The organism is Phenylobacterium sp., from assembly GCF_030698145.1.
Lineage (GTDB): Bacteria > Pseudomonadota > Alphaproteobacteria > Caulobacterales > Caulobacteraceae > Phenylobacterium.
This window is the reverse complement of sequence record NZ_JAUYNW010000065.1, coordinates 1-42,587: the sequence shown is the minus strand read 5'-3', so window position 1 is coordinate 42,587 and position 42,587 is coordinate 1. Positions and strand designations below refer to the sequence as shown.

General features: G+C 67.6%; 41 protein-coding genes and 1 tRNA gene. 16 read left to right on the top strand and 26 right to left on the bottom strand.

Going from position 1 to position 42,587, the window contains the following annotated elements; translation table 11 throughout:
- The coding region (locus Q8Q77_RS09765; protein ID WP_305583383.1) for an ATP-binding protein at positions 1-978 on the top strand (978 nt) is incomplete at its 5' end.
- Between the two features lie 541 nt (positions 979-1,519).
- Positions 1,520-2,137, top strand: coding sequence for a response regulator transcription factor (locus tag Q8Q77_RS09760; RefSeq protein ID WP_305583382.1), 618 nt, complete (start codon positions 1,520-1,522; stop codon positions 2,135-2,137).
- 247 nt (positions 2,138-2,384) lie between these two features.
- Here Q8Q77_RS09760 and Q8Q77_RS09755 read toward each other — a convergent pair whose 3' ends face one another.
- From Q8Q77_RS09755 to Q8Q77_RS09745, 3 genes are read right to left on the bottom strand one after another with little or no spacing between them, the layout of a single operon-like run.
- A complete protein-coding gene (locus tag Q8Q77_RS09755; protein WP_305583381.1) occupies positions 2,385-3,962 on the bottom strand; it encodes an AMP-binding protein in 1,578 nt (525 codons plus the stop codon).
- Positions 3,963-3,991: 29 nt separating this feature from the next.
- Positions 3,992-4,834: a hypothetical protein gene (locus Q8Q77_RS09750; protein WP_305583380.1), complete on the bottom strand. Its 843-nt coding sequence runs from the start codon at positions 4,832-4,834 to the stop codon at positions 3,992-3,994.
- Positions 4,835-4,860: 26 nt separating this feature from the next.
- Positions 4,861-5,967 (bottom strand): amidohydrolase family protein, encoded by a 1,107-nt coding sequence (locus Q8Q77_RS09745; protein WP_305583379.1) that lies wholly within the window; start codon positions 5,965-5,967, stop codon positions 4,861-4,863.
- 249 nt (positions 5,968-6,216) lie between these two features.
- Here Q8Q77_RS09745 and Q8Q77_RS09740 point away from each other — a divergent pair, with 249 nt between their 5' ends.
- Positions 6,217-6,801, top strand: a complete 585-nt coding sequence (locus tag Q8Q77_RS09740; RefSeq protein ID WP_305583378.1) for a TetR/AcrR family transcriptional regulator — start codon at positions 6,217-6,219, stop codon at positions 6,799-6,801.
- Here the strand turns inward: Q8Q77_RS09740 and Q8Q77_RS09735 are convergent.
- Positions 6,751-7,638: a TetR/AcrR family transcriptional regulator gene (locus tag Q8Q77_RS09735; RefSeq protein ID WP_305583377.1), complete on the bottom strand. Its 888-nt coding sequence runs from the start codon at positions 7,636-7,638 to the stop codon at positions 6,751-6,753. The genes Q8Q77_RS09740 and Q8Q77_RS09735 overlap by 51 nt on opposite strands.
- A gap of 146 nt (positions 7,639-7,784) precedes the next feature.
- Here Q8Q77_RS09735 and Q8Q77_RS09730 point away from each other — a divergent pair, with 146 nt between their 5' ends.
- Positions 7,785-8,975 (top strand): acyl-CoA dehydrogenase family protein, encoded by a 1,191-nt coding sequence (locus tag Q8Q77_RS09730; RefSeq protein WP_305583376.1) that lies wholly within the window; start codon positions 7,785-7,787, stop codon positions 8,973-8,975.
- 377 nt (positions 8,976-9,352) lie between these two features.
- On the opposite strand, the gene Q8Q77_RS09725 is transcribed toward Q8Q77_RS09730, so the two are convergent.
- Positions 9,353-9,676, bottom strand: coding sequence for a hypothetical protein (locus Q8Q77_RS09725; RefSeq protein WP_305338829.1), 324 nt, complete (start codon positions 9,674-9,676; stop codon positions 9,353-9,355).
- Between the two features lie 478 nt (positions 9,677-10,154).
- Between Q8Q77_RS09725 and Q8Q77_RS09720 the strand changes: the two genes are divergently transcribed.
- A complete protein-coding gene (locus tag Q8Q77_RS09720) occupies positions 10,155-11,195 on the top strand; it encodes a PIN domain-containing protein (protein ID WP_305583375.1) in 1,041 nt (346 codons plus the stop codon).
- A gap of 542 nt (positions 11,196-11,737) precedes the next feature.
- Here the strand turns inward: Q8Q77_RS09720 and Q8Q77_RS09715 are convergent.
- Positions 11,738-11,814, bottom strand: a tRNA-Arg gene (locus tag Q8Q77_RS09715).
- Between the two features lie 53 nt (positions 11,815-11,867).
- Here Q8Q77_RS09715 and dctA point away from each other — a divergent pair.
- A complete protein-coding gene (gene dctA / locus Q8Q77_RS09710) occupies positions 11,868-13,169 on the top strand; it encodes a C4-dicarboxylate transporter DctA (RefSeq protein ID WP_305583374.1) in 1,302 nt (433 codons plus the stop codon).
- Positions 13,170-13,188: 19 nt separating this feature from the next.
- On the opposite strand, the gene Q8Q77_RS09705 is transcribed toward dctA, so the two are convergent.
- A complete protein-coding gene (locus tag Q8Q77_RS09705) occupies positions 13,189-13,584 on the bottom strand; it encodes a PAS domain-containing protein (protein ID WP_305583373.1) in 396 nt (131 codons plus the stop codon).
- A gap of 242 nt (positions 13,585-13,826) precedes the next feature.
- Between Q8Q77_RS09705 and Q8Q77_RS09700 the strand changes: the two genes are divergently transcribed.
- Positions 13,827-15,326, top strand: coding sequence for a PAS domain-containing methyl-accepting chemotaxis protein (locus Q8Q77_RS09700; RefSeq protein ID WP_305583372.1), 1,500 nt, complete (start codon positions 13,827-13,829; stop codon positions 15,324-15,326).
- 137 nt (positions 15,327-15,463) lie between these two features.
- On the opposite strand, the gene Q8Q77_RS09695 is transcribed toward Q8Q77_RS09700, so the two are convergent.
- The 5 genes from Q8Q77_RS09695 to Q8Q77_RS09675 form a co-directional block, all read right to left on the bottom strand.
- Positions 15,464-16,078 carry a glutathione S-transferase family protein gene (locus tag Q8Q77_RS09695; protein ID WP_304776303.1) on the bottom strand — a complete coding sequence of 205 codons (615 nt, stop codon included), beginning with the start codon at positions 16,076-16,078 and terminating at the stop codon, positions 15,464-15,466.
- A 70-nt stretch (positions 16,079-16,148) separates the two neighbouring features.
- Positions 16,149-16,973 (bottom strand): alpha/beta hydrolase, encoded by an 825-nt coding sequence (locus Q8Q77_RS09690; protein ID WP_305583371.1) that lies wholly within the window; start codon positions 16,971-16,973, stop codon positions 16,149-16,151.
- A gap of 175 nt (positions 16,974-17,148) precedes the next feature.
- Positions 17,149-17,658: a CarD family transcriptional regulator gene (locus tag Q8Q77_RS09685; RefSeq protein ID WP_304776308.1), complete on the bottom strand. Its 510-nt coding sequence runs from the start codon at positions 17,656-17,658 to the stop codon at positions 17,149-17,151.
- 281 nt (positions 17,659-17,939) lie between these two features.
- Positions 17,940-18,281: a ferredoxin FdxA gene (gene fdxA, locus Q8Q77_RS09680; RefSeq protein ID WP_304776309.1), complete on the bottom strand. Its 342-nt coding sequence runs from the start codon at positions 18,279-18,281 to the stop codon at positions 17,940-17,942.
- A 96-nt stretch (positions 18,282-18,377) separates the two neighbouring features.
- Positions 18,378-20,729, bottom strand: coding sequence for a penicillin acylase family protein (locus Q8Q77_RS09675; protein WP_305583370.1), 2,352 nt, complete (start codon positions 20,727-20,729; stop codon positions 18,378-18,380).
- 117 nt (positions 20,730-20,846) lie between these two features.
- Between Q8Q77_RS09675 and Q8Q77_RS09670 the strand changes: the two genes are divergently transcribed.
- Complete coding sequence (locus Q8Q77_RS09670; RefSeq protein WP_305583369.1) at positions 20,847-21,524, top strand: hypothetical protein; 678 nt, start codon at positions 20,847-20,849, stop codon at positions 21,522-21,524.
- 132 nt (positions 21,525-21,656) lie between these two features.
- Here Q8Q77_RS09670 and Q8Q77_RS09665 read toward each other — a convergent pair whose 3' ends face one another.
- From Q8Q77_RS09665 to glmS, 4 genes are all read right to left on the bottom strand, one after another.
- Positions 21,657-22,517 carry an SDR family oxidoreductase gene (locus Q8Q77_RS09665; protein ID WP_305583368.1) on the bottom strand — a complete coding sequence of 287 codons (861 nt, stop codon included), beginning with the start codon at positions 22,515-22,517 and terminating at the stop codon, positions 21,657-21,659.
- A gap of 9 nt (positions 22,518-22,526) precedes the next feature.
- Entirely contained in the window at positions 22,527-23,396 is an 870-nt protein-coding gene (locus Q8Q77_RS09660) for a UTP--glucose-1-phosphate uridylyltransferase (RefSeq protein ID WP_305583367.1), read from the bottom strand.
- A 70-nt stretch (positions 23,397-23,466) separates the two neighbouring features.
- Complete coding sequence (locus tag Q8Q77_RS09655) at positions 23,467-23,745, bottom strand: hypothetical protein (RefSeq protein WP_305583366.1); 279 nt, start codon at positions 23,743-23,745, stop codon at positions 23,467-23,469.
- Positions 23,746-23,803: 58 nt separating this feature from the next.
- Positions 23,804-25,624 (bottom strand): glutamine--fructose-6-phosphate transaminase (isomerizing), encoded by a 1,821-nt coding sequence (gene glmS / locus Q8Q77_RS09650; protein WP_305583365.1) that lies wholly within the window; start codon positions 25,622-25,624, stop codon positions 23,804-23,806.
- A 142-nt stretch (positions 25,625-25,766) separates the two neighbouring features.
- Here glmS and glmM point away from each other — a divergent pair, with 142 nt between their 5' ends.
- The gene (gene glmM, locus Q8Q77_RS09645) at positions 25,767-27,119 is read left to right on the top strand and encodes a phosphoglucosamine mutase (RefSeq protein ID WP_305583364.1); all 1,353 of its coding nucleotides are present in this window, start codon (positions 25,767-25,769) and stop codon (positions 27,117-27,119) included.
- Positions 27,120-27,531: 412 nt separating this feature from the next.
- Complete coding sequence (locus Q8Q77_RS09640; protein WP_305583363.1) at positions 27,532-28,554, top strand: adenosine deaminase; 1,023 nt, start codon at positions 27,532-27,534, stop codon at positions 28,552-28,554.
- Positions 28,555-28,563: 9 nt separating this feature from the next.
- Here Q8Q77_RS09640 and Q8Q77_RS09635 read toward each other — a convergent pair whose 3' ends face one another.
- From Q8Q77_RS09635 to Q8Q77_RS09625, 3 genes are read right to left on the bottom strand one after another with little or no spacing between them, the layout of a single operon-like run.
- Complete coding sequence (locus Q8Q77_RS09635; RefSeq protein WP_305583362.1) at positions 28,564-29,580, bottom strand: DUF2891 domain-containing protein; 1,017 nt, start codon at positions 29,578-29,580, stop codon at positions 28,564-28,566.
- Positions 29,558-30,508, bottom strand: a complete 951-nt coding sequence (locus Q8Q77_RS09630) for a DUF979 domain-containing protein (RefSeq protein ID WP_305583361.1) — start codon at positions 30,506-30,508, stop codon at positions 29,558-29,560. The genes Q8Q77_RS09635 and Q8Q77_RS09630 overlap by 23 nt, the downstream gene beginning before the upstream one ends.
- Entirely contained in the window at positions 30,505-31,197 is a 693-nt protein-coding gene (locus tag Q8Q77_RS09625; protein ID WP_305583360.1) for a DUF969 domain-containing protein, read from the bottom strand. Before Q8Q77_RS09625 ends, Q8Q77_RS09630 begins: the two co-directional genes overlap by 4 nt.
- A 134-nt stretch (positions 31,198-31,331) precedes the next feature.
- On the opposite strand from Q8Q77_RS09625, the gene Q8Q77_RS09620 reads away from it, so the two are divergent.
- Positions 31,332-31,673: a DMT family protein gene (locus tag Q8Q77_RS09620; protein ID WP_305583359.1), complete on the top strand. Its 342-nt coding sequence runs from the start codon at positions 31,332-31,334 to the stop codon at positions 31,671-31,673.
- A gap of 291 nt (positions 31,674-31,964) precedes the next feature.
- On the opposite strand, the gene Q8Q77_RS09615 is transcribed toward Q8Q77_RS09620, so the two are convergent.
- From Q8Q77_RS09615 to Q8Q77_RS09595, 5 genes are all read right to left on the bottom strand, one after another.
- Positions 31,965-32,489 carry a DUF6886 family protein gene (locus tag Q8Q77_RS09615; RefSeq protein WP_305583358.1) on the bottom strand — a complete coding sequence of 175 codons (525 nt, stop codon included), beginning with the start codon at positions 32,487-32,489 and terminating at the stop codon, positions 31,965-31,967.
- Between the two features lie 148 nt (positions 32,490-32,637).
- The gene (locus Q8Q77_RS09610; protein ID WP_305583357.1) at positions 32,638-33,942 is read right to left on the bottom strand and encodes a UDP-glucose/GDP-mannose dehydrogenase family protein; all 1,305 of its coding nucleotides are present in this window, start codon (positions 33,940-33,942) and stop codon (positions 32,638-32,640) included.
- 131 nt (positions 33,943-34,073) lie between these two features.
- Positions 34,074-35,576 (bottom strand): phosphomannomutase/phosphoglucomutase, encoded by a 1,503-nt coding sequence (locus tag Q8Q77_RS09605; protein ID WP_305583356.1) that lies wholly within the window; start codon positions 35,574-35,576, stop codon positions 34,074-34,076.
- Between the two features lie 98 nt (positions 35,577-35,674).
- Positions 35,675-36,640 (bottom strand): SIS domain-containing protein, encoded by a 966-nt coding sequence (locus Q8Q77_RS09600; protein WP_305583355.1) that lies wholly within the window; start codon positions 36,638-36,640, stop codon positions 35,675-35,677.
- 14 nt (positions 36,641-36,654) lie between these two features.
- Positions 36,655-36,900 carry a hypothetical protein gene (locus Q8Q77_RS09595; RefSeq protein ID WP_305583354.1) on the bottom strand — a complete coding sequence of 82 codons (246 nt, stop codon included), beginning with the start codon at positions 36,898-36,900 and terminating at the stop codon, positions 36,655-36,657.
- Between the two features lie 112 nt (positions 36,901-37,012).
- On the opposite strand from Q8Q77_RS09595, the gene gpmA reads away from it, so the two are divergent.
- The 5 genes from gpmA (at position 37,013) to Q8Q77_RS09570 (ending at position 41,712) form a co-directional block, all read left to right on the top strand.
- Positions 37,013-37,726: a 2,3-diphosphoglycerate-dependent phosphoglycerate mutase gene (gene gpmA / locus Q8Q77_RS09590; RefSeq protein WP_305583353.1), complete on the top strand. Its 714-nt coding sequence runs from the start codon at positions 37,013-37,015 to the stop codon at positions 37,724-37,726.
- Entirely contained in the window at positions 37,723-38,169 is a 447-nt protein-coding gene (locus tag Q8Q77_RS09585; protein WP_305583352.1) for a bifunctional diaminohydroxyphosphoribosylaminopyrimidine deaminase/5-amino-6-(5-phosphoribosylamino)uracil reductase RibD, read from the top strand. The genes gpmA and Q8Q77_RS09585 overlap by 4 nt, the downstream gene beginning before the upstream one ends.
- 80 nt (positions 38,170-38,249) lie before the next feature.
- A complete protein-coding gene (locus Q8Q77_RS09580; protein WP_305583351.1) occupies positions 38,250-39,509 on the top strand; it encodes a pentapeptide repeat-containing protein in 1,260 nt (419 codons plus the stop codon).
- Between the two features lie 105 nt (positions 39,510-39,614).
- Positions 39,615-40,880: a pentapeptide repeat-containing protein gene (locus Q8Q77_RS09575; RefSeq protein WP_305583350.1), complete on the top strand. Its 1,266-nt coding sequence runs from the start codon at positions 39,615-39,617 to the stop codon at positions 40,878-40,880.
- A 64-nt stretch (positions 40,881-40,944) separates the two neighbouring features.
- Positions 40,945-41,712, top strand: a complete 768-nt coding sequence (locus tag Q8Q77_RS09570; protein WP_305583349.1) for a crotonase/enoyl-CoA hydratase family protein — start codon at positions 40,945-40,947, stop codon at positions 41,710-41,712.
- Between the two features lies 1 nt (position 41,713).
- On the opposite strand, the gene Q8Q77_RS09565 is transcribed toward Q8Q77_RS09570, so the two are convergent.
- Both Q8Q77_RS09565 and Q8Q77_RS09560 read right to left on the bottom strand, forming a co-directional pair.
- Complete coding sequence (locus Q8Q77_RS09565) at positions 41,714-42,085, bottom strand: GFA family protein (RefSeq protein WP_305583348.1); 372 nt, start codon at positions 42,083-42,085, stop codon at positions 41,714-41,716.
- A 186-nt stretch (positions 42,086-42,271) separates the two neighbouring features.
- Positions 42,272-42,587: Hsp20 family protein (locus tag Q8Q77_RS09560; RefSeq protein ID WP_305583347.1), on the bottom strand; the 316-nt coding region annotated here is incomplete at its 5' end.

Sequence of the window (42,587 nt, the reverse complement as noted above, 5' to 3'; positions counted from 1 at the left end):
AGCCTGCTCAACGACCTGCTGGACATCTCCAAGATCGAGGCCGGAAAACTGACCATCGAGGCGGGGGAGGTCGACCTCGCCGAGATCGCCCGCGCCGTCTTCGCCAACCTCCAGGCCATGGCCGCCGGGAAGGACGTCGCCTTAACCCTGGAGATCGCGCCGGAGGCCGAGGGGATCTTCAAGGGCGACCCGACGCGCGTCCGCCAGATCGTCAGCAACCTGGCCTCCAACGCCCTGAAGTTCACCTCCCACGGGCTGGTCGCCCTGGCGGTGTCGAACGCGGACGGCCAGTTGCGCTTCTCCGTCCGCGACACTGGGATTGGGATATCGCCAGAAAAGATCGGCGACCTGTTCCAGAAGTTCACCCAAGCTGACCCCTCGATCACCAGAAGGTTCGGCGGCACAGGCCTGGGCCTGGCGATTTCCCGCGAACTCGCCCGCTTGATGGGCGGCGACGTCACCGTCGAGAGCGAGGAAGGTGTCGGCTCCACCTTCACCGCCAGGCTGCCGTTGCCCCAGATGGAACGCCAGCGGACGACTTCACGGGAGGCCGCGGCGGCCGACGAAGCGGCATTCGACGATCCCGGCGCTCTCCGCATCCTGGTCGCCGAAGACAACCCCGTGAACAGGATTGTCATCCAGACGATCCTTCAGCAGGCGGGCCTCAACCCCGTCGTCGTCGAGAACGGGGCGGAAGCCGTGGAGGCTTGGCGGGCGGCGGACTGGGATCTGATCCTCATGGACGCCCAGATGCCGGTCATGGATGGGCTGACCGCAACCCGCATCATACGCCAGGAGGAGTCCGGAAGGGGGAGCGCACGGACGCCCATTCTCGCCCTGACGGCCAATGTGATGGCCTATCATCTGAGTTCCTACATGCAGGCCGGCATGGATGGTCTTGTCGGCAAGCCGATCGACGCGGCCAAGCTCTTGATCGCCATGGAGGCCGCATTGGATGGAGCCGCGCCAGCGATCTAGGGGTCGGCCGACCTTCAGATGGGTGCGGTATCAGCCTGCGCTCGAGGTCTGCCGGCAACCCGGGCCAGGGTGACGAGGCGACTCCCGGCAGCTCCTGCTGAGGACCGGCTTGACCCTCCGAGAAGCGATTGCGCGTCAGCATTCAGCTTCATGAGTCCAGGCGATCATCGAGCGTGTGGCGACAGACTGTTGTCTATTATTAAAATAGTGAAGTTCATAGACTGGCAGTTGCTAGATCGGAGGGTCACCTTTAGCGATCCATGACTATAACTACACCAACACTATATATTATTGCATAGATCGTACTATCTACATCTTTGGATAGATCGGTAGAATCTATTGAAATTTGACGAAAATCAAATTTCTTCGGCCTTTCCATTATACATCAAGCCGATTACCCATGCAGCGATTGTGGGTATCGCAACTCGCTCGAAACCGACTGACCTGTAATGGCAGCCAGGCGGTCGGGGCGGTGTGCGTGGTTTGGGGGATGTGCTGTTTGTCAAAAGGGTCGATCGAGTCGCCAGTTGTTCGAACGGCGATGATTCTCGAGGAAAAGCCGATGTGTCGAGGCGCGATCGCAAGCGCCGTCGCTAGCGTCAGCGGCTTCATTTTGCCGGGTTTCGCAAACTCTCTGTCCGAGGCGAGCGCGGAAATCGAACGCGAGAAGCCTGACCTTATCCTCGTGGACCTGTTTTCCATTGGATACGATTTCAAGGGCCTGGAACGGTTCATCGCGCGACACTCGCCGATCCGCCTGATCGCCATTGATGACCGGGTCAATCCGTCGTTCGCGAGGCAGGCGAAAGACGCCGGCGCGAAGGGATATGCTTGCAAGAGCTTCGAGATTGAAGCGTTTCAGGCAACGGTCGCAACGGTCGCCGCCGGCGGTGAGCAGTTTCCGGCGATGCCGCTGCTCGACGCCCGGTCAGGTGCTGCGGCGCGACTGGTTGGCAAGCTTTCCCCGAGGCAGCTGGAGGTGCTCAAATGCATCGCGATTGGGATGGGAAACCAGGAGATAGCTGACACCCTCGGCATCACCTTGGGCACAGCCAAGAGCCACACCCACACCATTCTCAAGCTCACTGGCGCCCGCAACAGAACCGAGGCGGCGCTGATCGCCGGGCGCTTCCTTGTTCCCAAGGTGGACACGGAGTGAAGCGTGCAGGCGGTTGACCCTCAACGTGCTGCTGTCATTCGCGCAGTTCGAGCGCGAGGTCACCGGCAAGCACATTCGGGGGGCGAATTAGGCCTTCGCAGACCAGGCCGGATGACGGATTGATCTCGCTGGAAGCCCGGTGGGCCGGGGCTTTGGCGACTGGGTCTCGGAGACGCGCCAAGTTGCCCTGACGGTCTGGCGGTGCGCCCAGCCGAGGTCGACCTATCTCCTAGCGTCTCCCCCGTCCTCAGATGGCTCGAGACCGGCCTTCCCAGTACGGCGCGCGGACCTTGTTGCGCTGGATTTTTCCGGCTTCGCTGCGGGGCAGGGCCTCGACGAAGTCCACGGCGCGGGGGACCTTGAACTTGGCGACCACGCGGGCGGCATAGTCCAGAATCTCCCGCTTCAGCGCCTCAGTGGGTTCGATCCCGGGCTTCAGTTGGATGACCGCCCGGACCTCCTCGCCCCTCTCGTCGTGGGGCACGCCGACGGTGCAGCTGTCCTCGACGGCAGGATGCTTGATCAGCTCGTTGTCGATCTCCTGCGGGTAGATGTTCACCCCGCCGGCGATGATGGTCTCTGCGCTGCGCCCGGTGAGGAACAGCCAGTCATCCTCGTCGAGATAGCCGACGTCGCCCATGGTGAAGTAGCCGTCCTTGCGGTTGGCCTCGGTCTTGGTGTCGTCCTTGTAGTAGCTGAACCCACCCTGGTCGGTGAGGCTCATATAGATCGCGCCGGGCACGCCTGGCGGGCACTCGTCGCCATTCTCATCGAGGATGCGGGCGGCGGCCTTGTGCGGCCGGCGGCCCACCGTGCCCGGGCGCTTCAGCCAGTCCTCGGAGCTGACGGTGAAGCCGACCCCGCCCTCTGAGCCGGCGTAGTACTCGAACAGCTTGGGGCCGATCCATTCGATCATGGCGGCCTTGACCTCGGGCGGGCAGGGGGCCGCGCCGTGGGTGATGCGCTTGAGCGAACTCAGGTCATACTTCGCCCGCACCTCCGCCGGCAAGGCCAGCATCCGCTGGAACATGATCGGCACGAAATGGCCGCGGGTGACCTTCAGCTCCTGGATGGTGCGTAGGACCTGCTCGGTGTCCCACCTGTCGATCAGCACGGTGGGCACGCCGTTGTTCAGCGCCCGGCGGATGTCTCCGGCCAGGGGCGAGGCGTGGTAGCCGGGGCCGGTGCAGATGTGCTTGTCCACGGCGCGGTCGTAGATGGCGTCATAGCCGCCCACCGCCTGGGCGTTGGGCTTGTAGACACCCTTCGGGCGACCCGTGGTGCCCGACGAATAGAGCATGGTGGAGCCGCGCACCGGATCGGTGAGGTCCTCGCCTGGGTGGTCGTCGATGGTCTCGTACGGCATGAAGCCCGGCAGGTCGCCGCCAATGGAAACCCTCAGCTTCAGCTGGGGGCACTGGCCGGCCGCCTCGGCGGCGCCGGCTACGCGGGTGTCGGCGAACAGGGCCTTGGCTTCACAGTTGTCGATGACATAGGCCATCTCTTCGGGCTTCAGGTGCCAGTTCACCGGCGTCATCCGCAAGCCGCCGCGCAGGGAGGCGAACAGCACGTCGGCGAATTCCATGCGATTGGTGCAGAGCAGGGCGATGGCGTCGCCGGCTTGCAGTCCGTGGGCCCGCATCAGCCGCACCAAACGGTTGGCGTTGGCGTTCAGCTCTCCGAAGCTGCGCGTGCGGCCGTCCAGCCCCTCATAGACCGCGACCTTGTCCGGGTGAACCTGGGCCCAGACGGCGGTGGCCATCCCCACATCGACGGCCTTGTCCACGCGAGCCTTGATGTCGTCGCCGATGAGCGTGTCGGTCATGCCAACTCTTCCTGTACTGGGGCCCGGGCTCAGCCCCAGAGGGGCGAAGAGGCCTTCATGGCGCGGATCATGAAGGTGACGCTGGCCACGTCCTTGCCGGTTTGCGGATCGGCGATGTCCACCTCGTACCAGACGTTCTCCGTGCGCGGGCTCTCGGTGATCTTGCGCATGGTGGTGCGGCCCACATAGTCACGGTCCGCCAGGACGGGGCCGGCCAACAGCCGAACCTCCAGCGCGCCGAACAGGCCGACATAGGGCTGCTTGGACTTGGCCAGGACAAAGGGTCGGCTCATGTGCGCCAGGCGGATGATGTGGGCCGGCGACAGCACCCCCTTCTCGTCATAGATCGCCAGCCGCTCGGTGATGCGGCCGAGCGAGACATCATAGCTTTCGCGGCTGACCTTCATGGGGATGTCGGCGGTGGTGTCTCCCACCTTGATGTCGGCATAGATGCGCAAGGTCGCCGGATCGGCCTCGGTCTGTTCGGCCATGCGGCGGGCGACCTCCGAGCCGGTGTCGCGGGCCTCAGCCGAGGCGGTGCCGACGCAGACCTGTTGGCCCGAACGATTGAACATCTGCAGGCGCGCCCGAGGCTCGCCGGGATGGACGATCGCCTGCACCTCTTCCTTGTCCACGGTCGCCTGGGCGAAGTGGAGGGAGAGATTGCCAGTCTCGAACCAGGCCTCGCCATAGAGTTCCAGCAGCATGGGGCCGAACTGATCCATGTGGACCGAGCCTGGAACCGTGCCCCCCTTGAAGCCGAGCTTGGAGGCCACCTCGTCATTGTGGATGGAGCCTGGAGCCGCCTGGAAGCCATTGTGCGGCGCCCGGAAGGGACCGGTGATCTGGTCATGCGTGGTCGCGTCGGTCATGGCGTGTTCCCTTGCGAAAGGCGGCGTCAGAGTCCGCCCATCATCTCTTCGAAATTGGCGCGGTAGAAGGCGTCCCGGTCAGCCTCGCCCAAGTCCCCGAAGGTGCGCTCGAACCGGCCGATGGGATCGTTGGTCCCCTCCGGGTGCGGGTAGTCGCTGGAGAACATGTAGAGGTCGGCGCCGCTGTCGCGGATCAGATAGCCGGCGTCCTCGCCGGGGAAGGGCGTGAACTTGACCTGCCGCCGGATGATCTCCGAGGGCTTGGCCGAGAGGTTCTGCAGGTAGGGGTCGGTGCGGCCGAAGGAGCGCGCGCCCATGTCCATCTGGCGCAGCCACCCCGGCACCCAGTAGGCGCCGTACTCGATGGCGCCGCCCTTCAGGTCAGGCTGACGGTCAAAGAGGCCGTCATAGACCAGCGCGCCAAGGAACATCTCGGCGGAGTGGGGCAGGGCGACATAGTCCTTGAACCGCAGGTTCTCGCCGCCGCCGTGCAGGTCGGGCGATTTGGCCTTGCCGTTGTTGACGTATTCCTGAGGCAGGGTGCGGGAGCCCGCGCCGATGTGCAGGACGAAGGGGACCTTCTTGGCCGCCAGCAAGGCCCAGAAGGGGTCGAGGTCGGGGTGGCCCGGAGACTTGTCGCCCGCCGCCGTCGAGGGCACCCAGATGGCCTTGCAGCCGAGGCGAATGGCCTCCTGGGCCTCTTCGAGCGCGCGGGCCGGATTGTCCAGCGGCACATAGGCGACGCCCAGCAGGCGCGGGTCGCCGCAGAAGTGGGCCATGGCGCGGTTGGCGGCCCGCGCGCCGGCATAGAGGATATCCTCGTCCTTGCTGGTCCGGAACGGACGCAGGGCGGAGGTGGGGAAGACCAACTGGCTGGCGAAGCCCAGCTCCTCGATGGCCCGGATACGCTCGGCGGTGTCGCAGGAACCGTAGGCCAGGCGGCCCTTGGGCCCCGCGATCAGCCCCTCGATCACCTTCTCCTTCGGCGCCTCGACGGGCGGCCGGGTGGAGGGCGGGTCGCGGCGCGTCAGCCGCTCCTTCATGTCCTCTTCGGCGAAGGGCGCCAACCAGTCGGCCGGCTCCATGACGTGGCTGTCGGCGTCGTGGAACACGCGTCCCGAAGCATAGGGCATGCCGTCTCCTCCCGGTCTTCTTGTGGTCAAAGCATTGCACCAGCGATCCGGCGAGACAACCGGTTTAATGACATTCGCACTAACAACGACGGGCTTCGGTTCTCGAACGGGGCGCCGCACAGGTCCGGCTGGCGCTAGACTGCACCGACAGTCGAATCGGAACGGCGGCATGCCCATGAGCGATCACGCGACAGTTCGGCGGATGCGCGCTTGGCCGTGACCTCGAAGCGACCGCGACGGGGACAGCGGTTGCCGCCTCACGAGCGCCGCGCTCAGCTGCTGGACGTGGCCGCCGAGCGGGTGCTGGGGCAGGGCGTCCTGCCGGTGGGCGTCGAGGCGCTGGCCCAGGCGGCCAAGGTCAGCAAGGCCTTGATCTATCGCTATTTCCCGGAGCCCTGGGATCTCTACAACGCTCTGCTGGAGCGCTCGCTGGAAGATGTCGCCGGCGCCCTGGACGCAGCTGTCGGCGCGCCCGACCTGGCGACGGCGGCCGGCGATGTGGCGGACATCTACTATCGCCACGTGGCCAGGACCGGCCCACTGATCCAGATCATCCTGCGCGACCGTTTCATGGTGGGACATGTCTCGCCGCGCGCCGCCGCCATCCGGGCTGGTGTGGCCGGGCGCCTGGCGCGCAAGGCTCGCGAGGCCATCGACCTGGATCTGCGCGAGACCATCGCCTGTCTCAGCATCGGCATGACCATGCCTGAGGAATGCGGCCGCCTCGCCTTTCAGGGGGAGCTTGATCTCGAGCGCGGCGCCCTGCTGTGTCGCGAACTGGTCCTAGGCGTCCTCGACGTCGCTGCCCGGCGGGGTCTCGAACCGCGCGGCTAGCCGCCGGTTGCCGGCCTCGACGATGTCGGCGGCCAGGGTCTCTGCGAGCGACAGGTCCAGCCGCCCCCGCGCCAGGATGCGTCCCGTCCGCAGCACCGCGCTGGTGAGCACCGTCGTCGCGGCGCGGGAAACGTCGGAGGGAACGTGGTGGCTGTCGCTGAACCGCGTGGCCACGACGTTGGTGTTGTCGGCCCGGATCGCACGCTGCTCGGCGCGCAGGGCGCGGCGCACGGCGGGCGCGTTCTGCAGGGTCTGCAGCAGCACCCCGCGTTCGGCCACCTGGCGAAGATAGGTCACGGTGGAGAGGCGCAGACGTTCGGCTGGCCGCTCGGCGGTGTTGATCCGGTGCGCCTGCGCCGTGCGGATGGCCTGCAACTCCCGGCGGGCCAACTCGGCCATCAGGTTATCGACAGTCGGGAAAAAGTGGTAGGCGCGCGGCGCGGTGAGCCCGGCGTCCCGAGCGACCCGCTTGATGGTCAAGGCATGCAGGCCGTCCTGCACGATGATCCGCGCCGCGACCTCCAGCAATTGTTCGCGGCGGTCCTCCGGTGACAGGCGTGCGGGCGCGCGGCGCGACACGGCCTGGCCAGGGGTGATGCGGATCTGATCGCTTGCCCCTTCAGGCGCGGGGGGCAGGTCGGGCGTCGGCCCGGCGCGGCCGGCCCTAGCCTTCGCCCAGTGACCCCGGGTCGGATAGGGGATCGCCGTCCGGTCGCAGAGCTTGGCCAGGCCGCTGGCGCTCAGGCCCAGGTCGGCCGCCACCGAGGACAGGGGCTCGCCCCACAGGCGCTGGAACAGGTCCGCGCGGGTCAGCTCGGTGGAGATGGGCGCGCGCATGTTTCCGGATCAGGCCAAGGGGGGGAGCATAGCCAAGCGGGATGATCCTGCAAAACGCCTTCGATCGCCGTGTGCGTGGGTTGTTGCTGACGTTCGCACTAATTGTTAGGTCGGGGGCTACTCCCGTCGTCCGAAAGGCCCGATCCATGCCGGCTTCCCTCTCTCCCGCCATCTCGCTCGAGGCGTTCCGCGCCGAGGTTCAGGCCTGGCTGGCGGCCAATTTCCCCAAGGCCCTGGCCGGCAAACAGGCTCAGGCGGAGGGCGACGGTGAGGGGCGCGAGGACCTCGCGAAATGGAAACAGGCCCTGTGCGTCAAGGGCTGGGGCACGCCCACCTGGCCCAGCGCCTACGGCGGCGGCGGCCTGACCCCGGCGCAGGCCCGGGTGCTACGCGAGGAAATCCGCGGCGTCGGCGGCTGGAATCCGATCGGCTGGGGCATGGGGGTTCGCATGCTGGGTCCGACCCTCCTGGAATACGGGACCGAAGCGCAGAAGCAGCAGCACATCCCGCCGATCACCCGGGGCGAAACCCGCTGGTGCCAGGGGTATTCCGAGCCCAATGCGGGCTCCGACCTCGCCTCGCTTCAGACTCGCGCCGAGGACAAGGGCGACCACTTCCTGGTCAACGGCCAGAAGCTGTGGACGAGCGGGGCGCAGTACGCCGACTGGTGCTTCTGCCTGGTGCGCACCGACCCCACACGCAAGCACGACGGGATTTCGTTCCTGCTCATCGACATGCGCTCGCCTGGCGTGGAGGTGAAGCCGATCCAGCTGATCTCGGGCCGCTCCCCCTTCTGCGAGACTTTCTTCACGGACGTGGAGGTCCCCAAGGCCAATCTGGTGGGACCGCTCGACGGCGGCTGGACCGTCGGCAAGCGCCTGCTGCAGTACGAACGCCAGCGCAACGAGGACGCCCCCGCCCGCGCCACCGAGCAGCGCGCCATCGAGACGGTGGCCGCAGAGCGCCTGGGGCGCGACGCCCAAGGCCGCCTGGCCGACGCCGACTACCGCAGCCGGCTGACCCGGCACCTGATGGACCGCAAGGCCTTCAACCTGACCCTGCAGCGCTCCATCGTCGAGGCGGGCGCCAACGGGCCGACGGCGGCGACGTCCATCCTCAAGAACGTCTCGTCCCTGCTGGTGCAGGAGCGATCCGAACTGCTGGTTGAGGCCCTGGGCCTGGGCGTTGGTTGGGAGGGCGAGGCCTTCGCGCCGGAGGAGCTCGCCTATGTCCGCGAGTGGCTGTCGGGCAAGGCCAACACCATCTTCGCCGGCTCCTACGAGATTCAGAACAACATCATCGCCAAGCGCATCCTGGGCCTGCCCGACCCGAAATAGGCGGTCTGGCGGTGGGCGGAAGGGCGACTTGTCCCCGCCTGGAGGGCCCTCAGTCACGCCTATGCCAACGGAATGAAGTCTTTCCGGATTGTCTCGATTCGACTGAGGAGCATCTCCGCATGCTCTCGGGTCGGCGCGACCGGGATCGGGTAGCAACTCCCCACGCCGTCAAGAACGCAAGACGGAGGCCCAAATCGCGGCGTCTTCGGCGGGTTGAGCCAAGAATCGCGAAGTGCGTTGACGGTTTGCAGGGGGAATTGTCCGGGAATTCCGGGACCTTCGGCCAGGGCGCCCTCTTCAGAGCCCTGTAGCCGAAGTGTCTGGCAGTGGAGGCAGTCGGAGGTCGAGTTGTCTCCGCCGTAAATAAGTATGGACGATCAGAAGGGAAACGGAGCCCTGTCGAGCATTGCTTGTGGCGCCGGGATGGAAAGGCTGCCACCGAACTGCCCATAAACTCCCAGCTCGCCATTCTTGTAGAGGTCCGATCCGTAGAGATAAGCGGACAGCGTCTTCACGCCGAGGGTGAGCGCCTGCAGGCTGGAGACGCCATATATCGTGCGCTCCAAATCCAGGGGTTCGCTGATCTCAAACCTGCAGGACCATGTCCCGTGCTCTTCGTCCCACTCGGGGGCGAACAGCCGAACGCTCACCTTCTCGGCGGTGTAGGATAGATCCAGGTCTACCGCCGCGATTTCAGTCATCTGTTACCGTCTGTCGTTGGTCTGGAGAGGCGGCCATCCGACCTCGCCATCGGAAGCAATGCAATGGGCTTCCCGCGCAGACGCGCTCTCGAAGCAGACTGACTTCCAGGCGTCGCCAGGTTCCCGGCTGCATATTCGCGAGTCATTCATGTTCTGCTGAGCGCACTGTCGAGGATGGGGTTTGGCGGGCTTCCTCGGTGTTGTGTTCGGTCCAGGTGTCCAGCGCGGCCAGTCGGGCGGATTGGCGATAGCGGGAGGCGGTGGAGCCACGTGAGGCCCGTGACAGGCTGCGCAAAACCCATCGTTTTTCGCAACGTGTTGATTTCCTTCTTGGCTCCAAGTGTTCGAATTGAAGTCAGACCTGGGTGGTGGCTGAATACCCCAACCGTTGGCCCTGGTAGCGACCGAGATGAGGTAAGGCAGGCTCGCCGGTGGGCGGTAATTCTGCAAGCATGCTTGCGGCTATTGGGGAACGGCCATGAAATTACATTTGCTAGTCGACACCTGCGTCTGGCTCGACATCGCCAAAGACTATCGCCAATTGCCGGTGCTGGAAGCCACAGCAGCATTGTGCGAGGCAGGTGATCTCGAACTGATCCTTCCGCAAATCGTCTTGGAGGAATTCGAGCGCAACAAGGATCGCGTGGCCGCCGAGAGCAAGCGCAGCCTGTCGGCCCACTTCCGGCTCGTGCGGGACGCGGTCGTTCGGTTCGCGCCTGATGATCGGCGTGACGCTACGCTCAGCCATCTGAATGAGGTCGATCACCTCATCGCGGTCGCGGGCGAGCCGATCAACGACGCAATCGAGATCATCGAAAAGCTATTCGCGACGGCGACCAAAATTGAGCTCACCGACGCTATGAAGGCCCGCGCCGCAGACCGCGCCATCGCTAAAATCGCGCCGTTCCACCGGCAGAGGAACGGCATCGACGACGCACTGCTGATCGAGACCTACATCGACGCCCTCGCAGCGCGGCAGGAGGCAGGGGACATCTACGGCTTCGTCACCCACAACATCCACGACTTCAGCCAAAAGGGCGGTGACACGCGCGAGCCGCACCTCGATCTCGCGGGTCTGTTCGACGGCGCGGCGTCTCGCTACCTGACCAACCTCGCCGGCCTGATCGGCGAGTTTGCTGAAGACCTGATTGAAGAGATACGGTTCGAACGTGAGTTTAGCCAGGACTCGCGCAAGCTGAGCGAGCTGCGCGACGCCGAGGACAGACTGTTTCGGCAGGTCTGGTACAACAGGCACTGGAATCTGCGCACCGAGATTGAGCGCGGCAAGCACAAGCTGGTCACCTACGAAGAGTGGGAAAAGGCCGGGCCGAAGCGCCGGCAGAAGATGACCGTCGACACCGTGTGGGAGCGCGCGCTAGCCGCCGCGAAGCGCACCGAGGAGGAGCTCGGCCCGGATGAGATGGGCCCCTGGACCAACTTCGAATGGGGGATGATCAACGGCAAACTCTCGGCGATCCGGTGGGTGATGGGGGACGAATGGGACATGCTGGACACGTGAACGGAGGGTGCGATTTGCTATCCACCGTTCGGCCCGTTGTACCTACGCGCAGCGATTGCTGGCTGATGCAGATTTGCTGGCCGAGCATAACCGATACCCGCTCGGGCCAAGTCATATGGTGACGATTGTTCGACGCGCAGTCCTGCAGCCATCTAAGTCGAACGATCAACAGAGCTCGCCGTGTCCGGCTGACCTGCAGAGTCGTCCAACTAGCGCGCACCTACTCGCGGCGACTACCCCGTATCGGTTATCGTGTAGGTTCAGCCGCGAAGCAGTCGAATGTCCGCTCTCCGGCCGGGAGCCAATGGCCGCTCTTGGCGCTAAACCCAGGTCGCGCCAAGCTCAGTCCTCCAACGAAGCCGTTTCTTTCGGTACGCTACGAGTTCTTCCGGCTCGTGGGCGGCAGCACCGTCCGCCTCCGCAGCTTCCATCACTTAGACGACTGGACGCATCTGCGGGGCAGACCCCAGCCATGCTGCAGATGCCCACCTGACTCACTCTTAAGTGGGAAAAGACCCACTCTTAAGTGGTTCCGAAGTGCGTGGCGGCCCGGGAGGGACTCGAACCCCCGACCTTCGCTTTAGGAAAGCGCTGCTCTATCCTGCTGAGCTACCGGGCCAGACCGGTGGGGTGATAGCGCAAGGGCGCATGGCGGCGAAAGGGAAGATGCGAATGGGGGCTCTGCGCCATTTCCGGCTGCTCTATGTTCAGGTGCTTATCGGCATCGCCCTTGGCGTGCTGGTGGGCTGGCTGTGGCCCGAGATCGGCGTTCAACTCAAGCCGCTGGGCGACGCCTTCATCAAGCTGATCAAGATGGCCATCGCCCCGGTCATCTTCTGCACCATCGCCGCCGGCATGGCCCGGATGAGCGACATCAAGGCCTTCGGCCGCCTGGGCGCCAAGACCCTGATCTACTTCGAGGTGGTGTCGACCATCGCCCTGATCATCGGCCTGGTGGTGGGCAAGTGGATCCAGCCGGGTGTCGGTTTCAATGTCGATCCCGCCAGCCTCGATCCGAGCGTGGCGGAAGAATACGTGGAGAAGGCTCACCACAGTCCTGACCTCGTCCAGTACCTGCTGAACCTGATCCCCGACACCTTCTTCGGGGCCTTCGCCGATGGCCAGCTGCTGCAGGTGCTGGTGATCGCGGTGATCACCGGCCTGGCCTGCACCCGGCTCGGCCCCTTCGGCGACAAGGTGGCCGGGGCCCTGGAGGACATCTCCAAGGTCTTCTTCTCCATCATCCAGGTGGTGGTGCGTCTGGCGCCCATCGGGGCCTTCGGGGCCATGGGCTTCACCATCGGCAAGTACGGCGTCGCCGCCCTGGTGAAGCTGGCCGCCCTGGTGGGGACCTTCTACCTCACCAGCCTGCTGTTCGTGCTGGTGGTTCTGGGCCTGATCGCCTGGATGTCCGGCTTCTCGATCCTGAAGTTCCTGGCCTATATCCGCGAGGAGCTGCTGATCGTCCTGGGGACCTCGTCCTCGGAGTCGGTGCTGCCGCAGATGATCGACAAGATGCAGCGCCTGGGAGCCGGCACGACCACGGCGGGCCTGGTGATCCCGGCGGGCTACAGCTTCAATCTCGACGGCACCAACATCTACATGACCCTGGCCACCCTGTTCCTGGCCCAGGCCACCAACACGCCCATCACCCTGACCCAGGAGCTGACCCTGCTGGGGGTGGCCATGCTCACCTCGAAGGGGGCCAGCGGCGTGACGGGGGCAGGCTTCATCACGCTCGCCGCCACCCTGGCGGTCATTCCGGAGATTCCCATCGCGGCGCTGGCCCTGCTGGTGGGGGTGGACCGGTTCATGAGCGAGTGCCGCGCGCTCACCAACCTGGTGGGCAACGGCGTGGCCACCCTCGTCGTGGCCCGCTGGGATGGGGACCTGGACAGGGAGGTCCTGGCCCGGGAGCTGGAACGTGGGCCGCGCGCCATGGTGACCGAGCCTGTGCAGGCTCCGGCGGACTGAGCCTCGGGCCGCCGGCCGCCTACGCGGCGGATCGTCGGCCGGGACGACGAGGGACCTCGCGCTCCAAGGCGACGGCGGCGAAGGGCTCTCCGGAGGGGGTGAGCAGCGGAAAGACCTCGATCTCGCACCGATAGGCCTCCCCGGACTTGCGATAGTTCATCAGGGTCGTCCGATGTGTGACGCCCAGGCGCAACGCCCGCGCCAATCGCTTCTTGGCCGCGACGCTGGTGGCTGATCCCTGCAGCATTCGGGGGCTCTTTCCGACCACCTCGTGACTGGCATAGCCGGTCATGCGTTCGAACGCCGCGTTCACATAGAGGATGTTCGGACCGGGCGCCGCCAGCTCGCCGTCCGTCACCACGACCGCCAGCTCCGTGTCGCCGACGAGGGCGGAAACCAGTTGGATAAGTGACATCACACCGCTCGTCCTGAGGTTGGCGTCACCTGTCCAACGCACAACCTGACCTACAGCAAGCCGCCGCGGCAATTCAATTAGGCTTCTGTTTACCGCGTCAAAGCGCGCACGCGCCTGACTCCACGGGCCTGGAGCGCCGGAACCCGCAGTCGCTTCACGAAACGGGGCTTCAATTAGGAGGTCGTTAGCGATCGCAGTGCGATGAGTTGCCGCAAGAACTGGTGAGGATGTGGAGCGGTCGGATGCGGTTTGGTGGTCGTGCTCAGGAAAAGGCGCGGGAGGCTCAGCGCGTTCGCGAGCTCGAGGCGCAGGTCAACGCCATGGACCGGTCTCAGGCGGTGATCGAGTTCAAGCTCGATGGGACGATCCTCCGGGCGAACGCCAATTTCTTGGACGCCCTTGGCTACACGGCGGCTGAGATCGAGGGTCGCCATCACAGCATGTTTGTGCCGCCCGACCAGAAGGACAGCGCGGCATACCGCGAGTCCTGGCGGGATCTGAACAATGGCGAGTTTGTCGCCGCCAAGTTCCAGCGGATCAGGAAGGATGGCTCGGTTTGCTGGATTCAGGCCTCCTACAACCCCGTGCTGGACGAGGCCGGACGTCCCTACAAGGTCATCAAGTTCGCCACGGACGTGACCGAGGTCGAGCTGGAGCGGGCGCGAAATGAGGCCGAGCGCGCCACGGCCGAGGCCGAGCAGAACCTGGTGGTCGGCGCCCTGGCCGACAGCCTGCAGCGGGTGGCCGCCGGCGACCTGACCACCCAGATCGAGGCGCGTTTTGACGGCCGCTACCAGCAGATCAAGGAGGACTTCAACAAGGCTATCCAGAGCCTGCGTGAGGCCCTGACCTCCATCGCCGCCTCTTCCGGCGGAATCCGGGGCGGGGCCGACGAAATCGCCAGCGCGTCGGACGACCTGTCGCGCCGCACCGAGCAGCAGGCCGCCAGCCTGGAGGAGACCGCTGCGGCCCTGGACCAGATCACCGCCACCGTGAAGCGCAGCGCCGAAGGCGCCAAGCAAGCCTTCAACGCCGCCACCACCGCCAAGGGTGACGCTCAGCGCTCCGGCGAGGTGGTCCGCGAGGCGGTCGCCGCCATGGGTGAGATCGAGCAGAGCTCCGGCAAGATCACCCAGATCATCGGCGTCATTGACGAAATCGCCTTCCAGACCAACCTGCTGGCCCTGAACGCCGGGGTCGAGGCCGCTCGGGCCGGCGAAGCAGGCCGCGGCTTCGCCGTCGTCGCATCCGAGGTTCGGGCCCTGGCCCAGCGCTCGGCCGACGCGGCCAAGGAGATCAAGGCCCTGATCAGCGCCTCGTCGGCCCACGTCAATTCCGGGGTCCGCCTGGTGGGCGAGACCGGCGACGCTCTGGTGGGAATCGTCGGACGTGTCACCGAGATCGACGGCCTGATCGCCGAGATCGCCCAGTCGTCACAGGAGCAGGCCGTCGGGCTCGCCCAGGTCAACACCGCCGTCAACCAGATGGACCAGGTGACCCAGCAGAATGCGGCCATGGTGGAGGAAGCCACCGCTGCGTCCGCCAACCTGCGTAGCGAGGCCGTGGAGCTGACCAGGCTGGTGGGCCGCTTCCAGACCGGGGCTCAGCCCGTGCGGCCGGAACTGGCGCGGGCCGAGCGGCACGCCCCGGCCCGCAACCCGGTCGCTCGCGACCGGGCCCGGCTGACGTCGGCTTTCGGCGGCGGCAAGGCCGCCGCCTCGGCAAGCTGGGAAGAGTTCTAGGCCTAGAGCATGATCGCTTGAGACGGAACCGCGCAGCGGTCCCGGCTCAGGCGTGAACCATGCTCTCGCTTGTATCTGGAGCCTGATCCACCGCATCGGCGGAATCGCGAAGCGATTCCACCTCAACGGATCAGGCTCTAGGCGGCCGCGCTGGGCCGGGCCCCGACCCGCTCCATCCAGCCCTTGAGCCACTTGGCCTCGTCAGGGACCGGCTGGCCCACCGTCGCGCCGAATTTCAGGAAGCCGAACAGCAGGATGTCGGCCAGGGTGAAGCGGCCGCCACAGACGAAATCGCCGGTCATCTGGCCGTCGAGCCAGAGCAGACGGTCCTTGGCGATGGCCTTCAGGTCGGCCGCGCCCTCGGGGCCCACCAGTTTCATGCGGCTCTCGAACAGCGGGCGCCCTTCGGCGGCCCGGAAGCCATTGGCCATCGGCTCGCAGATGTTGAGGTCGATGCGCCGGGTCCACATGCGGGTCTCGGCCCGCTCCTCGGCATTGGAGCCGATCAGGGGCGGGGAGGGCTGGACCTCTTCCAGATACTCGCAGATCGGCAGGATTTCGCAGACCTTGTGGCCGTTATCGAGTTCCAGCGCGGGAAGTTGGCCGGCGACATTGACGGTCTCGGTATAGGGTGGCTTGCGGTTCTCGCCCGCCATCAGGTCCACCTTCTGGGCGGGGATCGTCATGCCCTTCTCGGCGATGAAGATGCGCACCACGTGCGGATTGGGGCCGATCGAGTCGTAGAGTTTCATGGCGCATCTCCCTTTGGTCGTTGGCGCGACCTTTTCGGTGCGGGCTTGCCGCGTCAAGCGGGACCCAACGTCAAGCCAGCCGGGACTTGATGTCGGCCTTGATGACGACCCAGGCCGGGGCCGTGGGGTCGATCAGCTCAAAGTGCCCCGCGCCTTCCAGGTCCAGCACCCTCATCGCGTCACCCTTGGCCTTGGCGGCGGCCCCGAAGGCCGCGCCGAAGCGCGAGGGAACAATGGGATCCAGCGCGCCTGAGATCACCGCATAGGGCAGGGCGAGCGGCAGCAGGGCCAGGGGGGAGGTGTCGGCATAGACGTCCCGGCTCCCGCGGCTCTCGGCCCCAACCAGCGCCTCGATGGTTCCGGGGCCGCCGCAGGCGTCCGGCCCGGTGGCGTGATAGGCCGCCAGGTCGATGATCCCGGCCAGGCTGACCGCGCCTTTGGGAATGAAGGGATCGGGGCCTCGCAGGGGACCTCGAACGCTGCTCCAGAGCGCCAGGTGTCCGCCCGCCGAGTGGCCTGCGACGACCACCCGCTTCAGGTCCAGGGGGTAGGTCCTGGCCAGTCCCCGCACGTGGTTCACGCCGGCGGCCACATCCTGGAAGGTGCCAGGATAGCCGCCGCCCTCGTGGCCGATGCGGCGGTATTCCAGGTTCCAGACCGCGACGCCGCTGGCCTTCAGATCCGCGCAGGCCTGGTCCATCAGCTCCAGCCCCGGCAGGTCGGCCAGCCAGCAGCCGCCGTGGATCATCACCACCAGCGGATGGGGGCCGGGGCCCGTGGGCAGCCACAGCTCTCCGAACTGCAGATCCAGCGGACCGTAGGCGATCCGGGCGTCAGCCGGCTCCCGCGGCCGGGCAAGCAGGTCGCTGAAACTGATGGGCGCGCGCTCCGCCATGCTCACTCCTTGCCGGCCCGACGTCGGGCGGGGAGGATGCCCGAAAACCGCGCCCGGGGAGAGGGGCCATGGCCCCATCCTGCTCACCGCGCACGGAGGCATGGACGGGCAGCTCGAACGAAAACGCCCGGCCTTCGCAGGCCGGGCGTCTCGTAGATCGGCGGAGATCGGCGCCTTAGGCGGCGACGGCCTTGATCAGGTTCTTGTTGAGGATGCCGATGGCGGCGTCGCGGTCGATCTGTTCGATGGCGGCGACTTCGCGGGCCATGCGGTCCAGCGCCGACTCATAGAGCTGGCGTTCGGAATAGGACTGCTCGGGCTGGTTCTCGGCGCGGTGCAGGTCGCGGACGACCTCGGCGATGGAGATCAGGTCGCCGGAATTGATCTTGGCTTCGTATTCCTGGGCGCGACGCGACCACATGGTGCGCTTCACCCGCGCACGGCCCTTCAGGGTGGTGAGCGCCTGGCTGACCACATTGCCCTCGGCCAGCGAGCGCAGGCCGGCGGTGCGGGCCTTGGCGGTGGGAACGCGCAGGGTCATCTTCTCGTGGTCGAAGGTGATCACATAGACTTCGAGCGAGTAGCCGGCCACTTCCTGAGTTTCGATCCCCTGTACCTGACCCACCCCGTGGGCCGGATAGACGACGTGATCTCCAATCGAGAAATCCAGACCAGTCTTGCTCATCAGCTAAGTCCCTTCGACCTCGTCCGATCCCATCGACGCATCCAGGTTTTCCGAGAGCCCAAGGCGAAAGGTGTCCGTCCGCAAAATCTGCGGCGACCAACATTCTTGAGAACGGAATAGACCTCTAGGACACCCTTCGCCTGTTCAAGGCGTATGCGGCCGGGGACGGCTCTTCTGCAGAAACGACATGGCGGGCGCGAAACGCTTCTCGCCACGTCATTGTCACCCTAGCATAAAATTCAGCCCAAAGAAAGGCTTGCGCCCCGTGGGCGCTGGGTCGGTCAGGAGCCGCGGCCGGGCTTTTCGCTGAAATACTTCTCGAACTTGCCGGTCTCGCGCTCGAACGCCTCGGCGTCGGCCGGCGGCTCGCCCTTCACCGTGATGTTGGGCCAGATCTTGGCGTAGTCGGTATTGATCTTCAGCCACTTGGAGTCGGGCGTATCCTCGGTGTCGGGCTTGATGGCGTCCACCGGGCACTCAGGTTCGCAGACGCCGCAGTCGATGCATTCGTCCGGATTGATCGCCAGGAAGTTCTCACCCTCATAGAAGCAGTCCACAGGACACACCTCCACGCAGTCCATGAACTTGCATTTGATACAGGCGTCGGTGACGATGTAGGTCACTTGGAACTCCGGCGGATCTAGAGCGCGGGTTTTCCCGGTCAGACCCCCAATTGTCAATGCCGCCGGCCCGCAGGATATCTGAGGCCGCCGATAGGCTCACGGCGCAGGTGCGAGCGAGATCACGGTTTCCGTCGCCGCCTCCACCGCCTTGCGCGAATAGGCCAGCGGCACGTACTCGCCCTTCACCCATTTCGGAAACAGGTCGCGATAGTGCGGGCTCTCGGGGTTTCCCGACTGGCCGGGCGTATTGATGGCCATGCTGTTGTCCCAGGCGCCCACGTCCAGGACCATGCGGAACGAGGCGCCGGCCACCACCCGGAAGTCATCCGGCCGCCAGCTGGCCGCCATCGGCGAGAGGCTGGTTCCGCCCATCGGCGTCGGTCCCGCCGCCAGCAGGGGCCTGGTGGCGGCGTCGGCCAGCGGGGTCAGGGCGTGTTCAAGTCGCGCATGATGCAGCCGGCCCCAGGCCCAGGTCGTAGGGTCAGGCCCGAGGCGCGCGGCGACCTCGTCAAAGGCGGCGATCAGGCTGGTCTTCAGCACCCCGTCGCGGGCGGCGGCGGGCAAGGTGGCGTCGGGGTGGTCCAGCAGGTGCATGACGGCGGCCAGGTCGCCATTGCCGATGACCCCGTGCACGGACGCGGGCGTCGCGGCGGCGACCACGGTCCGGCCCAGGTGCTTGCCGGTCCAGACCTCGAACAGGGCCGCCCCGGCGCTGCCCTCCGACGTGCGGTGATCCCAGCCGCGCAGCAGGGCCAGGGCGGCGGCCAGCTTGGGGTCATCGGTCTTCAACGGCGCCAGCACGGCGACCAGCCGCCGCGCGGTGATGTCATAGGGATCGGTCTGCAGGGCCATGGCGTCGGCCACGGTCAGCTTGTCCTTGGCGGCCAGCACCTCGTTCACCCGCAGGAATCGGGCGGCGTTGGACCATTCGAACCCCACCTTGCGCTGCGCCACCGGATAGTCGGCCGGCAGGTTCATCTGGTTGGCCGAGGCGAACCAGCCCTGTTTCGGATCGGCCACGCTGGGCAGTTCGTCTGGCTCGAGGAACCCCTTCCACTCATAGCGCCCGTCGCCCGGCACCGGCAGCAGACCGTCCCAGTTGGGCCGCGCCGGGACCATCCCGGCGGCCACCCAGCCGTGGTGGCCCGAGGTGTCGGCATAGGCCTGATTCTCGCTCGGCGCGCCCCAGCCGGCCAGGGCCGCCTTGAAGCTGGTCCAGTCCTGGGCCTGCATGTAGCCGGTGGAGCCGAAATAGGCCGAGGTCCCCGGCTGGCTCCAGACCGTGCGGATGGCGAAGGCCTTGCCCTCGGTGGTCTTCAGCACAGGCCCGTGGCGGGTGAAGCGCAGCTCAACGGAACGCGGCGCGGCCTCGCCCTTCACCGGGATGGCGTCCTGCACCACGCTCATGGCCTCCCAGCCGTCGCCGTAGCGATAGCGGTCGCCCTGCGTCTCGTAGACGTAGAGGTCTTCCTGATCGACGGGGAAGATGGTCAGGCCAAAGGCGATCTTGCCATTGTGGCCGATGGAGACACCGGGCAGCGCCGGTTCACCGGCCCCGATCACCGAGAAACCCGGCGCGTTCATGTGGACGATGTAGCGCAGGCCCGGGGCGCCATGCTCCCGGTGCGGGTCGTTGGCCAGGATCGGCCGGCCCGTCGCCGTGCGCGATCCGGAGACCGTCCAGTTGTTCGACCCGATGGCCTCGGGCGGAATTTCCAGGGCGGCGCGCTGCTCCGGCGGCCCGCTGAACTTCACCCCCGAACCGGCCAGCTGATAGTCGGCGAGCACATCGGCGGGGATGGCGCAGGGATCGAGACCTTCCGGGACCTTGGTGGTCCATTTGGGTTCGATGAAGCGATAGAGACGGGCGGCCGGCAGGCCCGCCTTGCAGGCGATCTGGGCGCGGCCGACCTCGTTGGGAACGTTGCGGGTCAGGCCGTGACTGCGGATGCGCACCACGTCCTCCGGGCTCCAGCGGTCAGGGGCGGAGCCGGCGATCTTGAACTCCAGCGGCAGGGGCCGCTTGCCCGCCGCGATCTCGTCCACGAAGGCGTTGACGCCCGCCACCCAGGCGGTGGTGTTGGCCTCCGCGCCGGGCCCATAGGCCGCCCATTCCCTGGTCATGTCGCCGCGATAGAGGAACAGGCGGGCCGCGCGGTCCTGGGCCACATAGGTGGGGCCGAAGTCCTTTGACAGCAGGCCCAACCCCCGCTTGCGCCACAGGTCGATCTGCCACAGCCGGTCGCGGGCGACGTTGTAGCCCTGCAGGAAGAAGGCGTCGCGGACGCTGCCGGCATAGATGTGCGCGATGCCCCAGGTGTCGACCCGGATCTCCGCCGGCGCCGCCAGGCCCGCGACGGCGCGGCTCTCCTGGGCGGGGGCGGCGAGCGCGGTCAGGCTGGAGCAGCTCAGCAAGGCCCCCAGAAGCGGGGCTGTGATCTTGGGCATGGGTTTCCTCCGGGGCCGGAGGCTGAGGCTAGGGCAAGACGAGGAGAGATCGAAGAGGGTTCCTCCACAGGCGCGCGGGAAGCAGAGTGCGCCTCGGCCATTGATTTGGGGGAAGCCATGAACAGCCACCGCATCTGGGCGGGCCTCACCGTCCTGACCGGCCTCGCCACCGTGGCGATCACCGCGGCCTTCCAGATGCTGCCGCAGGTCGCCGCGGCGGGCGCGTGCTGGGCGCCGGGCAAGGTGGTGGACTTCGAGCTGGCCCGCACCCTCGAGCAGTCGCTGAAAGTGTTCACGCCGGAGGCCTGCCGCGTCCCCATCGTCACCGCGATGGACGCGGTGAACCACCTCGACGTGAAGGCCTATATTCCGGCCTACACCGCCTTCGCCGTCTGCGCGGCGATGTTCCTGGGCGGCGGCCTGCGCAAGCCCCTGGTGCTGCCTGCCATCGGCGTCGCCCTGCTGGCCCTGGCCGCGGACTATATTGAAACCTTCACCCTGCTCCAGATCACCCGCGACCTGGAGGGCTCGGCGCATCTGCTGTTGCGCGCCAGCGACGGCGCCTGGGTCAAGTTCGCGGCCCTGGCGCTGCACGCCTTCCTGCTGGCGCGGATCTGCATGGCGCCCGAGACCCGTCGGCCGATCCTGGCCATGCTTCTGCTGCTGCCCATGGTGGGCACGGCCTTCGCCGCCATCGACAACAGCCGCGCCGCCCTGATGACCTACGCCCTGGTCCTGAGCTGGACACCGGTCCTGCTGGTGGCGGCGCGGGATCTCGTGCGGCGGGGGGAATGACTACCTCCTCTCCCCCCGTCTCTTCGGGGGGAGAGGGTAGGGTGAGGGGGGCGGTCCGGCCAAGTGGTGCGTGGCGGCTCGATCCCCTCACCCAACCCTCACCCCGTGAAAGGGGAGAGGAGGTGACTGTGCCTACCCGCCGGCCGCCAGGATCGCCGCCAGGCCCTCGCGATAGGTCGGATAGACCGGCCGCCAGCCCAGCTCGGCCTTGGCCCGTGCATTGGCCACCCGCTTGCTCTCGGCGTAGAAGCGCCGCGCCTGGGGCGTCATGGCCTCCAGGTCCAGCGGTTCCTCGGGCGGAGGCGCCAGGCCCAGCAGGCGCGCGGCATGGGCCACCACGTCGCTGTTGGACGCCGGCTCGTCGTCGCAGAGATTGTAGACGCCTCCCGCCCGCGGCCGGGCCATCGAGGCGTCCAGGCCCGCAGCCAAGTCGTCCACGTGGATTCGGCTGAACACCTGGCCCGGGGCGGCGATGCGCCGGGCCTTGCCCTCGCGCAGGCGGTCGAAGGCCGAGCGGCCGGGACCGTAGATGCCGGGCAGGCGATGGACGGTCACCGTCAGGCCCATGCCGCGGCCCACCTCCAGCCAGTCACGCTCGGCGCCGACCCGGCGGGCGCCCTCGGTGGACTGGGCGGCCAGGCGGCTGTCCTCGAACACCCAGCCTCCCTTGCGGTCGCCATAGACCCCGGTGGTGGAGAGATAGCCGATCCAGTCGGGGAAAGCCTCGGCGCGGGCCAGGGCCGGGACCAGGACCTGCAAGGCCGGGCAGCCCTCCGGACCGGGCGGGGCGGCGATCAGTATGGCCTGGGTCCTGGCCAGGTGCTCGGCCACGCCGGCGATGTCGTCGGCGGCCACAGGGTCGACCCCCTGGGCGGTCATCGCCTGGGCGGCGTCGGCGGTCCGATAGGTCGCCGAGATGTTCCAGCCCTGCGGCTGGAGCCTGCGGGTGAGCGCCTGGGCCGCGAAACCGTAGCCGTAGATGAACAGCCGCAACGGGCCGGCCTAGAGCAGGGCCGTGATCGCGGCGCGGGCGGCGTCGCCCATGTCGGGACGGGCGAGCGCGAAGGCGATATTGGCCCGCAGCAGGCCGATCTTGTCGCCGCAGTCATAGGTGACGCCGTCATATTCCAAGGCGTGGAAGTCCTGGGATTTCATCAGCTCGGCCATGGAATCCGTGAGCTGGATCTCCCCGCCGGCGCCCTTGCCCTGGCGTTCCAGCAGCTCGAAGATCTCCGGCTGCAGGATATAGCGGCCCGAAATGATCAGGTTCGACGGCGCGGTCCCGGCGGGCGGCTTCTCGACCATGCCGGTCATGCGGTTGAGACGCCCCTCGCGGCCGTCCAGGGCGACGATGCCGTACTTGTGGGTCTCGCTGTCGGGCACGGCCTCGACCACGACGATATTGCCGCCGACCTTGTCGTGGGCCGCCACGGCCTGGGCCAGGGCAGGGGTCTCGGCGGCCATCAGCATGTCGGGCAGGATGACGGCGAAGGGCTCGTCGCCGACGATGTCGCGGGCGCACCAGACCGCATGGCCTAGGCCTAGCGGCGCCATCTGGCGCACGAAGCTCATGGAGCCGGGCTGCAGGATATCGCGGCGGACCTCGGCCAGGACGTCGTGCTTGCCCTTGGCCTCCAGCGCGCCCTCGATCTCGGGATTGCCGTCGAAATAGTCCTCGATGGCGCCCTGGCCGCGGCTGGTGACGAAGACGAAGTGCTCGATGCCGGCGGCGCGGGCCTCCTCGACCACATAGGAGAGGATCGGGCGGTCGAAGACGTTCAACAGGTTCTTCGGCGTGGCCCGGGCCACGGGCAGCACCCGCGTCCCCAATCCGGCCACCGGCAACACCGCCTTGCGCACGCGTCTGGTCATCGAGGCCCTCCCTGCGCTCCGCACGACCGGAGCAGGCGCCTGCCTGCCGGGAGATCACGGGTTCGGGAACTCACGAGGCCGTGAACAAGTTGTCGGCGCGCAGCCTTTCCTTGAGGGACTCCACCATGATGTTTCGGACATTCACCGCCATCGCGGCGGCCACATTACTCGCCACCAGCCTTACCGGCTGCGGTAAGAAGGCCGAAAACACGACCGTTGACGACAGCGCGGTGACTGACTCGGCGACCATGCCGCCGGCCGACACGACGACGATCCCGCCGCCGAGCGACCCCACGGCGCCGCCGCCCGTCAATACGACGCCGCCCGAGGCGACTCCGCCGACCACCACGACGCCCCCCGCCGACACGACCTCGCCGAACAGCGGCGCCGTGCCGCCGAAATAGGCGCTACTCCACTGTCACCGACTTGGCGAGATTGCGCGGCTGGTCGACATCCGCGCCCTTCTGGACGGCCACGTAATAGGCCAGGAGCTGGATCGGGGCGGACATCACCAGCGGCGCGATCAGCGGATCGCACTTGGGCGCGGTGACCACCACCTTGGCCCCGGCGGGCGCGTGCTTGGCCCCGTCGGGATCGGTGATGAAGATCACCTGACCGCCTCGAGCCATGACCTCGCTCATGTTCGAGGCCGACTTCTCGAAATAGCTGTCGAAAGGGGCGAGGATGACGATGGGCGTCGCCTCGTCCACCAGGGCGATCGGCCCGTGCTTCAGCTCGCCGGCGGCATAGCCCTCGGCGTGGATATAGCTGATTTCCTTGAGCTTCAGCGCGCCTTCCAGGGCCAGGGGATACATCGGCCCGCGACCGAGATAGAGCACGTCGCGCGCCTTGGAGACCTCCAGCGCGATGTTGCGGACCGCCTCCTCGAGATTGATCGATTCCGCCATCAGGCGGGGGGCTTCGAGCAGCACGCGGACGAGCCGGTTCTCCTCGGCCGCATCGATCCGGCCGCGAGCGCGGGCGGCGGCGACGGCCAGGGTCGTCAGCAGGCTGACCTGGGCGGTGAACGCCTTGGTCGAGGCCACGCCGATCTCCGGTCCGCAATGGATCGGCCAGACCACGTCGGCCTCGCGGGCGATTGTCGATTGGACGGCGTTGACCAGGGCGGCGCTCTTCATGCCCGCGGCCTTGCAGTGGCGCAGGGCCGCCAGGGTGTCGGCGGTCTCGCCGGACTGCGAGATCGCGATCGCCAGGGACCCTGCGCTGAGCGCGGGGCTGCGGTAGCGGAACTCCGAGGCGATCTCGACGTCCACGGGCAGGCCGGCGAGCTGCTCGATCATGTACTTGCCCAGCAACCCGGCGATGTAGGCCGTGCCGCAGGCCACGATCTGGATCCGGTCCAGTTTGGCGAAATCGATGTCGCCGGGGATCGTCGTCGTGTCGCTCAGGGCGTCCACATAGGCGGCGATGGTCCGCTGGCACCCCTCCGGCTGGTCATGGATCTCCTTCTCCATGAAGTGCCGGTAGTTGCCCTTCTCCACGAGGGCGGCGGAGGCCGAGACGACCTGGATCTTGCGTTCGACGGCCTTGCCGGTCTCGTCGAAGATCCAGGCCTCGCGGTGGTCGATGGCGACATAGTCGCCCTCTTCCAGATAGGCGATCTTGTTGGTGAAGGGCCCGACGGCGAGCGCATCGGAGCCGATGAACATCTCGCCCTCCCCGTAGCCGACCACCAGCGGGCTGCCGCGACGGGCGCCCATGACCAGGGCGTCCTCGCCCTCGACCAGCACGGCCAGCGCGTAGGCGCCCGTCAGCCGGTCAAGGGTGGCCTTCAGGGCGGCCAGGGGTTCGAGCCCGGTGGCCAGTTCGGAATCCAGCAGCTGGGCGATGACCTCGGTGTCGGTCTGGCTCTCGAAGACGCGACCCTGCGCCTCAAGCTCGCGCTTCAGCTCGGCGAAGTTCTCGATGATGCCGTTGTGCACCAGGCTGACCCGGCCGGACTTGTGGGGGTGGGCGTTGGCTTCCGAGGGCGCGCCGTGGGTGGCCCAACGGGTGTGGCCGATCCCCACCGTCGCGTTCAGCGGCGCCTCGGCCAGCACGTCCTCCAGGGCGCGGATCTTGCCCTTGGCGCGGCGGCGCTGGAGCTTGCCGCCCACCACCCCGGCGACGCCCGCGCTGTCATAGCCACGGTATTCCAGACGCTTGAGGCTGTCGATCAGCCGCTCCTGGACGGAGGAAATCCCAACGATGCCGATGATGCCGCACATGGTGGCTTTCACATCCTTTGTCGAAACGCGCGCAGGTCGATAGTCTTCAGCGCTGAGCCGCCTTTAGCATTCGCAAACGCGGCGTCGACTAAATCTGGGTTTCGGATCGTTTCCGACCCTATCGAGCACCACGAGAAGTCCCATGAGCAAGCGCGCCTATTTCGGCACCGACGGCATCCGCGGCCTGGCCAACAGCCATCCCATGACCGCCGAGGTCGCCCTGCGCGTGGGCCTGGCGGCGGGCAAGCTGTTCATGTCCCAGGACGACCGGCGCCACATGGTGGTGATCGGCAAGGACACCCGGCTCTCGGGCTATATGGTCGAGCCGGCCCTGGTGGCGGGCTTCGCCAGCGTCGGCATGGACGTGCGCCTGCTGGGTCCGATGCCGACCCCGGGGGTGGCGATGATGACCCGATCCCTCCGCGCCGACCTCGGCGTGATGATCTCGGCCTCGCACAACCCCTATACCGACAACGGCATCAAGCTGTTTGGCCCGGACGGCTACAAGCTGTCGGACGCCCGCGAGCTGGAGATCGAGGCCCTGATGGGCCAGGGCCTGGCCGACGGTCTGGCCGCACCCACCAAGCTGGGCCGCGTCGCCCGGGTGGACGACAGCCAGGCGCGCTATGTGGAGATCGCCAAGGCCACCTTCCCACGGCGGCTGAGCCTGGCGGGCCTGCGTATCGTCATCGATTGCGCCCATGGCGCGGCCTACAGGGTCGCCCCGGTGGTGCTGTACGAGCTGGGGGCGGAGGTCGTGAAGATCGGCGTCGAGCCCAACGGGACCAATATCAACGAGGAGTGCGGCTCGACCCATCCCGAGGCCATGGTCCGGGCGGTGAAGGAGTTCCGAGCCGACATCGGCATCGCGCTGGACGGCGACGCCGACCGGCTGGTGATCTGCGACGAGAAGGGCCGCGTGGTCGACGGCGACCAGATCATGGCCATCATCGCCGACGCCTGGGCCAAGAGCGACCGGCTCACCGGCGGCGGCGTGGTCGCCACGGTCATGTCGAACCTGGGCCTGGAACGGTACCTCAACGCGCGCAACCTGAAGCTGGAGCGCACCGCCGTGGGCGACCGCGCGGTGATGGTGCGGATGCGCGAGGGCGGCTTCAACCTGGGGGGCGAACAGTCGGGCCATATGATCATGTCCGACTTCTCCACCACCGGCGACGGCCTGCTGGCGGCCCTGCAGGTGCTGGCGGTGCTGAAGGAGAGCGGTCAGCCCATGAGCATGCTGGCCCACCAGTTCGAGCCGGTGCCGCAGAAGCTGGAAAACGTGCGCTTCGCCGGCGGCAAGCCGCTGGAGACCGACCAGGTCAAGGAGGTGATCGCCGAAGCCGAGCTACGCCTGAACGGCACGGGCCGGATCGTGGTCCGCGCCTCGGGCACCGAGCCGCTGATCCGGGTGATGGCCGAGGGCGACGACGAGAAATTGGTGAGTCAGGTGGTCAAGGAAATCGTCGGGGCGGTGAAGAAGGCCGCGGCCTGAGTCATGATCCTTCTCCCCTTGCGGGAGAAGGCGGCCGTTCGGAGAACGGTCGGATGAGGGGTCTCTCAGACCTCGGCGGTTAGCCTTCGGCGAAGCCGGAATCGAAGCACGAACCTCACGAACGAAGCCGATCTCGAAGGCCGCTGAAGCTGCGCGCTCGTGTTGTTCGTGTTGTTCGTGGTTCCGTCCTTTTGGCGTTCGCGGCTTCGCCGCCGCCAACCGGATAGGGCTTTCGACCCCTCATCCGACCCCGCTATCGCGGGGCCACCTTCTCCCGCAAGGGGAGAAGGCCGTGAGAATCCGACTGCCCTTTGACCTGTTGAATGCCATCGATCCCGGGCTGGTCATTCGTGTCCTCGGGGAAGACACTTTCGCCATGTGGGCGATTCCCACCGGTGTCTGGAGTCGAGTGATGCCCGATCTCGAAGCGTTCATCCGCGGCCTGCCCAAGGCGGAACTCCACCTGCATATCGAGGGCAGCCTCGAGCCCGAGCTGATGTTCGAGTTGGCCCGGCGCAACGGGGTCGACCTGCCCTTCGCCGACGTGGAGGCGGTGCGCGCGGCCTACGCCTTCTCCAACCTGCAGGACTTCCTGGATATCTACTACCAGGGCGCCAAGGTGTTGGTGACTGAGCGCGACTTCCACGACCTGGCCATGGCCTATTTCCGCCGCGTCGCCGAGGACGGCGCCGTCCACGCCGAGATCTTCTTCGACCCCCAGACCCACACCGAACGGGGCGTGGCCTTCGCCACCGTCGCCGAGGGCCTGCTGGCGGCGATGGAGGAAGCCAGGGCCACCCTCGGCGTGACCTCCAAGCTGATCCTCTGCTTCCTGCGCCATCTCTCCGAGGAGGACGCCTTCGAGACCCTGAACCAGGCGCGGCCCTATCTGGACCGCATCGCCGGGGTGGGCCTTGACTCATCGGAGCTGGGCCATCCGCCGTCGAAGTTCGCCCGGGTCTTCGCCGCCGCCCGCGAGCGGGGCTTGAAGCTGGTCGCCCATGCCGGTGAGGAAGGTCCGCCGGAATACGTCCATGAGGCGCTGGACCTGCTGAGCGTCGACCGCATCGACCACGGCAACCGCTCGCTGGAGGACGCCGACCTGGTGAAGCGCCTGGTCGCCGAGGCCGTGCCCCTGACCGTCTGTCCGCTCTCCAACCTGAAGCTCTGCGTGGTGGACGAGCTGCCGGCCCATCCGCTGAAGCGGATGCTGCGCCTGGGTCTCAAGGCCACAATCAATTCCGACGACCCGGCCTATTTCGGCGGCTACCTGGCCGAGAACTGGATCTCCACGGCCCATGCCCTCGGCCTCACCCGCGACGAGCTGGTGACCCTGGCCCGCAACAGCTTCACCGGCTCATTCCTGACCCCCGGCGAGATCGCGATCCACCTGACCGAGATCGACAACTACCTGGCCGCCCACGCCAAGGTCTAAGGCGGTGGGTCAATCCCCCGCCTCAAGGGCCAGCAGCGCGAAGGTGGCCAGCCAGTGCTCGCCCATATAGTCGCCGGCCACGTGGGCCAGGCCCGCGGCGAGATGTCGGTCGGCGGCGGCCTGCGCCACGGCGCGGACCGGATCGGCGGCGTCCAGGGATCCGGCGATAGAGCGCCAGCAACAGGCGCGGCTGAGGCAGAGCCCGTCCAGGTGAGCGATCTTGCCGTCGGTGCGGTCGCTGACCGTCGGCGGAGTGAACAGGGTCGCGGGCAGTCCCTGCGCCGCCTGCGGCAGGAATCGGGCGAACCAGATCCGGAAATCCGCGGCCGGCAGGATGCGCCGCAGGCACTCGGCCTCGACCAGGGTCGGGGAGAGGAAGTCGTCGCCGCTGGGCTCCCAGGCCGAGGCATTGGCGTCGTCGAGGTACCAGCCCCTCGCGGTCGCCGCGATCAGCCGCGCGAGCTCGTGGTCGCCGACCTGGGCTGCGTACTCCGACGCCAGCGAGAGCGCGAACGCCGTGTTCCCATGGGCCCCGGTGCGGATCGGATAGGTGGCCAGGGGCAGGAAGGCCTTGAAGCGGTCGGCGAAGGCCTGGGCCAGGGGGCGCAGGGTCCGTCCCCAGGCCGCCTCGTGCCGTTCCAGCTCGGCGCCCAGCATCAGCAGCCAGGCCCAGCCATAGGGCCGTTCGAAGCTTCGACTGGTCGGGCGGGCGAGATAGGCCAGCTCGCCGGCCGCCTTGTCCGGCGTCAGGCTGGCGTCGAACAGGGCGCGGATCTCGGCGGCGGGCGCCATGTCCGGGAACCGCCGCAGCAGCCGGGCCAGCAGCCAGTAGCCGTGGACGCAGGAGTGCCAGTCGAAGCTGCCGTGGAAGATCGGGTGCAGCACCCGGGGCGGCAGCACGTCCTCGTCGCCGGCCATCACGTGGTCGAGCTTGTAGGGATAGGGCTTGGTGACGTGGCCGAGCGCCAGCCGCGCGAACTGGGCGGCGAGGTCGGGGGTGAGCTCAGAAGCGGAAGACGAGGACATACATCAGGGCCGTGTTGGCGAGCAGCAGGAGGAGGGCGGTGGGGACCTGGGCCTTGATCACCCCGTTGCGGTCGGTGAGCTCAAGCAGGGCGGCGGGCACGATGTTGAAATTGGCGGCCATGGGGGTCATCAGGGTCCCGCAGAACCCCGATAGCATGCCGATGGCGCCCATGATCGCCGGATCGCCGCCGAAGCGCAGGACGATCAGCGGCAGGCCGATCCCGGCGGTCATCACCGGGAAGGCGGCGAAGGCGTTGCCCATGATCATGGTGAAGATCGCCATGCCGAAGGTGTAGGCGGCCACCGCGGCGAGCTGGCTCCCGTCCGGCAGCCAGGCTGAAGCCAGGGCGCCGATGGCGGTCCCGACCCCGGCGGCGGCGAAGACGGCGCCGAGGGCCGCCAGCATCTGGGGCAGGACGGCGGCCCAGCCGACCGTGTCGAGCAGGCGGCGGCCCTCCTGCAGCGGCGTGACGGGCTTGGCGCGCAGCATCGGCATGGCGATGGCCAGCGCCACGAACACGCCCAGGATCAGCGAGACCAGGGTGGCCTGTTTGGGATCGACCAGGCCGGCCAGTTCCGGCCGCTTGAACAGGAAGGTGCCGGTCAGCGCCGTGGCGGGGATCGCCAGGGCCGGCAGGAAGAGCCTGCTCCCCAACCGCGCTGCGCTCTCGCGACGTTCCTCGGGGCTGCTGGTGGCCGCGACGCCGTGGCCCAGGCCGCCGAAGCCCGCCACCGCCACCATGGCGATCACCAGCAGGCCGTTGACCAAGTCCGGCAGGTGCGAACCAAACAGGAAGCAGACGGCGAACAGACCCCAGAAGGCTGTATTTTTCCAACGCTTCGGATTGGTCGCGTCGCGGGCGCTGTAGACGGCGATGGCCGCGAAGAAGGCGCCTGCGATGACATAGAGGGCCTCAAGGCCGATCATGGGGCGGCCTCCACGGGACGGGCGTCCGCCAGGACGCGCGCCAGCCGGCGGTCCAGCAGCATCAGCCGCGTCCCGTGGATGGCGAGCGCGCAGAGCGCGGTGGGGATGGCCCAGACCGAGAGCTGCAGCGGCTCCACGATGATGCCGTTCTGCTCCAGGAAGCCCTTGATCAGCAGGATCGAAGCGATGGCGATGAAGATGTCCTCGCCGAAGAACAGCGCGATGTTGTCGGCCGCAGCGGTGTGGGCGCGGATGGTCTGACGGGTGTCGTCGGTCAGCTCGCCGTAGTGCGTCTCCGCGGCGGCCTCGGCCATGGGGGCGATCAGCGGCCGGACCATCTGGGCGTGGCCGCCCAGCGAGGTCAGGCCCAGGGCCGCGGTGGTCTGGCGCAGGAGGAAATAGAGCAGCAGCAGCCGGCCGACCGTAGCCGCCTGGATGGCGCCGATCAGGGTCTTGGCCCGCTCCTGCAGTCCGGCGCGCTCGAGCAGGCCGATGACCGGCAGCACCACCCAGACCACGCTGACATAGCGGTTTTCCTTGAATGCCTTGCCGAAGGTCTCGACCACCTCCACCGGTCCCATCCCGCCCGCCACCCCGGTGACCAGGGCCGCCACGGTGACCACCAGCAGCGGGTTGAGGCGGGCCATGAAGCCCACCACGACAATGACGATCCCGATCAGCGACAGCACGCGCGCCCTCCCGAAGTGCGGTCGAACTCTAGCCGAGACGGCTAGGCTTCATAGGTCCGATTCGGCGCGCCTTCCGGGCCTGTTCCCGCCTAGCATTCGGCGTCGCCGACAGATTCGAACCGCGAGGAGCGCCCGTGCCGACCATCCTGCTGCTGACGGTCTCCAACCTGTTCATGACCCTGGCCTGGTACGGGCACCTGAAGTTCACGGGCAAGCCGCTGTGGATCGTGGTCCTGGTGAGCTGGGGTATCGCCTTCTTCGAGTACTGGCTGGCCGTCCCGGCCAATCGCATCGGCTATATGAGCGGATTCTCGGCGGGCCAGCTCAAGGTCATGCAGGAGGTCATCACCCTGCTGGTGTTCGGCGTCTTCGCCGTGGTCGCGCTGGGCGAGAAGCTGCGCTGGAACCACGCCGGCGCCTTTCTCTGCCTGGTGGGCGCCACCGCATTCATTTTCGCCGACAAGCTGAAGGCCTGAACCGGACCGCCCGGGTCGCGTTTCACCAGGGAGGCGACGGTGCTTTCCAAGCCGAGAGTTTCGTGACAGCCTCGTAATGTTCGCACCGCTCGACCGGCGCGGCTTTAGAAACGGATTGGGAGTGAAATATGTCGCGACACCCCTCCATGGGGCGCTTGTCGCGAGGTCAGACGAAGAGCCTGAACTCTGTCGCCTGCCTTGCTTTCGTCGGCGTCATGGGCGTGGCCTTCTGGGCCGGCGCCGTATGGATCGCCAACACCCTCATCCAGTTGCTGTCATAGCGGCTTCGGCTCAACGCCGGGGCATGGCGTTGCGCTTACGGATGATGGAGAACTCGAGGCTGGAAGCCGCCACGGCGTCGCTGAGCGGCCAGAAATCCTGCAACACCCGCACCTCTGCGCCCGCCTCGACCAGAGCCCGGATCAGATCGGTCCAGACCTGTTCGGCGAGCGGCGTCACGGCCTGGCGCGATATCCAGTAGCCGGCGTCGCCCAGGGCCAGATCGAATGTCTCGACCGGCATCTCATAGACGCGCAGGGCGCAGGCCTCCACCCTTTCCAGCCAAGCCGCCTCGAAGGCCACCACCCGCCGCGCGCCGCCGAGGAACCGCTCGGCGTCCGCCTCGGTGGTCTGCGATCCCCGGCCGTAGGTGATGCGCGGGCAGTCGCGGGGCAGCAGGAAGTTGACCAGGTGGTCCTCGTCCACCGCCCAGACGCAGTCGCCGGTGACGCCTGAGTCCATCGAAGGCGGCGGGCGCGGGTCGAAGCGCGCGATGCCAGCCTCCTCGCTAACGTGGAAGAGCCTTGGCTTTGTCATCGCATCACTCCCCCCAAGGTTCGTCATCACCGGGCCTGTCCCGGTGACCCTTACGCACGGAACGTCTCAGAAAAATCTCTAAGGTCGGCGTCTATGGGTGGCCGGCGCAGAGGCCGGCCATGACGATCGGAGGGGGGAGGGAGCGAGCCTAGCCACGCCCGATGCTGGCGTACTTGAAGCCACGTGAGCGGACCTCGTCGGGCTTGTAGATGTTGCGCAGGTCGACCAGGACCGGGGCCTTCATCAGCAGCTTCACCCGGTCGAGGTCGAGCGCGCGGAACTGGTCCCACTCGGTGATGATCACCAGGACGTCGGCGTCGTGGGCCACCTCATAGGGATCGTCCTTGAAGTCCACGTCGCGCAGCAGCTGGCGCGCCTCGTGGCCGCTCTCGGGATCGAAAGCCTGGACGCGGGCGCCCATGGCCTGCAGCGCCGGGATGATGTCCAGGCTGGGGGCGTCGCGCATGTCGTCGGTATTGGGCTTGAAGGCCAGGCCCAGCACCCCGACCGTCTTGCCGGCCAGGTCGCCCGAAAGTGCGTCGGAGACCTTGCCGGCCATGTTCTTCTTGCGCTCGTCATTGACCTTGACCGTGGCCTCGATCAGCCGCACCGGCGAGCCGGCGTCGGTGGCGGTGCGCACCAGGGCCAGGGTGTCCTTCGGGAAGCACGAACCGCCATAGCCCGGGCCGGCGTTGAGGAACTTGTTGCCGATCCGCTTGTCCAGGCCGATGCCGCGGGCGACCTGCTGGACGTCGGCGTCGAGCGCCTCGCAGAGGTCGGCGATCTCGTTGATGAAGGTGATCTTCAGCGCGAGGAAGGCGTTGGCCGCATACTTGATCAGCTCGCTGGTCCGCCGCGTGGTGAAGACGATTGGCGTCTCGTTCAGATAGAGCGGGCGATAGAGTTCGGTCATCACGGCGCGAGCGCGTGGATCGTCGGTGCCGACCACCACGCGGTCGGGGCGCTTGAAGTCCTCGATGGCCGCGCCCTCGCGCAGGAACTCCGGATTGGAGACCACGGCGAACTGGGCGTCCGGGCGGACCTCGCGGATGATCTTCTCGATCTCGTCGCCGGTGCCGACCGGCACGGTGGACTTGGTGACGATGACGGTGAAGCCGTTCAGCAGGCCGGCGATCTCCCTGGCGGCGGCGTAGACGTAGGAGAGGTCGGCATGGCCGTCGCCGCGCCGCGACGGCGTGCCCACGGCGATGAACACCGCGTCGGCCTTGTGGATCGCCTCGGCGGCCTCGGTGTCGAAGGCGAGGCGCCCGGCCTTGACGTTCTGGGCGACCAGCAGGTCGAGGCCCGGCTCATAGATCGGGATGCCGCCGCCGCGCAGGCGCTCGATCTTGCTGGCGTCCTTGTCGATGCAGGTGACCGTGTGGCCGAAGTCGGCGAAACAGGCGCCGCTCACCAGGCCCACATAGCCTGTTCCGATCATCGCAACGTGCATGGACTATCCTCGATAAATGGCTTCGGCCGCCTTTCACCACGCCGCGACCGCACCCGCAATCGCCGCGCCGAACCAGAACGGCACATTTGTATCGCGGTGCAGCAAAAGCCGCGCCCAGCGACGGTTCTATGTCAGACTTCCTGGTTGTAGGCGCCGATCTGCGGCCGCTTGGCCAGGCGCGGCTTCACCTCTTCGCGGAACAGGGCGCGCATGTCGGCGTCCGACTGCGTGCTCTCCACCACCACCACGATCTCGGGCTTGTTGGACGAGGCGCGGACCAGCACCCAGGAGCCGTCCTCAAGGGCCACGCGGCCGCCGTTGACGGTGATCACCTCGACGATCTTGCGGCCCAGGATCGTGCCGCCGGCCTTGGCCAGGGCCTCGTATTCAGCAACCACGTCCTCGACGACCTTGTACTTCACCTCGTCGGCGCAGTGCGGCGACATGGTGAGCGAGGTGTAGGCGATCGGCAGGGCGTCCTTCAGTTCCGAGAGCTTCTTGTCCGGGTTGCGATCCAGCATGGCCAAGATCGCCGCGGCCGCGGTCAGGCCGCAGTCGTAGCCGCGCCCGATCGGATCGTTGAAGAAGAAGTGGCCGCTCTTCTCGAAGCCGGCGAGCGCGCCCAGTTCGGCGGTCTTGCGCTTGATGTAGCTGTGGCCGGTCTTCCAGTAGACGGTCTTGGCCCCGTTCTTCTTCAGCACCGGATCGGTCGCGAACAGGCCGGTGGACTTCACGTCGACCACGAAGGTCGCGTCCTGGTGCAGTTCCGACAGGTCGCGGGCCAGCATCAGGCCGATCTTGTCGGCGAAGATCTCCTCGCCGGTGTTGTCCACCACCCCGCAGCGGTCGCCGTCGCCGTCGAAACCCAGGGCCAGGTCGGCGCCGAACTCGCGCACGGCCTTGGCCATCTCCTGCAGCATCTCGTGGTCTTCGGGATTGGGGTTGTAGCGGGGGAAGTTCCAGTCGAGCTCGCAGTCCATCTCGATGACCACGGCCACGCCCATCCGGCGCAGGGCCTCGGCGGCGAAGGCGCCGGCCGTGCCGTTGCCGCAGGCGCAGACCACCTTGAGCGGACGCTTGATGTTCACCCGGCTGGAGACGTCGGCGATGAAGCGTTCGGCGAAGCCCTGGACGTGGGTCAGCGAGCCGCCGGGCCGGTACTGGCTCAGTCCGCCGAGGACGATCTCCTTCAGCCGGCCCATTTCGTCGGGGCCGAAGGTCAGGGGGCGCTGGGCGCCCATCTTCACCCCGGTCCAGCCGTTCTCGTTGTGGCTGGCGGTGACCATGGCCACACAGGGGGCGTCCAGCTCGAACTGAGCGAAATAGGCGGTGGGCGACAGGGCCAGGCCGATATCGACCACCTCGCAGCCCGCCGAGACCAGGCCGAGCGTCAGGGCCTGCTTGATCGAGGTCGAATAGGAACGGTAGTCGTGGCCCACCACGATCTTGGTCTGGCCCAGTTCCTGGATGTAGGTCCCCAGGCCCAGGCCCAGGGCCTCGATGCCCAGCAGGTTGATGTCGGGCCCCAACATCCAGCGCGCGTCGTATTCGCGGAAGCCGGTGGCCTTCACCAGCGGCGTATTCTCGTACTCGATCGTATTTGGGACCAGGTCGGCGCGCGGAACGGGCAGCATCGGAACTCCATCGGATGGCGTCGGGCGTCGTGTTTAAAGGTGTTCCACCCTTAAGACTATCCGAACGGCAACCATGAACTTCGCGATTGTGACCTGGGTTACATCACGCCGGCGCGAAGCAGGTCGTGGACATGCAGAATTCCCACCGGCCGGCCCTCGTCGACCACGAACAGGACGGTGACCGACGGCGGCGGATCGCTCATCAGCGCCAGGGCCTCCGACGCCAGCATGCCGGGCGGTACGGTCTTCCTGGGGCCAGGCGTCATGACTTCGCCGGCGGTGTGGGTCACCAGGTCGTCGAAGTGACGGCGCAGATCGCCGTCGGTGATCACCCCCACCAACCGCCCATCCGATCCCTGTACGCCGACGATCCCCCAGGTCTTGCCGGTCATCACCATCAGGGCTTCGCGCATCGGCGTGCCGGGGGTCACCAGCGGCACCTGGTCGGCGCCGTGCATCAGATCGCCCACCGTGCGCAGCATGGCGCCCAGCTTGCCGCCGGGATGGAAGGTCTTGAAGTCCTTGGCCGTGAAGCCGCGCCGTTCCAGCAGGGCCACGGCGAGCGCGTCGCCCAGCGCGATCTGCAGGGTGGTGGAGGTGGTCGGCGCATTGACCTCGGCCGTGGCCTCGGTCCCGTCGGCCAGCTCCAGCACCACGGTGGCGGCCCGCCCCAACGCGCTGTCGGGCGAGGCGGTGATCGCGATCAGCGGGATGTGGAAGCGGGTGGCGTAGGCCAGGACATCGGCCAGTTCCCGTACCTCGCCGGACTTCGAGAGCCCGAGGATCACGTCGTCCGGGCCGATCATCCCCAGGTCGCCGTGGCTGGCCTCGGTGGCGTGGACGAAGAAGGCCGGCTGGCCGGTGGAGGCGAAGGTGGCGGCGATCTTGCGCGCCACATGGCCGGACTTGCCGATGCCGGTGCAGACGATGCGGCCCTTGGCCGAGCCCAGGATGTCGACGGCGCGCACGAAGTCGGGGCCGAGCGCGTCGGCCTGCAGGCGCAGGGCGTCGGCCTCGGTGTTCAGCACGCGGCGGGCCACGGCGACGGCGTCGAAATTGCTCATCGGGCGGGGGTCCGTCATTTGGTCGGCGAGATCGCCTGGGTCTGCAGGTCGGAGACCGCCGCGCGGGCCTGGTTCAGCCTTTGCTCGGAGGCCTCGGTCTCGCGTTTCATCGCCGCCTGCATCTCGGGCGTGCGCTGGACCGGCGGGCGGCCGAACGGCCCCCACGACCGATCGCCCAGCCCCTGGGGCCAGACCATGGCCAGCGCGACCAGGCCAAGAGCGAGCGCCGCGAGCGCCGGGAAGAACAGGCGATTGAGCATCGGCGCACATATAGACGGCGCTTAGACAAGGAGCCAGCGGGGAGCCAGCGGGCCTTGACGCTGGCGGTCCTGGCCCTTAGCCCCGCTCGCAACCGCTGAAGGAGCCAAGCGCTTGTCGAAACTGATCCTCCTCCGCCACGGCCAGAGCCAGTGGAACCTCGATGACCGTTTCACCGGCTGGGTCGACGTGGACCTGACGGCCGAGGGCGAGGCCCAGGCCATCAAGGGCGGGGAATTGATCAAGGCCGCGGGCCTCCAGATCGACCGGGCCTTCACCTCCGTGCTCACGCGCGCCATCCGCACGCTCTGGCTGGCGCTCACCAGCGCCGGGCAGGTCTTCGTCCCGGAGACCAAGGACTGGCGGCTGAACGAGCGCCACTACGGCGGCCTGACGGGCTTGAACAAGACGGAGACCGCCGCCAAGCACGGTGAGGCGCAGGTGAAGATCTGGCGGCGCTCCTACGACATCCCGCCACCGTCCCTGGCGCCCGGCGGCGAGTTCGACTTCGCCAAGGACCGCCGCTACGCCGGCGCCGTCCTGCCGGACACCGAAAGCCTGAAGACCACCCTGGAACGGGTTCAGCCCTATTGGGACGCGGAGATCGCGCCGCGCCTTGCCGCCGGCGAGACCGTGCTGGTGGCCGCCCACGGCAATTCCCTGCGGGCCATCGTCAAGCTTCTGTACGGCCTGAGCGCCGAGGCGATCATCGGAGTCGAGATTCCCACCGGCAATCCGCTGCTGATTGACCTGGACGCCGGCCTCAAGCCCACCGCGGCGCGCTACCTCGACGAGAGCCGCGCCACACCCCTGCCCCAGGCGGCATGAGCGCCGCCGACCAGGACCATATGAGCCGCGCCATCGACCTGGCGCGGGCCAACCTCGGCCGGACCGGCGACAACCCCTCCGTCGGCTGTGTGATCGTCAAGACCGGGCAGGTGGTGGGGGAGGGGGCGACCGCGCCGGGCGGGCGCCCGCACGCCGAGGAACAAGCCCTTGATCGCGCGGGAGAAGCCGCGCGTGGCGCCACGGCCTATGTCACCCTGGAGCCCTGCGGGGCGCGTTCGTCGGGCGGGCTGTCGTGCTCGGAGCGGCTGGTCGCCGCCGGTGTGGCGCGGGTGCTGATCGCCTGCGAGGACGCCTCGCCCTTCGCCGCCGGTCAGGGCGCCGAGCGGATGCGGGCGGCGGGGATCGAGGTTCAACTGGGGGTTTTGGCGAGCGAGGCCAGCGTCCTCTATGTCGGATATCGACCCTGCGACGATTCACCCTAAACAGCTTAAGTGGCGGAAAGAGCGTGTTAATTGCCGGGCGCTAGGATCGGCTCAGTTTCTCCGGGTTCCCCAAGTTCCGCATGTCGATCCTGACCGCGCCCACCCCAGACCTCCCCAAGCTCGGACAGACCGAGTTCGAAGTCATCTGCGCCAAGCACGACCGCCTTTGGACCTCCAAGCCCGGCGGCGCCCGTGCGGTGTTCGCCTGGCGCGACCTCTCGGGGTTGGACCTTCGCGGCAAGAACCTCTGCGATGCCGATTTCACGGGCGCCATCCTGGCCGATTGCCACATGCAGGGCGTGCGGCTGGACCATGCCAACCTGTTTGGCGCCGACCTGCAGAACTCCAACCTGACCGACGCCTCCATGCGCCGGGCCGATCTGCGCGGCGCCTGTCTGCGCAACGCCAACCTCACCGGCGCCGACCTGTTCGAGGCCGACCTGCGCGAGGGTTCCATCGCCGCCGTCGACCGTGACAAGGGCCTGCGCGTGCTGGAGCACCACAACCGGGTGGGCGACGCCAACGGCGCGATCCTGGCCGGCGCCAATCTGGAGCGCTCGCGCCTGTCCGGCGTCATGGCGATCAAGGCCGATTTCAGCGACGCGATCCTGAAGGACGCCAAGATGGTCCGGGCCAACCTCAAACAGGCCAATATGTCCGGCGCCAACATGGCCGGCGCGGACCTGTCGGGCGCCGACCTCGCCGGAGCCGACATGCGCGATTGCATCCTGGTTGGGGCCAAGACCTTCGCCTGGAACGTCAGCCAGGCCGACATGCGCGGCGCCCTGACCGACGAACCCGCCGGCAAGTCCGTCGAGGACCTGCCGTACAAGACCATGATCCGCGACCACGCCAAGTGGTGCGAGACCGGCGGCTCCGAGGGGACGCCCAGCGTGTTCGACAACGCCGACCTTCGGGCCCTGGAGACAATCCGCGGCTTCAACCTGACCGCGCTCTCGGCCAAGGGCGCGACGTTCTACGGCCTCGACATGGAAGGCGTGCAGCTGCAGGGCGCCCAACTCGACGGCGCCGACCTGCGCAACTGCAACCTGCGCCGGGCCGACCTGCGCGGCGCGCGCCTGGTGGGCGCCAAGATGTCGGGCGCGGACCTGCGCGACGCCCAGCTCGGCCCCCTGCTGATCGGCGCCGACCGGATGCTGCCGGCCAACCTGACCGGGGCCAGCCTGAAGAACGCCGACCTCGCCCGCGCCGACGTTCGCCACGCCATCCTGGTCGACGCCGACCTCAGCCGCGCCAATTTCACCAACGCCATGGTCAAGCAGACCGTGCTCACCAACGCCCAGAAGTGGGGCGCCCGGGGCCTGGAAGACGCGATCTGACGCGCCGTCCGTACGGATCCCAGTACTGTTCCCAGTAAGCTTAACGGTTCAGTCGGTCTTGCGGCGTAGACGACCGGCTTCGTGATGTCTTCAGGGAGGTCGTTCGTGAACGCCATCGGGCTAATGGGTCGGCGCAGACTATCGGCGGGCGAGATCGAGATGATCGTCGTCGCGCACGAGCGCTTCGTCGCCGGCAAGCCTGGCGGCAAGCGGGCCGCCCTGCGCTTCGTCGACCTCTCCCGGGCCGATCTCTCCGGCCGCGACCTCTCCGACGCCGACCTCTCGGCCTCCATCCTCGACGGCGCGAAGCTGGTCGGCGCCAACCTCGCGCGCGCCAACCTGTTCGGCTGCGACCTGCGCAAGGCCGACCTGCGGATGGCCAACCTCACCCGTGCGGACTTGCGCGGCGCCTGCCTGCGCGGGGCGGACCTCAGCCGCGCGGACCTCAGCCAGGCCGATTTCCGCATCGGCCAGATCGCCATCCCGCATCCCAGCAAGGGCCTGGCCTCCCTGTCGCACGAACGCCGCCACGGCCAGCTCGACAACGCCGTCCTCGCCGGCGCAACCCTGCACGGCTCGCAGATGGACGAGGCCTCGGCCTACGCCGCCGACTTCACCGACTGCTCCCTGAAGGGCGCCAAGCTCGCCCGCGCCAACTGCAAGGACGCCAATTTCGCGGGCGCCATCTTCGATGGGGTGGACCTGGCCGGCGCGAACCTGGAGGGCGCCAATCTCGCCGGCACGGTGCTGTGCGACGTCGATGTTCGCGCCGCGCGGCTGTCGGACGCCACCAACATGCTGGGGTCCATCGGAGTGGTGACTTCGGAGACCATGGCCAAGGCGCCGTCCCTGCTGGACCAAGCCCTGTCCAACCACCTGTGGTGCAGGACCGGCGGGCGGGAGGGGCGGCCGGCCATGCTGGACGGCGAGGATCTGCGGCCGCTGGGTGACAAGCTGCGTGGCCTGCGCCTTAGCGCGATGAGCGCCAAGGGCGCCATCATGGTGGGGCTCGACCTCACCGGGACCCAGCTCCAGGGCGCCAACCTGCAAGGCGCGGACCTGCGTGGGGCGATCCTGGATTCCGGCGACCTGCGGGGCGTCCGGATGACGGGGGCCAACCTGATCAAGACCGACCTGCGCGATGCGGTTTTCGCCCCCCTGCCGCTTGGCCCCAACCGCAGTCAGCCCTCGCAGCTGGGCGGGGCCAAGCTGCGCTACGCCATCGCCCAGCGCGCCGACATGACCGGGGTGGTCTTCGACGGCGCCGACCTGCGCGGCAGCGACTTCAGCAGGGCGATCATGACCGGCGCCAGCCTGCGCGACGTGGGCCTGGCGGGCTCGGTCGGCCTGGAGATCGTGCTGGCCGCCTAATCTCCCGTGGGCTGACGCCTCGGCAAGCCGCTAGGCTCGGGTCACCTCAACGGGAGACCCCAGCATGGACACCGTCAGCGTCGAGACCCGCGGCCGCACGGCCATCGTCACTATCGAGCGCCCCGAACGCCGCAACGCCGTGGACGCCGCCACCGCCCAGGCCCTCTACGACGCCTTCAAGGCCTTCGACGCCGATCCCGAACTGGACGTGGCGGTGCTGCAGGGCCGCGGCGGGACCTTCTGCGCCGGCGCCGACCTGAAGGGTGTCAGCGAAGCGCGGGGCAACCCCGTCAAGCGCGAGGGCGACTTCGGGCCCATGGGCTGCACCCGGCTGGCGCTCGGCAAGCCGGTGATCGCCGCCGTCGAGGGCCACGCCGTGGCCGGCGGTATCGAGGTGGCGGCCTGGTGCGACCTGCGGGTCGCCGCCGAGGGCGCGGTCTTCGGGGTGTTCTGCCGCCGATTCGGGGTGCCGCTCATCGACCTGGGGACCGTGCGTCTGCCGCGGCTGATCGGCCATTCGCGGGCCATGGACCTGATCCTCACCGGCCGGCCCGTGGACGCCGCGGAGGCCTACGCCATGGGGCTGGCCAATCGGCTGGCGCCGCGGGGCGGAGCGCTCGACGCGGCGCTGGACCTCGCCGCCCAGCTCTCGGCCTTCCCCCAGACCTGCCTGCGCAACGACCGGCTCTCGGCCATCGGCCAGTGGTCGCTGGACTGGGAGGCCGCCATGCTGGCCGAGGTCGATGTCGGACTCGAAACCCTGAGGTCGGGCGAGGCCCGCGAAGGCGCCGCCCGCTTCGTCGCCGGCCAGGGCCGCGGCGGGGCGTTCTGAGCTACCAGTCGGTCTTGCCGTTCACGTACTCGATGGGAACGGCGGCCAGGTCGAGGTCGTCGCCGAACAGCCGGGCGTTCACCGAGACCCTCATATTGTCGTAGTCGGGCTCGCCGGTGTCGAAGCTGGGAAACTCCGAATAGGTCCCGCAGCCGCAGATCCCGCAGTGGTGATGCTGGCCCACATAGTGGCCCCACTGATAGGTCGAGACCCGGTCGCGGGCCGTCAGCAGCTTGAACTGGGCCACCGGGTAATAGGCGTGCAGCGCGCCGCGCTTGGCGCAGAATGAGCAGTTGCAGCTCGTCACCGAAGCCGGCGGCTCGGGAACCTCGAACTGGGTGGCGCCGCAGTGGCAGCTTCCCTTGATGGGCATGGTCGTTCTCCCTGAGCTCTGGAGACGACCTTAGAGCGGTCCTGCCGCCACCGTGCTGTCAGCTTGGATCTGGGACCCAAAGAAAAGGCCGGCGCGATCACCCGCGCCGGCCAGTCGTCTGAAAGGGGGGGCGGCGCGTGGGGGGCGCGCCGCCCGGAAGGGAAGTCCACCTAGCTGGGGGGCGGGTTAGGCGGCCTTCTCACCTTCGATCAAGTCGGGCTGGGTCGAGGTGGCGATCTCGATCCGGCGGGGTTTCAGGGCCTCCGGCAGCTCGCGCTTCAGCGAGATGGAGAGCAGGCCGTCGGCGAGCCCGGCTTCGGTGACCACCACATAGTCGGCGAGCTGGAACCGGCGCTCGAAGTTGCGCTCGGCCAGGCCGCGGTGGAGGTACTTGCGCTGGTCGTCGTTGGCGGCCTTGCGGCCCTGGACGGTCAGGAGGTTTTCCTTGACCTCGATGTTCAGTTCTTCCGGACGGAAGCCGGCGACCGCGATCTCGACGCGG

Bases quoted from the DNA above. Each gene is read 5' to 3' on its own strand.
- Q8Q77_RS09600 (WP_305583355.1), bottom strand. From the start codon at position 36,640: ATGAGCAATTTCGACGCCGTCGCCGTGGCCCGCCGCGTGCTGAACACC.
- Q8Q77_RS09725 (WP_305338829.1), bottom strand. From the start codon at position 9,676: ATGACTGAAATCGCGGCGGTAGACCTGGATCTATCCTACACCGCCGAG.
- Q8Q77_RS09670 (WP_305583369.1), top strand. From the start codon at position 20,847: ATGAACAGCCACCGCATCTGGGCGGGCCTCACCGTCCTGACCGGCCTC.
- Q8Q77_RS09585 (WP_305583352.1), top strand. From the start codon at position 37,723: ATGAGCGCCGCCGACCAGGACCATATGAGCCGCGCCATCGACCTGGCG.
- Q8Q77_RS09720 (WP_305583375.1), top strand. From the start codon at position 10,155: ATGAAATTACATTTGCTAGTCGACACCTGCGTCTGGCTCGACATCGCC.
- Q8Q77_RS09660 (WP_305583367.1), bottom strand. From the start codon at position 23,396: ATGACCAGACGCGTGCGCAAGGCGGTGTTGCCGGTGGCCGGATTGGGG.
- Q8Q77_RS09605 (WP_305583356.1), bottom strand. From the start codon at position 35,576: ATGCTGCCCGTTCCGCGCGCCGACCTGGTCCCAAATACGATCGAGTAC.
- glmM (WP_305583364.1), top strand. From the start codon at position 25,767: ATGAGCAAGCGCGCCTATTTCGGCACCGACGGCATCCGCGGCCTGGCC.
- Q8Q77_RS09690 (WP_305583371.1), bottom strand. From the start codon at position 16,973: ATGGCGGAGCGCGCGCCCATCAGTTTCAGCGACCTGCTTGCCCGGCCG.
- Q8Q77_RS09695 (WP_304776303.1), bottom strand. From the start codon at position 16,078: ATGAAACTCTACGACTCGATCGGCCCCAATCCGCACGTGGTGCGCATC.
- Q8Q77_RS09565 (WP_305583348.1), bottom strand. From the start codon at position 42,085: ATGCCCATCAAGGGAAGCTGCCACTGCGGCGCCACCCAGTTCGAGGTT.
- Q8Q77_RS09700 (WP_305583372.1), top strand. From the start codon at position 13,827: ATGCGGTTTGGTGGTCGTGCTCAGGAAAAGGCGCGGGAGGCTCAGCGC.
- Q8Q77_RS09635 (WP_305583362.1), bottom strand. From the start codon at position 29,580: ATGTCCTCGTCTTCCGCTTCTGAGCTCACCCCCGACCTCGCCGCCCAG.
- Q8Q77_RS09705 (WP_305583373.1), bottom strand. From the start codon at position 13,584: ATGTCACTTATCCAACTGGTTTCCGCCCTCGTCGGCGACACGGAGCTG.
- Q8Q77_RS09735 (WP_305583377.1), bottom strand. From the start codon at position 7,638: ATGCGCGCGCCCATCTCCACCGAGCTGACCCGCGCGGACCTGTTCCAG.
- Q8Q77_RS09610 (WP_305583357.1), bottom strand. From the start codon at position 33,942: ATGCACGTTGCGATGATCGGAACAGGCTATGTGGGCCTGGTGAGCGGC.
- Q8Q77_RS09750 (WP_305583380.1), bottom strand. From the start codon at position 4,834: ATGACCGACGCGACCACGCATGACCAGATCACCGGTCCCTTCCGGGCG.
- Q8Q77_RS09595 (WP_305583354.1), bottom strand. From the start codon at position 36,900: ATGCTCAATCGCCTGTTCTTCCCGGCGCTCGCGGCGCTCGCTCTTGGC.
- Q8Q77_RS09760 (WP_305583382.1), top strand. From the start codon at position 1,520: ATGATTCTCGAGGAAAAGCCGATGTGTCGAGGCGCGATCGCAAGCGCC.
- Q8Q77_RS09675 (WP_305583370.1), bottom strand. From the start codon at position 20,729: ATGCCCAAGATCACAGCCCCGCTTCTGGGGGCCTTGCTGAGCTGCTCC.
- Q8Q77_RS09730 (WP_305583376.1), top strand. From the start codon at position 7,785: ATGCCGGCTTCCCTCTCTCCCGCCATCTCGCTCGAGGCGTTCCGCGCC.
- Q8Q77_RS09630 (WP_305583361.1), bottom strand. From the start codon at position 30,508: ATGATCGGCCTTGAGGCCCTCTATGTCATCGCAGGCGCCTTCTTCGCG.
- dctA (WP_305583374.1), top strand. From the start codon at position 11,868: ATGGGGGCTCTGCGCCATTTCCGGCTGCTCTATGTTCAGGTGCTTATC.
- Q8Q77_RS09755 (WP_305583381.1), bottom strand. From the start codon at position 3,962: ATGACCGACACGCTCATCGGCGACGACATCAAGGCTCGCGTGGACAAG.
- Q8Q77_RS09640 (WP_305583363.1), top strand. From the start codon at position 27,532: ATGCCCGATCTCGAAGCGTTCATCCGCGGCCTGCCCAAGGCGGAACTC.
- Q8Q77_RS09615 (WP_305583358.1), bottom strand. From the start codon at position 32,489: ATGACAAAGCCAAGGCTCTTCCACGTTAGCGAGGAGGCTGGCATCGCG.
- Q8Q77_RS09580 (WP_305583351.1), top strand. From the start codon at position 38,250: ATGTCGATCCTGACCGCGCCCACCCCAGACCTCCCCAAGCTCGGACAG.
- glmS (WP_305583365.1), bottom strand. From the start codon at position 25,624: ATGTGCGGCATCATCGGCATCGTTGGGATTTCCTCCGTCCAGGAGCGG.
- Q8Q77_RS09685 (WP_304776308.1), bottom strand. From the start codon at position 17,658: ATGAGCAAGACTGGTCTGGATTTCTCGATTGGAGATCACGTCGTCTAT.
- Q8Q77_RS09570 (WP_305583349.1), top strand. From the start codon at position 40,945: ATGGACACCGTCAGCGTCGAGACCCGCGGCCGCACGGCCATCGTCACT.
- Q8Q77_RS09745 (WP_305583379.1), bottom strand. From the start codon at position 5,967: ATGCCCTATGCTTCGGGACGCGTGTTCCACGACGCCGACAGCCACGTC.